The sequence below is a fragment of the Streptomyces pilosus genome, from assembly GCF_014649835.1.
GTDB lineage: Bacteria > Actinomycetota > Actinomycetes > Streptomycetales > Streptomycetaceae > Streptomyces > Streptomyces pilosus.
The window spans coordinates 230,148-287,364 of record NZ_BMTU01000009.1; the positions used below are offsets into that span (position 1 = coordinate 230,148).

A 57,217-nucleotide genomic window follows, 5' to 3' on the forward strand; every position below is an offset into this window, starting at 1 on the left:
GGCCCACCCCGGTGTGGTGGGAGCAGAAGCGGCGCAGGGGCTCGGGGAAGCCTTCCGCCGCGAGGATCTCGTGGCCGAGGAGTCCGTGGCGGACGTAGTTCCGGTGGTCCAGGCGTCCGTCGTCGCCGTAGAGGCGGTAGACGCCGATGTCGTGCAGGAGGCAGCCCGCGCGGACCAGGTCGGCGTCGAGGTGCGCGAGGCCGGGTGTGGCGGCGAGGAGCTGTTCGGCGACGCCCCGGACGATCTCGCAGTGCGAGTGGACGAGGGCGAACGCCTCCGGGGTCGGCGCGTACTTCTCGTGCAGCGCACGGATGGCGTCGGGGTCCGGAATCTCCATCGGGGGAGCGTAACAACCGCCGGACGGGGCCGGGCGGGAAGTTCCCGCCGAGGGCCGGTTCACGCGATCAGGTGATGCTGCCCGACGGGGGCACGGGACGCCGTCGCGGGCCGTTCGAGCTGGTGACGGGACGTTCCGTCCCCTTCACACTTCTCCTCACGGTTCGGGGGCACATCATGGGCCTGCACTTCCACCGCGGCGCCGACGGCACGACGACCGGGCGCAACGACGCCAACGGCTTCACGGTGACCCATGCCGACGAGGAGGAGGTGAAGCGGCAGCTGTACGAGGACGCCGGGTGGGAGTACACGCCGCCACCGCCTCCGGTGCCGCCCGGATTCCACCGGTTCTCCCTGGTGCACGAGGAGTTCCGGTCCTCCGGATTCGCGGACGAGCGGTACGCGGGCCTGCGCGCGCGCCCGCCGGAGGGATGCGTGCCCGTCGACCGGGGCTGCTTCGCCCTGACGTGCGAGCGGCCGGGGAGGACGCTGATGGACGCGGTGGCCGGCACGGTCGCGGAGATCCGCCGCGAGCACGGACTGGTGATGAACAGCCTGGGTGTCGAGCAGCCCCAGGAGTGGTCCGACGCCGACACCAGGGGCGGGCACGCGGCCGAGACCGTCGCGCATCTCGTGCTGATGACGGCGCACCGCGCTCGACTGCTCGGGTACGGGCGCAAGGACATGGTCCGGCTACTCGATGCCGCGGGGATCGAGTAGCCGGACGGGCCGGGTCAGCAGTCCCTGAACTCCGGGGACTGGTTGAGGATCTGGGAGCGCACCGACGTGAAGCGGCCGTGCGTCCGGCCGCCCCTCGCCTCCGGGCGGAAGACCGCCACCCGGTGGCAGTTCTGGAAGGCCAGGGCCACGCCGAAGTGCCGCTCCAGGCTGCCGCGGACGGCGTCACTGGCGAGGGCGCGCAGGAGCTGGCCGCGTTCCTCCTCGGAGGGCGGCGGAGTGTGGTTGTCGGTGAAGTCGGCGGTGCCGGCCCGGAGATCGGCGGCGAGGGAGGCGATCAGGTCGTAGGCGTACGGCAGGGAGGTGCGGACGGTGTCCACGAAGTCCTGCTCGCGGATGTCGCCTTGCTCGGCTGCTGCGAGCAACTGCGGTGAGACGTCGAGGGACATGGAGGGGCTCCGTTTCCGGTCGGAGGGCGACGAAGGCGACGTGGGTCAGTCGAGGGCGGCCGGGCCCGGGACGAAGTCCGGGTCGACCTGGGCGGCCAGGGCCTCACCCGTGCGTGCGTCCGCCCATGCGCGGGCGTTGCGCAGATGGAACTCCACGGCGTGGCGGTGCAGGCGGTCCCAGTCGCGGGACTGCGCGTCGACGGTCTCGCGAAGCACGTTCAGGGCGTGGCGGTTGTGCGGCTCCAGCGGATCCGGGGAGTCCGGAGAGCCGGGCGCCTGCGACGGGGCCCGGCCCTGTTCCGCCGCGCGCACCCAGTCCGAGTGGACCAGGTGGGTCAGCAGGTCGTCGCCCACCTGTTCCTTCAGGAAGAGGAGGTCGTCCTCGCCGGTCACCTTGTTGCCGACGACCGCGATACGGATGCCGAACTCGCGTGCGTGGTCGCGGTACTGGCGGTAGACCGAGACGCCCTTGCGGGTCGGTTCCGCGACCAGGAAGGTCAGGTCGAAGCGGGTGAACAGACCGGAGGCGAAGGCGTCCGCGCCGGCGGTCATGTCGACCACGACGTATTCGCCCGGACCGTCGACGAGGTGCCCGAGGTAGAGCTCGACCGCACCGAGTTTGGAGTGGTAGCAGGCGACACCCAGGTCGCTCTCGTCGAACTCGCCCGTGACCATCAGCGGGACCCCGCCGGCCCGGGAGACGTGCCGCGTGTGCAGCTCGTCGTCGCCCAGGAGCCGCAGGAGACGCGAGCCCCGGCCGGGCGGAGTCGTCTTGATCATGGAATCGGAGGTGGTGATGCGGGGGTTGGTGCCGCGTAAGAAGGTCTTGATGCCGGGGAGGCCCGGACCCAGGGGCGGGGGTGTCCGCGGGGCGTCCTCGCCCGGGGCGAGTGCCTGCGCCAGGTGCTGGTTGATGTCGCCGTCGATGGCGAGGACGGGTGCTCCGGAGCGGGCCAGGTGGCGGGCGAAGAGGGCGGACAGGGTCGTCTTGCCGCTGCCGCCCTTGCCGACGAAGGCGATCCTCACCGGCAACACCGCACGCTATTGAAAATGAATGTCATGTGTGTAGTTCTAGGGGTGCGCGCGGGGCCCCGTCAAATCCCCCGGCCGTGTCCGCCCGGTACTCACCCGATCGACGACCTGAGGGCACCGGTCACCGAGGAAGGGAGCAGCCGGGGGAGGCGGTCCCCCGCGGGGCGGACGGGCGGGCCGGCGCCGGCCCGCGGGTACCGGCCGGGTGTCAGCCCGCGACCAGTTCCCGCCGTACCTCGGGCGCGGCCACGGCCGAGGCAGCGGTCGCCGCCGGCCGCGACGTCCGCCACAGCCACAGCACGTCGCGGCCGAACGACCACAGCAGCAGGCCGAGCGCCAGCGCGACCACGGCGACGTTCGCCGCGTGCGGCAGCAGGGCCGCGCCCGCCACCAGCAGCAGCACCCCCTGGAGGGCGGCCACCGTCTTGCGGGCGGTGCTCGGCGGGAGCGGGGCGGTCAGCCAGGGCCAGACGCGCGCGGCGGCCACGAAGACGTACCGCATGCCGCCGATCAGCAGCACCCACGGCCCCATCACCATCGACACGTACACGCTCAGCACCAGGATCAGGAAGGCGTCCACCTCCATGTCGAAACGGGCACCCAGCGGAGTCGACGTACCGGTCCTGCGGGCCACCTTGCCGTCGACACCGTCCAGGATCAGGGCCACGGCGGTCAGACCGACGAAGAGGGAGACGGGCGGTGAGTCCTGGAACGAGTCGGCGACCAGCGCGGTCACCCCGCCCACCAGGGTGGCCCGGCCGAGGGTGACCCGGTTCGCCGCGCCGAAGGAGCGGAGCCGCGACCGGTGCAGGGCCCGGGAGAGCACCGCCCAGGTGGCGATCGCGAACACCAGGCCGGTCAGCCAGCCCGCGGGGCCCATGCCGATCGCCGTACCGATGACGGCGAGCAACAGGATCTGTACGCCCGCCCCCACGGCGGTCTCCTGCTGTACGAGCCTCGCGTCGTAACTGTTGTTCAGGGCCACCGAGCATTCCTCCGGCCGTGTGACAGAGTCGATCAAGGCCGCTACCTTGTGCGCGGCCTGTGCACCACTCGGTACGCGTGCAGCTTCCCGATCGTTCAGGAGGACTTCGATGAACCGCACCGCCCGTGCGTTCTGGCTCGACTCACCTGGCCGAGGGGAGATCCGCGAGCTCACCCTCCCGGCACCGGGCGAGGACGAGGTGCTGGTGCGCTCGCTCTACTCGGGCGTCAGCCGCGGCACCGAGACGCTCGTCTTCCGCGGGGGAGTGCCCGAGAGCCAGCACACCGTGATGCGGGCGCCCTTCCAGGAGGGCGACTTCCCGGGCCCGGTGAAGTACGGCTACCTCAACGTGGGAGTGGTGGAGGAAGGACCCGGGAACCTCACCGGACGCACCGTGTTCTGCCTCCACCCGCACCAGACCCGGTACGTCGTGCCCGCGCACGCCGTCACTCCCGTACCCGACGGCGTGCCGGCCGGGCGGGCCGTGCTCGCCGGCACCGTGGAGACCGCCGTCAACGCCCTGTGGGACGCGGCGCCGCTGGTCGGCGACCGCATCGCCGTGGTCGGCGGAGGGATGATCGGCTGCTCGGTCGCCGCGCTGCTGGCCCGCTTCCCCGGCGTGCGCGTCCAGCTCGTCGACGCCGACCCCGCACGGGCCGTGACCGCCGAGGCGCTCGGCGTCGGCTTCGCGCTCCCCGCGGACGCCCTCGGCGACTGCGACCTGGTCGTCCACGCCAGCGCCACCGAACAGGGGCTCGGCAGGGCACTCGAACTGCTCCGCCCCGAGGGCACCGTCGTCGAACTGAGCTGGTACGGCGACCGGAAGGTGAGCCTCCCGCTGGGCGAGGCCTTCCACTCCCGGCGCCTCACCGTCCGCGGCAGCCAGGTCGGCACCGTCTCCCCGGCCCGCGCCGGCCGCAGCTACGCCGACCGGCTCGCCCTCGCCCTCGACCTGCTCGCAGACCCTGCCCTCGACGCCCTGATCACCGGCGAATCCGCCTTCGAGGAGCTGCCCGACGTCATGCCCCGCCTCGCCTCCGGCGCCGTCCCCGCCCTGTGCCACCGCGTGCGCTACGCCGGCCCGGACCGAAGCACACACGTCTGACCTCAGAAAAGAGGTAGCCAACGCTGAACAGGGGAAGGCAGTCAGCCGTACTACACGGCATCCCCGTCGGAGATCGGCCGGGGAACAGACGCGCCGCACCTGGAGGGTCGTCCGTTGTTCAGCATCACCGTCCGCGATCACATCATGATCGCCCACAGCTTCCGCGGCGAGGTCTTCGGACCGGCCCAGCGTCTCCACGGGGCCACGTTCCTCGTGGACGCCACGTTCCGGCGCGAACAGCTGGACGAGGACAACATCGTGGTCGACATCGGCCTCGCCACACAGGAACTCGGAGCCGTCGTCGGCGAGCTGAACTACCGCAACCTCGACAGCGAACCGGACTTCGCGGGGATCAACACCTCCACGGAGTACCTGGCCAAGGTCATCGCCGACCGGCTCGCCGAGCGCATCCACAAGGGCGCCCTGGGCGAGGGTGCCAAGGGCATCGCCAAGATCGCCGTCACCCTGCACGAGTCGCACATCGCCTGGGCGAGCTACGAGCGTGCGCTGTGACCGACACGACCGTCCACCGGGCCGGCAGGACGGCCGACCGGGCCGGGACCGCCCGCCTGGACTATGTTCCCCAGCAGGCGTCCTTCCCGAGGAACGGCGGGATCATCCCCATGTCCCTGCGCTCCGTGCACTTCGTCATGCCGGGCGGTGTCGACGACCCGGCCAAGCCGAGCGGCGGCAACGCCTACGACCGCCGTGCCTGCCTGGACCTGCCCGGCTTCGGCTGGCAGGTGCACCGGCACGCGGTGGCCGGCGACTGGCCCCGGCCCGACGCCGCCGCCCGGGCGGAACTCGCCCGTACCCTGCGTGAACTGCCGGACGGCAGCGTCGTCCTGCTCGACGGGCTGGTCGCCTGCGGGGTGCCCGAGATCGTCGTCCCCGAGGCGGAGGAGGGCCGGCTGGGCATGGCCGTGCTCGTCCACCTCCCGCTCGGCGACGAGACCGGCCTCGACCCGGCCGTCGCCGCCGAGCTGGACACCCGCGAACGCGCGGTGCTGCGAGCGGTCCCCGCCGTCGTCGCCACCAGCGACTGGGCCGTCCGCCGCCTCGTCTCCCACCACGGCCTCGCGCCCGACCGGGTCCACGTCGCCGCCCCCGGCGCCGACATCGCGCCCCTCGCCCCCGGAACCGACGGGGTCTCGAAGCTGCTGTGCGTGGCCGCGGTGACACCCCGCAAGGGGCAGCACCGGCTGGTCGAGGCCCTGGCGGCGGTGGCCGACCTGCCGTGGAGCTGCTCCCTCGTCGGCGGGCTCGGACACGACCCCGCCTACGTCACCCACCTGCGCGGCCTCATCCGCGAGCACGGCCTGGAGGACCGGCTGGAACTCGCCGGACCGCGGACCGGCGCCGCACTCGAGGCCAGCTACGCCGCCGCCGACCTGATGGTGCTCACCTCGTACGCGGAGACGTACGGCATGGCCGTCACCGAGGCGCTGGCGCGCGGCATCCCGGTGCTGGCGACCGACGTCGGCGGACTGCCCGAGGCGGTCGGCCGCGCACCCGACGGAGGAGTGCCCGGCATCCTCGTCCCGCCGGAGAACCCCGCCGCCATCGCCGCCGAACTGCGCGGCTGGTTCGGCGAGGCGGACGTACGACGCCGGCTGAAGGCGGCCGCCCGCAGCAGGCGGGCCGCACTCGGCGGCTGGGCGAGCACCGCACAGAGCCTGGCCGCGGTCCTGCGCCGGCTCCCGACCGAACCCCGGAGGGCCGCATGACCGAACCGGCGACCACCATCCCGCACAGCGGCGCGATCCCGGCCCAGCCCGGCCCCCGGGACGTCGCGGACGCGCTGCCCGGCCGGCCAGGGGGCACTGTGGAACCCGAGAACACCGTCGCCGCGGGGACGTCCGTCATCCCCGGCGCGGGCCCGTCCGCGTCGCGCCCCGGTGAACGGGCCACCCTGCGGCTGCGGGACAGCGACGACGGCGAACCCGCCCGCTACGCGCCCGAGTGGCTCCAGCTGCGCGAACCCGCCGACGCCGCCGCCCGCTCGTACGAGCTGCTCGACCCGCTGCGCATCCGGCTCGCCAATCTGCCGGGCCGGGCGGACGGCCTCGTCATCCACGACATCGGCTGCGGCACCGGTTCGATGGGCCGCTGGCTCGCACCCCACCTCGACGGCGCCCAGCACTGGGTGCTGCACGACCGGGACCCCTACCTGCTGCACTTCGCCGCCGTCGCCTCGCCGCGGTCCGCCGCCGACGGCAGTCACGTCACCGTCGAGACCCGGCGCGGTGACGTCGCCCGGCTCACCCCGGACGCGCTGTCGGGCGCCTCCCTCGTGACGGCGTCGGCGCTGCTCGACGTCCTCACCCGCGAGGAGATCGGCGTCCTGGCCGCCGCCTGCGCGGGCGCCGGCGCCCCGGCCCTGCTCACGCTGTCGGTGGCGGGACGGGTGGAGCCGACCGCGCCGCATCCGATGGACCAGGAGATCACCGAGGCGTTCAACGCCCATCAGCGGCGGGACGGACTGCTCGGACCCGACGCGGTCACCGTCGCCGCCGAGGCGTTCGCCGAGCACGGGGCGACCGTGAAGCTGCACCCCAGCCCCTGGCGTCTGGGGCCGGAGCAGGCCGCGCTGACCGAGCAGTGGCTCCGGGGATGGGTCGGCGCGGCGGTGGAGGAGCGGCCGGAGCTGGCCCGCCGTGCCGAGACGTATCTGGCCGAACGGCTGGAGGCCTGCGCGGCCGGGGAGTTGCGGGTGGTCGTCCAGCACACCGACCTGCTCGCCCTGTGCCGGCCGGTGGGCGGAGCCGGATGAGTCCGCAGACGGCGGAGGCGGCTGCGGGGGCGGCTGCCGAGCCGGCGGCGGGCACCGGCCGCGGTGGCTTCCGTGGTCTCCTCGCACGCGCCAACACCCCCGCCGTGCGCACGCGTCTGGGCACCCTCGCGGGTGTCGCGATCCTGGCCGTGCTGTTCTGGCGGCTCGGAACCGGGGCGTTCGTGGACGGGATCCGGCGCATCGACGGGCCCACGGTGCTCGCGGCGCTCGGGATCGGACTGGTGACCACCGTGTTCAGCGCGTGGCGCTGGGCGTTGGTGGCGCGCGGGATCGGGATCCGGCTGCCCCTCGGGGCGGCCGTCGCGGACTACTACCGTGCGCTGTTCCTCAACGCGGCGCTGCCCGGGGGAGTCCTGGGGGACGTGCACCGTGCCGTGCGGCACGGCAAGGACGCGGGTGACCTGGGGCGGGGGGTGCGGGCGGTGGTGCTGGAGCGGACGGCCGGCCAGCTCGCGCTGTTCGCCGCCGGGACTGTGGTGCTGGTGACCATGCCGTCGCCGGTGCGGGAAGAGGTGCGGCAGGCGCTCCCGGTCGTCGGGCTCGGGGTGGTGGGGGCCGGCGCGGTGGTCCTCGCGCTGCGGATGAACCGGGCGCCGGGTGCCGCCCGGCCGGGGCGGGGGCGTGGGTGGGGGACACGCATGCTGGGCGAGGCCCGGGTGGGACTGTGCTCCCGGCGGAGCGCCCCCGGTGTCCTCGCGTCCTCCGTCGTGGTGCTCGCCGGGTACGTGGCCATGTTCGTGCTGGCCGCGGAGGTCGCCGGAGTGAGGGCGTCGGTGGGGGAGTTGCTGCCGCTCGCGGTGCTGGCGCTGCTGGCGATGGGACTGCCGCTGAACGTGGGGGGCTGGGGGCCGCGCGAAGGGGTCACCGCCTGGGCGTTCGGGGCCGCGGGGCTCGGGGCGGGACCCGGGCTGACGGTCGCGGTGGTGTACGGGGTGCTCAGTCTGGTGGCGAGCCTGCCGGGGGCCGTGGTGCTGGTGGTGCGGTGGTACGGCGGGGTGCGGCGAGGCGGCGACCGTCGTTCCTCCGCCCTCTCCCGTCCCGTCCCCGGGGGTGTGGCCCCCGAACCCCTGGCCGGCCCCCGGCCTCGTCCTCGCACGCCGTACGTGCCGGGAGCCGGGCCTCGGCCGTCCTCGGGGGTCCCGGACGGCCCCGGAGCCGGGTCCCGGTCGCCGGGCGTTTTCCCCCGGCCCCGTTCTCAGGCGTCGGAGGTCAGCAGCGAGAAATACGTGCCGAAGGAATCCACCAGGCTCGCCAGGAGTTGCTTGCCCTTTTCCGCGGAGGCCAGGGAAGGGCGCCCGATGACACCGGAATCGGTGTAGGCGGACATGCCGAGGGTCAGCAGATGACGGCGGTCGTCCGCGACGTGGTCGGAGGTCTCATAACCGGGGCGGAGCAATTCGGGATGAGTGTGCAGCAGGATCGATGCCTCGATTTCTCCCGCGTGCATGTCGGTGAGCAACGAGGTGACCACGCCGGCCCGTTCGCGCGCCGTCTCCCAGTCCTCCGGGGCCGGGTACAGCGCCATCCGTTCACCGCGGGCGGAGGCCTCCTGAACGGCGTTGCCCAGGACGTAGTTCCCGCCGTGACCGTTGACCAGGACCAGGGTGTCCACGCCCGAGCGGCGGAGCGAGTCGGCGATGTCCCTGATCACCGCGTGCAGGGTCACGGCGGAGAGGGAGACGGTGCCGGGCCAGGCCGCGTGCTCGTGCGAGCAGGAGATCGGCACCGGGGGGAGGAGGTGCACCGGGTAGGCGCCGGCGATCTCCCGCGCGACGGCACAGGCGACCAGCGTGTCGGTCGCCAGCGGCAGATACGGGCCGTGCTGCTCGAAACTCCCGACCGGAAGTACCGCGATCTGCTGTGAGACGCCGGCTCCCCGCATCCGTACATCCTCTGTAGTATCCGCCGGCAACAGACCGTGCACCGGGCCGTATGCCGCCGACCGCTCGTGTGAACCACCCATATCGTCACGGCCTTTCGTCTCTGCTTAGGAACTCGAGAATCATGACAGAAAAAGTAGGCGTACTCGGCAAGAAGCCCCTGCGGCGGACCGGCGTGGAACGCGTCGTGAATGCACCGCTGCCCACCGTGTACGGGAAGTTCCAGGCGGTCGGATATCTCGACCACGACCGCGGTGACGAACAAGTCGCCCTGGTGTACGGCGATCTCGGCCGGGACCGGGTCCTCACGCGGCTGCACTCGGAATGCCTGACCGGTGACGCCTTCGGCTCCCAGCACTGCGAGTGCGGCGACCAGCTGGCGGCGGCACTGCGCGCGGTCGCGGCCGAAGGGGCGGGCGTGGTCGTCTACTTGAGGGGCCACGAGGGACGCGGTATCGGCCTGCTCGCCAAACTGCGGGCGATGGCGCTGCAGGCGGAGGGACTCGACACCGTCGAGGCGAACCTCGCGCTCGGCCTGCCGGTGGACGCCCGCGACTACGCCGTCGCCGCCGGCATGCTCCAGGACCTGGGCGTGCGGTCGGTGCGGCTGATGTCCAACAACCCGCGCAAGCGCGAGGCGTTGGTGCGGCACGGCGTCCAGGTCGCCGAGCAGGTGCCGCTGCTGATACCGCCGTGCGAGAGCAACATCACCTACCTGCGCACCAAGCGGGAGCGCCTCGACCACCACCTGCCCCATCTGGACGCGGTCGCCCACCTGTCCTGAGTCAGCCGGTCACCGCCGCGTGCACCAGCCGCTTGAGGTCGGGGAAGACGGTGTGGGAGGACCTGGGCCGCACCTGCGTGCAGAACTGCACGGTCAGGTCGCGGCCCGGGTCGACCCAGAAGGTGGTGGTGGCCACCCCGCTCCAGCCGTAGCTGCCGAGGCCCGACGGGGACTGCGTGCGCGACGGGTCGATGACCACGGAGACACCGAGGCCGAAGCCGACACCGTCGTTGCCGGGGACGTCGTGTGCGGGCCGACTGCCGAAGGCACGCAGGTCGGCGTTGCCCGGGAGGTGGTTGCGGGTCATCAGGTCCACGGTGTCCGGGGCGAGCAGCCGCACCCCGTCGAGCTCCCCGCGCCGGCGCAGCAGTTCCATGAACCGGTGCACGTCGTGGGCGGAGGCCACCATGCCGCCGCTGCCGGACAGGAACCGGGGCCGGCCGCGCAGCGGCAGCCCCGCGATCGGCTCGATGCCGCCGTCGTCCGACTCCCCGTAGAGCTCCGCGAGGCGCGCCATCCGGTCGCCGGGGACCTGGAAGCCGGCGTCGTCCATGCCGAGCGGGCGGAAGACCCGCTCGGCGAGGTAGTCGTCCAGGGGGCGGCCGGACACCACCTCGATGATCCGGCCCAGCACGTTCGACGCCACCGAGTAGTTCCACCGGGTCCCCGGATCGAATTGCAGCGGCAGGCTCGCGTACACGTCGGTGGTCCCCGCCAGGTCCTGGCCCGGCGCCACCGACGACTCCAGACCGGCCGCCCGGTACAGCGCGTCGACGGGGTGGGTGTGGTAAAAGGCGAACGTCAGCCCGGCGGTGTGCGTCATCAGATGCCGTACGAGGAGGGGGCCGGCGGCCGGGCGGGTGCGTACCCGCTCACCGGAGCCGCTCTCGTACACGCGCGGTTCCGCGAAGGCGGGGAGGTGACGGCCGACCGGGTCGTCCAGCGACAGCAGCCCCTCCTCCATCAGCATCAGCGCGCCCACCGTGGTGACCGGTTTGGTCATGGAGTAGATCCGCCACAGCGTGTCCGTCTCCACGGGCAGCCCGGCCGCGACGTCCCGGAACCCGTACGCGGTGAGGTGTGCGACGCGCCCGCCCCGGGCGACGGCGACGAGGAACCCGGGCAGCCTGCCGTCGTCGACCTGGTGGGCGAAGTGACCGTCGAGCCGCTCCAGCGCCCGCGGGTCCAGTCCCGCCTCCTCGGGGGTGGTTTCCTGCCGCAGTACCGCCATCGCCTCTCCTCGGGGAACGCCGGCCCGGTGCGGACCGTTGATCGAGTCATGACTCAGGACGCCGAACAGAACGCACTGCTCGCCCTGCTCTCCGAGGGGAACGGCGGAGTGCTCGTCACACTGAAACGGGACGGGCGGCCCCAGCTGTCCAACGTCACGCACGCTTACTACCCCGATGAGCGCGTCCTTCGCGTGTCGCTCACGGACGACCGTGCCAAGACCCGCAATCTGCGGCGCGACCCCCGCGCCTCGTACCACGTCACCACCCCCGACCGGTGGGCGTACACGGTGGCCGAGGGCACCGCCGAGCTGTCCCCCGTCGCCGGTGATCCGTACGACGGGACGGTGGAGGAACTCGTCCGCCTGTACCGCGACGTCAACGGCGAGCACCCCGACTGGGAGGACTTCCGCGCGGCGATGGTCCGCGACCGGCGGCTGGTGCTGCGCCTGCGGGTGGAGCGGGCGTACGGCATCCCGCGCGGCGCCGGGGCGTAGTCACCGTCCCGGCGCCGCGCGGGGAGCGCCTCAGGCGCCGACGTACTGGGCGAGATGCTCGCCGGTGAGGGTGGAGCGGGCGGCCACCAGCTCGGCGGGGGTGCCCTCGAACACGACCCGGCCGCCGTCGTGACCGGCGCCGGGACCCAGGTCGATGATCCAGTCGGCGTGCGCCATGACCGCCTGGTGGTGCTCGATCACGATGACCGACTTGCCGGAGTCGACCAGCCGGTCCAGCAGGCCGAGCAGCTGCTCCACATCGGCCAGGTGCAGGCCGGTGGTCGGCTCGTCGAGGACGTAGACGCCGCCCTTGTCGCCCATGTGCGTGGCCAGCTTCAGCCGCTGCCGCTCACCGCCGGACAGCGTGGTGAGCGGCTGGCCCAGGGTGAGGTAGCCGAGACCGACGTCCGCCATCCGCTCCACGATCCGGTGCGCCGCGGGGATCCGCGCCTCGCCCTCGCGGAAGAACTCCTCCGCCTCGGCCACCGACATCGCGAGCACCTCGCTGATGTCACGGCCGCCGAAGCGGTACTCGAGGACCGACGCGTCGAACCGCTTGCCGCCGCAGTCCTCGCAGGTGGTGGAGACCCCGGCCATCATCCCCAGGTCGGTGTAGATGACACCGGCGCCGTTGCAGGTGGGGCACGCGCCCTCGGAGTTGGCGCTGAACAGCGCCGGCTTCACCCCGTTGGCCTTGGCGAACGCCTTGCGGATCGGGTCGAGCAGCCCGGTGTACGTGGCCGGGTTGCTGCGCCGGGAGCCGCGGATCGGGGTCTGGTCGACCGCGATCACGCCCTCCTCGGCGGGGATCGAGCCGTGCACCAGGGAACTCTTGCCGGAGCCGGCCACGCCGGTCACGACGGTGAGCACGCCGAGCGGGATGTCGACGTCGACCTCGCGCAGGTTGTTCGCCTTCGCGCCCCGGACGGGAAGCGTGCCGGTGGCCTGGCGCACCGTGTCCTTGACGGCGGCCCGGTCGTCGAGGTGGCGGCCGGTGACCGTGTCGCTGGCGCGCAGGCCCTCCACGGTGCCCTCGAAGCAGACGGTGCCGCCCGCCGTGCCGGCGCCGGGGCCGAGGTCGACGACGTGGTCGGCGATGGCGATCGCCTCCGGCTTGTGCTCCACCACCAGCACCGTGTTGCCCTTGTCCCGCAGCCGCAGCAGCAGGCTGTTCATCCGCTGGATGTCGTGCGGGTGCAGGCCGATGGTGGGCTCGTCGAAGACGTACGTGACGTCGGTGAGGGAGGAGCCAAGGTGCCGGATCATCTTCACGCGCTGCGCCTCGCCGCCCGACAGGGTGCCCGACGCCCTGTCCAGCGACAGGTAGCCGAGACCGATCTCCACGAACGAGTCGAGGGTGTGCTGGAGCGCGGTCAGCAGCGGCGTCACCGACGGCTCATCGATGCCGCGGACCCACTCGGCCAGGTCCCTGATCTCCATCGCGCAGGCGTCGGCGATGCTGATCTTCCCGATCTTCGAGGACCGGGCCCCCTCCGTGAGGCGCGTGCCCTCGCACTCCGGGCAGGTGGCGAAGGTGACCGCCCGGTCGACGAAGGCCCGGATGTGCGGCTGCATCGACTCCCGGTCCTTGTTGAGCATCGACTTCTGCAGCTTGGGGATCAGGCCCTCGTAGGTGAGGTTGATCCCGTTGATCTTGACCTTGGTCGGCTCGCGGTACAGGAAGTCGTGCCGCTCCTTCTTGGTGTACGCGCGGATCGGCTTGTCCGGGTCGAAGAAGCCCGACTCGGCGATGACCCGCACCACCCAGCCGCCCCCGGTGTACGTGGGGATCGTGAACGGGTCCTCGGAGAGCGACTTGGAGTCGTCGTAGAGCTGGGCGAGGTCGATGTCGGAGACCGTGCCGCGGCCCTCGCAGTGGGTGCACATGCCGCCGGTGCGGCTGAAGGACACCTTCTCGGTCTTGGTCTTGTCGGCGCCGCGGTCGACCGTGAAGCCGCCGCTCGCCTGGACCGAGGCGACGTTGAAGGAGAACGCTCCGGGCGGGCCGAAGTAGGGCTTGCCGAGCCGGCTGAAGAGGATGCGCAGCATCGCGTTGGCGTCGGTGGCGGTGCCGACCGTGGAGCGGGGGTCGGAGCCCATCCGCTGCTGGTCGACGGTGATCGCGGTGGTCAGCCCCTCGAGCACGTCGACCTCGGGCCGCGCCAGCGTCGGCATGAACCCCTGAAGGAAGGCGCTGTACGTCTCATTGATCATCCGCTGCGACTCGGCGGCGATCGTGTCGAAGACGAGTGAGCTCTTGCCGGACCCGGACACCCCGGTGAACACGGTCAGACGGCGCTTGGGGAGCTCGACGCTGACGTCCTTGAGGTTGTTCTCGCGCGCGCCGTGCACGCGGATCAGATCGTGGCTGTCGGCGGCGTGCGGTTCGGCCGGCTGCCGGTCCGTCCTCGTGACCTTGCTCATCGTCCTCCATCCGTCGGGCGGGGCCGCCGTCGCGGGCTCCGCCGGCGTTCCCCGGCTCGGTCCGGCCGCAGGTCGCCGACGCGGTCACGGCTGCGCTCCACCGTCCGTGCGACGGGTGCCCCGGCCGGGCCTCGGGCCAAGGCTAGGCTAGGCGCACCGCGGTCACCTGCGCTTCTCCATTCCTGACCGGCCCCGTGCCCCCCTTTTATCCGGAGTCGGTCACTCCCCGTGGCCCTCCGGACCGGTGGGGACGCGCGGGCACCGGACGGACGGGACGCCGGTGCGTCACGGGCGGGTGTTCCACTCCGCGACGACCGGGCTGCCGTGCTCCAGGGACAGGCGGCACAGGGTGCCCGTCTCCAGGCGGAACAGCCGGCCGTCGGCCGGGGGCAGGCCCAGGCGGCGGGCGGTCAGCACGCGCAGGAGGTGACCGTGGGCCACCAGCATCACGTCGCCCCCGTCCAGGGCCCCGGCGACCCGGGACAGCACCCGGTCCACGCGCTCACCGACCTGCTCCGGCGACTCGCCGGGGAACTCGGGGCCGGGCGGCACCCCGTCCGTCCACAGGTCCCAGCCGGGCCGCGTGCGGCGGATCTCCGCCGTGGTGACGCCCTCGTAGCCGCCGTAGTCCCACTCCCGCAGGTCGGGCTCGGGCACGGCACCGGTCAGACCCGCCAGTTCCGCGGTGCGCCGGGCCCGCAGCAGCGGGCTGGTGAGGACCAGCCCGAAGGACCGGTCCGCCAGCAGCCGGGCGAGGGACCCGGCCTGTCCCTCGCCCCTCTCAGTCAGCGGCAGATCGGTGCACCCGGTGTGCCGGCCCGTCCTGCTCCACTCGGTCTCGCCGTGCCGCGCCAGCAGCAGATCGCCCACGCCGTCAGTGCTTCTTCGCCGACTCGACGGCGTGACCGCCGAACTGGTTCCGCAGCGCCGCGATCATCTTCATCTGCGGTGAGTCCTCCTGCCGGGAGGCGAAGCGGGAGAACAGGGAGGCGGTGATCGCGGGCAGCGGCACCGCGTGGTCGATCGCCGCCTCCACCGTCCAGCGGCCCTCGCCCGAGTCCTCGGCGTAGCCCCGCAGCCCCTCCAGGTGCTCGTCCTCGTCCAGCGCGTGCACCGCGAGGTCCAGCAGCCAGGAGCGGATGACGGTGCCCTCCTGCCAGGAGCGGAACACCTCCCGCACGTTGTCCACCGAGTCGGCCTTCTCGAGCAGCTCCCAGCCCTCGGCGTAGGCCTGCATCATGGCGTACTCGATGCCGTTGTGGACCATCTTCGCGAAGTGCCCGGCGCCGACCCTGCCCGCGTGGACATAGCCGTACGGGCCGTGCGGCTTGAGCGCGTCGAAGATCGGCTTCAGCCGTTCCACGTGCTCCTCGTCGCCGCCGACCATCAGGGCGTAGCCGTTCTTCAGGCCCCACACCCCGCCCGAGACGCCCGCGTCGACGAAGCCGATGCCCCGGGCGCCCAGCTCCCTGGCGTGCTTCTCGTCGTCCGTCCAGCGCGAGTTGCCGCCGTCCACGACGACGTCGCCGGGTTTGAGCAGGCTCGCCAGCTGGTCGATGACGTTCTGGGTGACGGTGCCCGCCGGCACCATCACCCACACCGCGCGCGGCCCGTCGAGCCCGTCCACGAGGTCGGACAGGTGGGCGACGTCGGAGAGGTCGGGATTGGTGTCGTACCCGATGACGGTGTGGCCGGCGTTGCGGAGGCGCTCGCGCATGTTGCCGCCCATTTTGCCGAGACCGACGAGACCGATCTGCATGTCAGTTCACTTCCCATTCTTCGCGGTGGGCGGCCGCCGGCGCGGCCGTGGACGGGTCGGGCCCGTGGGCGGGGCCGCCGGCCGGACAGGACCGCACGGGGCGCCGGGCCGGTCCGGGGTCGTCAGGCATGAGCCGCCACCTCCTCGGTGGCCTCGCCGCGCAGGGCCACGGCGTACATCTCGTCGGCGTCGAGGCGCCTGAGCTCCTCGGCGATGAGTTCGGAGGTGGGGCGGACCTTCAGCGCCAGCCGGCGCGCGGGCTGCCCGGGCAGGGTCAGTGTCGCCAGCGGGCCCTCGGGGCGGTCGATGACGACCTCTCCGTCCGCGGTGCCCAGCCGGACCGCCGTGACGACCGGTCCCGCGGTCACCACCCGGTCGACGGGGACCCGCAGCCGCGCCTCCAGCCAGCGTGCCAGCAGCTCGGCGGCCGGGTTGTCGGCCTCGGCCTCCACGGCCGCCGACGTGACCGTCGCCCGCGCCTGGTCCAGGGCCGCGGCCAGCATGGACCGCCACAGCGTCAGCCTGGTCCAGGCGAGGTCGGTGTCGCCGGGCGCGTAGCTGCGCCGCCGGGCCCGGAGCACCGCCATGGGGTTCTCGACCGCGTACAGGTCGGTGATCCTGCGCTGGCCCAGCGCGCCCAGCGGGTCCTGCGACGGGTTCTCGGGCGCGTCCCCGGGCCACCACACCACCACCGGCGCGTCCGGCAGCAGCAGCGGCAGGACCACCGAGTCGGCGTGCTCGGACACCTCGCCGTAGGTCCGCAGCACCACCGTCTCGCCGGTGCCGGCCTCGGAGCCGACCCGCACCTCGGCGTCCAGCCGGGAGTGCGTGCGCTCGCGCGGGTTGCGGGCGTGCCGCTTGATGACGACCAGGGTGCGCGAGGGGTGCTCGTGCGAGGCCTCCTCCGCCGCCTTGATCGAGTCGTAGGCGTTCTCCTCGTCCGTGACGATGACCATCGTCAGGACCATGCCCACGGCCGGGGTGCCGATGGCGCGGCGGCCCTGCACCAGCGCCTTGTTGACCTTGCTTGCCGTGGTGTCGGTCAGGTCGATCTTCATGGCCTGCGCCAGCTCCGTCCGTCTCGTGCGAGCATCTCGTCGGCTTCCGCGGGGCCCCAGCTGCCCGACGCGTACTGGGCCGGCCTGCCGTGCGACGCCCAGTACTCCTCGACCGGGTCGAGGATCCGCCAGGACTCCTCCACCTCCTGGTGGCGGGGGAAGAGGTTGGCGTCGCCCAGCAGGACGTCCAGGATGAGCCGTTCGTACGCCTCCGGGCTGGACTCGGTGAAGGACTCGCCGTAGGCGAAGTCCATGGTCACGTCCCGCAGCTCCATCGACGTCCCCGGCACCTTCGAGCCGAACCGGACCGTCATGCCCTCGTCCGGCTGGACCCGGATCACGACGGCGTTCTGGCCCAGCTCCTCGGTGGCGCCGGCGTCGAAGGGGGAGTGCGGGGCCCGCTGGAAGACCACCGCGATCTCGGTGACCCTGCGGCCCAGCCGCTTGCCGGTGCGCAGGTAGAACGGGACGCCCGCCCAGCGGCGGTTGTCCACGCGCAGGCTGATCGCGGCGTAGGTGTCGGTGGTGGAGGCCGGGTCGATGCCCTCCTCCTCCAGATAGCCCCGCACCTTCGCACCGCCCTGCCAGGCGCCCGCGTACTGTCCGCGCACCGTGTGCAGGCCGAGGTCGTCCGGGAGCCGCACGGCCCGGAACACCTTCAGTTTCTCCGTCAGCAGCGAGGCCGCGTCGAAGGAGGCCGGTTCCTCCATCGCGGTGAGCGCGAGCAGCTGCAGGAGGTGGTTCTGGATGACGTCGCGGGCGGCGCCGATGCCGTCGTAGTAGCCCGCGCGGCCGCCGATGCCGATGTCCTCGGCCATGGTGATCTGTACGTGGTCCACGAAGGACCGGTTCCAGATCGGCTCGAACATCGTGTTGGCGAAGCGCAGCGCCAGGATGTTCTGGACGGTCTCCTTGCCCAGGTAGTGGTCGATCCGGAACACCTGTTCGGGGTCGAACACCTCGTGGACGATCGCGTTGAGCTCCTGGGCCGACTCCAGGTCGTGGCCGAACGGCTTCTCGATCACCGCGCGCCGCCAGGAGCCCTCGGGGGCGTCGGTGAGCCCGTGCCGCTTGAGCTGCTGCACCACCTTGGGGAAGAACTTCGGCGGCACGGACAGGTAGAAGGCGTGGTTGCCGCTGGTGCCCCGGGAGGCGTCCAGCTCGTCGACGGCCTTGCGCAGCTGTTCGAACGCCTGGTCGTCGTCGAAGTCACCCGGGATGAACCGCATGCCTTCGGAGAGCTGCTGCCACACCTCCTCCCGGAACGGGGTCCGGGCGTGCTCCTTGACCGCTTCGTGCACCACCTCGGCGAAGTCCTGGTCCTCCCAGTCCCGGCGGGCGAACCCGACCAGCGAGAAGCCCGGTGGCAGCAGTCCCCGGTTGGCGAGGTCGTAGACGGCCGGCATGAGCTTGCGGCGGGACAGGTCGCCCGTCACGCCGAAGATGACCAGTCCGGAGGGGCCCGCCACCCGGGGCAGCCGGCGGTCCCGCGGATCGCGCAGCGGGTTGGGCCAGCCGGCCGGCGGTGCGGGGAGGGCGGTGAGGGCCTCCGCCGGGCCCTCCGCCCCGTCTGCCGCCCTGTCCCCTGCCCCCTCCCGCGCCGGCTGTTCCTCCGGCGCGGTCGCCCCGGTCGCCGCGCCCTCCGCCGCAGCCCCGTCCGTCCCGCCGGGGGCCTCGGTCCCCGGCTCGGTCGTCCCGTCCGTCATTCCGTGTCAACTCCCTTGCTGTCGAGCGACTTCGTCACCACGTCCAGCAGCTCCTGCCAGGCGTCCCCGAACTCCGCGAGTTCCCGTCCTCCGGCCGCCGCACCACCTCGTCTCCTCGGCGTGGCCCGCACAGCCCGGTGACGGTGCCGTGCGCGACCGGCCCTTCCCCTTACAGGGTGTCCCGGTACGCCGGGTCCTTCACCCCGGTGGAATCCCCCCGGCCTCGGGGCCGCTCCACCCACAGTGATCGTCTTCCTCCTCGCGAGCGCGTCAACCGCGTGCGGCGGCAGGTGATTCCCGGGCGCCGGCCTCGCCGTCAGGGGGTATGCGCATCCCCGGGATCGCGACCCCGGGCGGCGCGGGCGGCCACGGCACCGCGCGGCGGCCCGGTACGCCCCGACGGGCAGCGTTGGTCCGTTCGGGGCCGGGAGGACCGGCCCGGACCGGCCGGAGCGGCACGCACGCCGTAAAGGTATGACCTTTGATGCGGGGTGCCCGCCGTGTCCGGCGGCCCCTCGCGTGGGCCGGTGGCGGTGCGGCGGCTGCCGCACCCCGGGCGCCGCCCGAGCGTGGGGGAGGGCGGCGAGACGCTTGCCGACCGCGCTTCCTCCCGAGGGCTCGGGCACGATCACGACTGCTCTCCCGGTGCCCCCGGTGCGGGCCGCGCGGCCCGTCGTGCCGCCCGCACCGCCGCGAGTAGGGTCGGTCACGTGCGTCGTGGTGGAAGGGTGCGGATGTGAGGCTGACGATCCTGGGCGGCGGAGGCTTCCGCGTGCCCCTGGTGTACGGGGCGCTGCTCGGGGACCACGCCGAGGGGCGGGTGACCCGGCTCGTGCTGCACGACGTGGACGCCGCCCGGCTGCGCGCGATCGCCCGGGTGCTGGCCGAACAGGCCGCCGGGGTGCCCGACGCGCCCGAGGTGACCTGGACGACCGACCTCGACGAGGCCCTGCGCGGCGCCGACTTCGTCTTCTCCGCGATCCGCGTCGGCGGCCTGGAGGGCAGGGCGGACGACGAACGGGTCGCCCTGGCCGAGGGGGTGCTCGGCCAGGAGACGGTCGGCGCGGGCGGCATCGCCTACGGCCTGCGCACCGTGCCCGTCGCCGTGGACATCGCCCGCCGGGTCGCCCGCCTCGCCCCCGACGCCTGGGTCATCAACTTCACCAACCCGGCCGGTCTGGTCACCGAGGCCATGGCGCACCACCTCGGCGACCGCGTCATCGGCATCTGCGACTCACCGGTCGGCCTCGGCCGCCGCATCGCCCGGGTGCTGGGCGCGGACCCGGGCGAGGCGTGGATCGACTACGTCGGCCTCAACCACCTCGGCTGGGTGCGCGGTCTGCGTATCGCCGGCCGTGACGAACTCCCGCGCCTGCTCGCCGACCCGGCCCTCCTCGGCTCCTTCGAGGAGGGCAGGCTCTTCGGCGCCGACTGGCTGCGGTCCCTGGGCGCGGTGCCCAACGAGTACCTGCACTACTACTACTTCAACCGGGAGGCCGTGGACGCCTACCGGCGGGCCGAGCGGACCCGGGGCGCGTTCCTGCACGACCAGCAGGCCCGCTTCTACGCCGGGACCCGCGATCCCGAGGTGTCCGCCCTGACCCTGTGGGACCGCACCCGCGCCGAACGCGAGGCCACCTACATGGCAGAGAACAGGGAAGCGGCCGGCGCGGGCGAACGCGAGGCCGACGACCTGTCGGGCGGCTACGAGAAGGTGGCCCTCGCCCTGATGCGGGCGATCGCCCGCGACGAACGCGCCACCCTGATCCTCAACGTCCGCAACCGCGGGACCCTGTCACCGCTGGACGCCGAGGCCGTGATCGAGGTCCCGTGCCTGGTGGACGCCAACGGCGCGCACCCCGTCTCCGTCGACCCGCTGCCCGCTCACGCCACCGGTCTGGTCTGCGCCGTCAAGGCCGTGGAACGCGAGGTGCTGGCGGCCGCCCGGTCGGGCTCCCGCGCGAGGGCGGTCGCCGCCTTCGCCCTGCACCCGCTCGTCGACTCCGTGACCGTCGCGCGGCGTCTCGTCGACGGCTACACCGCCGTCCACCCCGGGCTCGGCTACCTCGGATAGCTTCGGGCCGGCCGGTCGCCCCCCGTGACAGCGGCCGACCGACCCGAGCCCCCCGTTCCCCCGTGCTTCCCCCCGGCGGCTTCCCCAAGTCGCCGACACCATCAAGAGCACCGGACCCGGCCCCTGATACACCCCCGGCGGAAATTTCCCGGAGATTTTTTCAGGGGCGTGCCCCGGCCGCCGTCCTCGGCTCCACGGGCACCGCCTGAGCGGGTACGGCAGCGAGCGCCGCCGCGGGCACCTCGCCCCGCTGCTGCGGCAGCGCCACCGGCAGCAGCGGGCGCGGGCCGGACACCACGGAGTAGTCCGCCCCGAGGAACGGCGGCGTCATCTCGCCCGGGTCGTCCCCCAGCGCCAGCCGTACCGCGGCCCAGGGGACGTTCACCCCGCACAGGGACAGCTGGTGCAGCCCGCCCGCCGGCCGGGTGTTGACGTCCATGAGGACGGGCCGGTCGCCGAACATCCGGAACTGGATGTTCGACAGGTGGTGCAGACCGAAGCCCTCCGCGATCCGCCGGGCCGGCTCCAGCCACTGCTCGTGCAGCGTGAAGCCGCGGCGCCTGCCGTTCTTGGTGCGTCCCACGGCCAGCCGGATCCGGTTGTCGGGCCCGGTCAGACAGTCCACCGACACCTCGGGCTGTTCCAGGCGCGGCATCACGAGCCAGTCCACCGGCTCCGCGGCCTGCCGCACCGCGTCCAGCGCCAGGCCGAGCGGCACGTACGGGCTCGGGAAGCCGCTCAGCTGCGCGAGCGAGAAGGGGTCGCGCGTGATCACACGGAAGCCCACTCCGCCCGCGCCGGACGCCGGCTTGAAGCACGCCCGGTGTCCGCGGCCTTCCAACTCCTCCACGGCCGCCAGGAGTTCGTCCGCGCTCCGCACCCGCCACCACGGTGGCACCGGGACGCCGATCGCCTGGACCGCCTCATAGGCGATCACCTTGTCCAGGAACACCGCGACCGCCTCGGGCGGCGGCGCCAGCAGCGCCGTGCCCACGGCCTCGAACTCGGCGCGGTGCGCCACGATCGCCGACTGGTGCAGCCGGGGCACGAAGACATCGATGCCGCGCCGCTCGCACTGGGTGAGCGCGTACTCGACGTACGCCGCCGGGGTCAGCCCCTCGGGCTCCGGTTCCGCCGTGTCGGCGGCGGCGAGCACCGGGGAGTCGGGGTCGCCGTGCGTGGCATGGATCTCGACGGCCCGGTCGGCGGGATTCCGCCTCAGCTGATCGATGAAGAACACGTTCTCCGCGTACGTGCGGTTGAGCCAGACGCGTACGCGAGAGACCATGCGGGCCGCCTTTCACGGTTCGCGGGCAGGGCGCAGCGGCCCGTTGCCCGGGCAAGACGAAGAGGGGTCACCCGACCGCCCTGTGCGAAGGGCGCTTCACGGCGGTGGTGTCGGGGCGATCATACGGCTTCGGCGGAGAGGCCCGATACCACGCGAGGCAGCGACGAGTTGCTTGTTCCGGCGCCAAGGATGTGATCTCGTGAGGACGTTCGGTGACGGCTGAAGGGACCACGGGGATGTCAGGGACGCACGGCGGCGGACAGATGTGGGCGATCAGCGACCTGCACATCGGCTACGCCGAGAACCGTGCCCTGGTCGAAGCGATGCGGCCCGCCTCGGACGAGGACTGGCTGCTGGTCGCCGGTGACGTGGCGGAGACGGTCGAGGACATCCGCTGGGCGCTCAAGACCCTCGCCGGCCGGTTCGCCAAGGTCGTCTGGGTTCCGGGCAACCACGAGCTGTGGACCCACCCGAGCGACGCGGTCACGCTGCGCGGCGTCGCCCGCTACGACCACCTGGTCGAGCAGTGCCGCGACCTCGGAGTGGTCACCCCCGAGGACCCCTACCCCGTCTGGGAGGGCCCCGGCGGACCGGCGGTCGTGGCACCCCTCTTCCTGCTCTACGACTACTCGTTCCTGCCGTCGGGCTGCGCCACCAAGGACGAGGGGCTCGCGTACGCGCACGGCACCGGGATCGTCTGCACCGACGAGCACCTGCTGCATCCCGACCCGTACCCGACCCGTGAGGACTGGTGCCGGGCCCGGGTCGCCGGGACGGAGCGCCGGCTCGCCGAGGTGCCGGACGACCTGCCCCTGGTCCTCGTCAACCACTACCCGCTGCACCGCCATCCCACGGAGGTGCTCTGGCACCCGGAGTTCGCCATGTGGTGCGGCACCGTGCTCACCGACGACTGGCACCGCCGGTTCCCCGTCCGCACCATGGTCTACGGCCATCTGCACATCCCCAGGACCACCTGGCAGGACGGGATCCGCTTCGAGGAGGTGTCGGTGGGCTACCCGCGTGAGTGGCGCAAGCGGGAGCGGCCACCGGGCCGGCTCCGGCGGATCCTGCCCGCGGAGCCCGGAGAGGACGGCGGACGGTGATCGGGGACCTGCTGCCGCAGACGGTCGTCACCGTGGAGGCCTACGGCGACGAGGGCGCCGACGCTCCGCTGTACCCCGAGGAGGAGGCGCTGATCCGGCGGGCCGTCCTCAAACGCCGCCGGGAGTTCACCGCCGTGCGCTCCTGCGCCCGCCGCGCGATGGAGAAACTCGGCGTGCCGCCGCGGGCCGTGCTGCCCGGTGAGCGCGGCGCCCCGCGGTGGCCGGAGGGGCTGACCGGCAGCATGACCCACTGCCAGGGCTACTGCGCCGCCGCCCTGGTCCGCGCCGGGGACCTGGCGTCCGTCGGCATCGACGCCGAGGTGCACGGGCCGCTGCCCGAGGGCGTGCTGCCCTCCGTGGCCCTGCCCCAGGAGACCGAGCGGATCGCCGCGCTGGCCGGGGAGGTGCCCTCGGTGCACTGGGACCGGCTGCTGTTCAGCGCCAAGGAGGCGGTCTACAAGGCGTGGTTCCCGCTCACCGGGAAGTGGCTGGACTTCGAGGAGGCCGACATCGACCTCTTCCCCGACGACGGCGAAACCGCCCGGGGCGGTTTCCGCGCCGCCCTCCTCGTCCCCGGACCGCTCGTGGGCGGGCGCCGCGTGAGTCACTTCAGCGGGCGGTGGGCCGCGGGCGATGGTCTGATCGCGACGGCGATCGCGGTGCCGCACGGCGGGGCTCCGCCGGTTTCGTGAGGTTTCGCCGGGACGGGAGCGCGGCGGGGCGTGGCGGGGGCGCGTAGGGCGGCTGCGGGTGGGTGGGGGCTGGTCGCGCAGTTCCCCGCGCCCTTGGGGTGTTGCGGGTGGGGTCGCCTTCGCGGTCGCGCGGTTCCCCGCGCTGCTGGGGCGTCGAGGGTGGGGTTGCCTGCGACGACCCGCGTCTCCGGGGAGTGGGGGGCGGGGTTGTCCCGCCCCCCTCGTACGGAACGGCCGGGTTACCGCTCGGGGTGCCAGTCGCGCAGCATGCGGAAGAACTCCTCCTCGTTGCCCGTCAGACCCGCCCGGGCCAGCGCGGCCTCCGCCTCGGCGAGCACGGAGGGCGGAACGAGCGGCGGCGCGGGCGGGCCGGCCGGGCCGGACCGCGTGTCGAAGGCGGCGCGCACGGTGTGCAGCAGCCGTAGATAGGCCTGGACGGCGGTGCGCTCGCGGTCGGTCAGTACGGCGGTGGGCATCGCTCGGCTCTCCCCGTGTCGTGGTCGTCGGTACCACGCCCCCCGGACACTCAGGGGGCGGACCTCAAGCTTGCCGCCCACCACTGACAATCGGGTTGCCCGGCGCGACGGTTCGCCCGGCCGGCGGGGCTCGCACGCCGGGGCGCCCGGTCAGCTCCGCGGCCCCAGGTACCCGAGCGACGCCCCGATCCGGCCCGCCAGATGATCCCGCTGTACCGGCGCGCGCAGCTCCGAACCGGCGAGCAGCGTCCGGCACTTGCTGGCCAGCAGCAGGCCGAACGCCTCGGCCTCCTTCTCCTCGGCGAGGTCGAAGCGGGTGCGTGCGGCGACCCTCAGGACGGTCGCCCGCAACGCTTCCTCGTCCGGCGCCGCGCCCAATAACCGGGTCGCGACCTCCGCCCCGGCGACATGACGGCCGCAGTGGCCCGCCTTCATGTGCCAGAGCTCATGGCCCAGGATCACCAACTGGTGGTCCGGCGCCGTGCGTTCCTCGACCACCACGAGGTCCTGCTCCGCCATGTCGAGCCACAGCCCGCTCGCCGTCCCCGGCGGGAAGGCGGCCGTGCGGAACAGCACCGGCCGGCCCCGGCGCCGGCTCATCCCCTCGCACAGGGCGCCGTACAGATCGGCGGGCCGCGCCGGGACGGGAAGCGTCAGTTCCGCGACCAACTCGCCGCACAGGCGGCGCATCTCCCTACCGATGCCCACGGCTCTCCCCGCTCACGACTTGGGCCGCTGGACGCTCTCCAGGAGCATGTCCAGCCACTCCGCGACCTTGTCGCGGTGCTGGTCGGTGGGCAGCTGCGCGGCCCGCCAGGCGATGCCGCGCACCCCGTGGTCCTGGAGCAGCCGCTCCAGCGGGTCGTCGGCCACCGCCGCCACCCCCCGCTCACGGTCGGCCAGCTTCTGCAACAGCTCCTGCTCCGTGTGCTGGAGGGCGCTCGTGAGGGCCTCGGGGTCCTCGGCGGTGAGGAACCCGGCGTGCACCCGGAAGAAACGCTGGATGGCGTCGCAGTGCTCCATGGTGGGCCGCCGGTCGCCGTTGATCAGCGCACCGGCCTGCTGGCGGGACATGCCCGCACCGTCGGCGATCTCCTGTTGCGTGTACTTGCGGCCGTTCGGCTTCAGCCGGGTGCGGCGCAGCAGGTCCAGCCGCTGGAGGAACCTCGCCTGCACATCGGGCTCGCCGGCGTTCCGGCCGCCCAGCAGTGCCTTGACCACGGGCTCGGGGACACCGGAGGCGACGGACAGCCGGCCGACGTCGAAGACCTCCGCGTGCGGCACGTCGAGCCGGTCGGCGAGTGCGGTGACGCGGGCGACGACAGCCGGCAGCGCGGCCGTCGGCGCGGTGTCCGGACCCTCGAAGCCACCCGTCACCGAAAGATCTCCTACGTCTCTCACAGGCTTCTCACAAGCGATTGCCGTGAACTTCACGGAGACTAGCCGCTGGTTCGAACTCACATCCAGGTCTCGCCACAACTGTGGCCAATTTCGGCCGTCAACCGTCGTGGAATGCCACGATAGTTGACATGCCGCACGTCCGGGCACCAGGATCGGGGCCCGCGCCAGGGCCGCACAGGCAAGAGGGGTGACCTCCCGATGGGATTTCAGGCAGAAGGGCAGCGGCCGGCGTCGCGGCCCGGCCCCGGGACCCCCGAGGCCCAGGCCTATCTGCGGGACTACGCCGCTCTGCTGGAGGCGTCCCCCTTCCCCTCCCTGGTGCTGGACCACCGCTGGGACGTGCTGCTCACCAACACTGCTTTCCGGACACTTTTCCAGGACGTGGAGCCGCACCCCACGGCGCTGCCCGCCGACAACTTCCTCCGGTTCGTCCTCTTCCACCCGGACGCCGCCACGGTCCTCGGTGACCACGAGTCGAGCTGGTGCCTGCCGATGCTGGCCCACTTCGCCGACACCGTCGAGCGCCACGGCCACGACCACGAACTGCAGGCCATCCGCCGGGACATCGCCCAGGACCCGATCATGGAGGCCGCCTACCGGCACGGACTGCCGCACTGGCTCCGCACCGTCGGCGCGCGGGCGGCCGAACACGACGGCGCCGTACGCCCGCTGCTCCATCCCGACCCCCGCTGGGGCGTTACGGACTGCCGCATCGTCGTCGAGACGACCGGCACCCTCCAGGACATGGGCTGCACCCGGCTGACCCTCGTCCTGCGCGAGAGCCGCCGCAGGCCGGCCCGGCACCAGAGGCCCCACCGCGCCGCCTCCCACCTGCGCGTGGTCCACGCCGCCGACTGAACCGCCCCGCACCGACCCGGTTCGCACTGTTCCCCGACGGGGTGCTGTGTGACATAGTACTGGCGTGAGCGAGCCGCTGACCTGCGATGTCGTCGTGGTGGGCGCCGGGATGGTGGGCGCCGCCTGCGCCCTGTACGCGACCCGGGCGGGTCTCGAGGTGACCGTCGTGGACCGGGGGCACGTGGCCGGCGGGACGACCGGAGCGGGCGAGGGCAACCTCCTGGTCTCCGACAAGGCCCCCGGTCCCGAGCTCGAACTGGCCCTGCTGTCCACCCGCCTGTGGGCGCGGGAGGCCCGGGAACCGGGCGCGGCGGCGGAGTACGAGGCCAAGGGGGGCCTCGTCGTCGCCGAGACCCCCGAAGCCCTCGACCGCCTGCGGGAGTTCGCCGGCACCCAACGGGCCGCCGGGGTGAGCGCCGACCCCGTCCCCGCCGACCGGCTGCACGACCTCGAACCCCGGCTGGCGGCCGGCCTCGCCGGTGCCGTGCACTATCCGCAGGACGCCCAGGTCATGCCCGCCCTCGCCGCCGCCCACTTCCTCCGCGCCTCCGGGGCCCGGCTGCTCACCGGCCGGGAGGTGACGCGGGTACTGCGCGCCCCCGACGGCACGGTGCGCGGCGTGCGCACCGACCGGGGCGACCTCCACGCCCCCGCCGTCGTCAACGCGGCCGGCACCTGGGGAGGCGAACTCGCCGAGCGTGCGGGGGTGTTCCTGCCCGTCCTGCCCAGACGCGGATTCGTCCTGGTCACCGAGCCGCTGCCGCCCCGCATCCGGCACAAGGTGTACGCCGCCGACTACGTGGCCGACGTGGCCAGCGACTCCGCGGCGCTGCAGACCTCCCCGGTGGTGGAGGGGACGGCCGCCGGACCGGTGCTGATCGGCGCCAGCCGGGAGCGGGTCGGCTTCGACCGGTCCCTGTCACTCCCTGCGGTACGCGCGCTGGCGGCCGGCGCGACCCGCCTGTTCCCGTTCCTGTCCCGCGTGCGGGCCCTGCGCACGTACGCGGGCTTCCGGCCCTACCTCCCCGACCACCTCCCCGCGATCGGTCCCGACCCCCGGGCGCCGGGCCTCTTCCATGCCTGCGGCCACGAGGGCGCCGGCATCGGCCTGGCCACCGGCACCGGACTGCTGATCGCCCAGGCGCTGACCGGGCGGACGCCCGGCCTGGACCTCACGCCCTTCCGGCCCGACCGCTTCCCCTGTCCGGCACAGGAGGCCGCGCCGTGAACCCACTGGAACGCGCCGGGGCACGCCCCGGACCCGCCTTCGAGGTCACCTTCGACGGCCGGCCGATCGAGGCGCTGCCCGGCCGCACCGTCGCCGCGGTGCTGTGGGCCGCGGGCATCACCTCCTGGCGCACCACCCGGGGCGAGGGGCGCCCGCGCGGGGTGTTCTGCGGGATCGGGGTGTGCTTCGACTGCCTGGTGACCGTCAACGGCCGCCCCGGCCAACGGGCCTGCCTGGTCCCGGCGCGCCCCGGCGACGTGATCCGCACCGAGGAGGGGACGGGCCGTGCGCACTGACCTCGCGGTGATCGGCGCCGGCCCGGCCGGGCTCGCCGCCGCCCTCGCGGCGTCCGCGCGCGGCGTACGCGTCGTCCTCGTCGACGCGGCGCCGGAGCCGGGCGGGCAGTTCTACCGGCAGCCCGCACCCGGGCTCCGCGCGCGGCACCCGGAGGCACTGCACCACCAGTGGCGCGCCTGGACCCGGCTGCGGGACGGACTCGCCGCGAGCCCCGTACGCGTCCTGGCGGACCACCACGTGTGGTGCGTGGAGCGGGAGTCCGGAGGACTGACCGTGCACGCGCTGCGCGGCCCGGAGCAGGAGCGGTCCGTCGAGGTGCGCGCCGCCGCCGTGCTCCTGGCCACCGGCGGGTACGAGACCGTCCTGCCCTTCCCTGGCTGGACCCTCCCCGGTGTCGTGACCGCGGGCGGCGCTCAGGCCATGCTCAAGGGCGGCCTCGTCGTCGCGGGCGGCACCGCCGTGGTCGCCGGCACCGGACCGCTGCTGCTTCCGGTGGCGACGGGGCTCGCGGCGGCGGGCGTGCGGGTCGCCGCCCTGGTGGAGTCCGCCGACCCGCGGCGTCTGCTGCGGCACGCCGGAGCATTGGCCCGCAAGCTGCCCGAGGGCGCCGGGTACGCGGCCCGGCTGCTGCGGCACGGCGTCCCGGTCCTCGCCCGCCACACCGTCCTGCGCGCCCACGGCGGAGGCACCTCCCGCCCGGGCGGGGCCGGGCGCGGGGGAGACCGCCTGACCGGCGTCACGGTCGCCGCCCTCGACGGCCGTGGCCGCGTCCGGTCCGGCACCGAACGCCTGCTGCCCTGCGACACCCTCGCCGTGGGGCACGGCATGCTTCCGCACACCGACCTCGCCGAGGGCCTCGGCTGCCGGCTCGACGGACGCCGCGTGGCCGTCGACGCCGAACAGCGCACCGACGTACCCGGCGTCTGGGCCGCGGGCGAGTCCACCGGTGTCGGGGGTGCCGCTCTCGCCCTCGCCGAAGGGCACATCGCCGGCCGCTCGATCGCCGCCCGGCTGCGCGGCACCGCGCCGGACCCGGGGGAGTGGGCACCCGCCGCCGGGGTCCGCGCCCGGATGCGCTCCGTCGCGGCCGCCCTGGAATCGGCCTGGGCCCCGCCCGCCCGCTGGACCGACCGGGTCACCGACGACACCGTGGTCTGCCGCTGCGAGGAGGTCACCGCGGGCGCCGTCCGCGAGGCACTCGCCCTCGGCGCCGGCGACACCCGCACCGTCAAGCTGCTCAGCCGGGCCGGGATGGGCTGGTGCCAGGGACGGATGTGCGGACCGGCCGTCGCCGGACTCACCGGATGCGAACCCACCCCGTCCAGCAGCCCGTTCGCCCGGCCCGTCCCCCTGGGCGTGCTCGCCGACGGGCACCGGGCGCACGAAGACCGGACCGAGGAAGGACCCTCATGACCGACCACCGCCCCTGGCGCGGCGTCCTCGTCGCCACCGCACTCCCGCTCGACGACGACCTCTCCGTGGACCACGACCGCTACTTCGAACACTGCGCCTGGCTGGTGGAGAACGGCTGCGACGGCGTCGTGCCGAACGGCTCCCTGGGCGAGTACCAGGTGCTCACCCCCGAGGAACGGGCCCGGGTCGTCGAGACGGCCGTCGCGGCGGTCGGCGGGGAACGCGTCGTGCCGGGAGTCGCCGCCTACGGCAGCACCGAGGCCCGGCGCTGGACCGAGCAGGCGGCCGGGGCCGGCTGCCGGGCCGTGATGCTGCTGCCGCCCAACGCCTACCGCGCCGACGAGCGCTCCGTACTCGCCCACTACGCCGAGGTCGCCCGCACCGGACTGCCCGTCGTCGCCTACAACAACCCCGTCGACACCAAGGTCGACCTCGTCCCCGAACTGCTCGCGCGGCTGCACGGCGAAGGGTACGTCCACGCCGTCAAGGAGTTCTCCGGGGACGTCCGCCGCGCCTACCGGATCGCTGAACTCGCGCCCGGTCTGGACCTGTTGATCGGCGCCGACGACGTGCTGCTGGAGCTCGCCCTCGCCGGGGCCAAGGGCTGGGTGGCCGGCTACCCGAACGCGCTGCCCCGGTCCTGCGTGGAGCTCTACCGTGCCGCCACCGGCGGTGACCTCGCCACCGCGCTGCCGCTCTACCGGCAGCTCCACCCCCTGCTCCGCTGGGACTCACGCGTGGAGTTCGTCCAGGCCATCAAGTACTCCATGGACCTCGTCGGACGCCACGGCGGTGCCTGCCGACCGCCCCGCGTCCCGCTGGAAGGCGCCCAGCAGGCGGCCGTCCGCGCGGCCACCGAACAGGCCGTCGCGGCCGGACTGACGTGAAGGAGCCCGCATGCGCAGCAAGCTCGTCCTGCACGCCGTCGACTCGCACACCGAGGGCATGCCGACCCGGGTGATCACCGGCGGGATCGGCGTCCTGCCCGGCGCGACCATGAACGAACGGCGCCTGTACTTCCGCGAACACCGCGACCACGTCCGGCGGTTGCTGATGAACGAACCGCGCGGGCACGCGGCGATGAGCGGCGCGGTCCTCCAGCCGCCCACCCGGCCCGACTGCGACTGGGGCGTCGTCTACATCGAGGTGTCGGGGTACCTGCCGATGTGCGGACACGGCACGATCGGCGTGGCGACCGTCCTCGTCGAAACCGGCATGGTCGAGGTCGTCGAACCGGTGACCACCATCCGCCTGGACACCCCCGCCGGGGTCGTCGTCGCCGAGGTGGCCGTCCAGGACGGCGCCGCCACGGCCGTCACCCTGCGCAACGTCCCCTCCTTCACCGTCGCCCTCGACCGGGAGGCGACCCTGCCCGACGGGCGGACGGTCACCTACGACCTCGCCTACGGCGGCAACTTCTACGCCATCCTGCCCCTGGACCGGCTCGGGCTGCCCTTCGACCGGTCCCGCAAGGACGACATCCTCGCCGCGGGCCTCTCCCTCATGGAGGCGGTCAACGGGGCGGACGAGCCGGTCCACCCCGAGGACCCCACCGTCCGCGGCTGTCACCATGTCCAGGTGACCGCACCCGACTCCACCGCCCGCCACTCCCGGCACGCCATGGTGATCCACCCCGGCTGGTTCGACCGCTCGCCCTGCGGCACCGGCACCAGCGCCCGCATGGCACAGCTGCACACCCGCGGTGAACTCCCGCTGCACACCGAGTTCGTCAACGAGTCGTTCATCGGCACCCGGTTCACCGGGCGTCTGCTCGGCACGACCGAGGTGGCCGGACACCCGGCCGTGCTGCCCGCCTTCACCGGCCGGGCCTGGATCACGGGTACCGCGCAGTACCTGCTGGACCCGCGCGACCCGTTCCCCGAGGGGTTCGTCCTGTGACCGCCCTGAAGGACCTGGGCGGCCGCAGGCCCAGCTACCGGGAGCGGGTCGCGGACGCCCTGCGGGCCGCGCTGATCGCGGGGGAGCTGCGTCCCGGCGAGGTCCATTCGGCGCCCGGCCTCGCCGCCCGTTTCGGCGTCTCCGCCACCCCCGTGCGCGAGGCGATGCTCGACCTCGCGCGGGAGGGGCTGGTCGACACGGTGCCCAACAAGGGGTTCCGGGTCACCGCCGTCTCCGACCGGCAGCTCGACGAGTACACCCACGTCCGTTCCCTCATCGAGATCCCGACGACCGCCGGACTGGCCGCCACCGCCGACCCGGTGGCGCTGGAGGCGCTGCGCCCGGTCGCCGAGGAGATCGTCACCGCCGCCGCGGCCGGTGACCTCATCGCGTACGTCGAGGCCGACCAGCGCTTCCACCTGGGGCTGCTGGCGCTGGCGGGCAACGCCCACCTCGTCGAGGTGGTCCGGGACCTGCGCCGGCGGGCCCGGCTCTACGGGCTGACGGCACTGGTGGAGCAGGGGCGGCTGCGGGAGTCGGCCGAGGAGCACCTGGAGCTGCTCGACGCCCTGCTCGCCCGGGACGCGGAGACCGTACGGGAGGTCATGACCCGCCACCTGGGGCACGTCCGGGGACTGTGGGCAGGGGCCTGACCCCGCTGACGGGGAACGCGGGAAGCAGCCACCTTCCGGGCCGTCACCGCGGCCGGGGCGTCGGACCGGCCGGCGGCCGCGACCGCCCAGCGAGGCGGAGGCGCGCCCGTCCTGACCCCTCGCGCGCCGCGGCGCACCCGGCGGCCACACGCGAGGGGCGCCGCAAGTCGCCCCGCCCACACGTTCGTTGACACCGCCCTCACCGCGTGCTTCCATCCCGTCATGTCGCTGCCGGAGCCGCTGACCCGCCGCCGCGCCGTGGACCTCGTCCGCGTGGCCGCCGCGCTCTGTCGCCGCTCCGCCTGACCGGCCCTCCCCGCTTCCCCTCCACGACGGCCGCGTCGCGCTTGCTCCGCCGGTCTCCGCAGGCATGCTGGGAGACGCTCCCGCACCGCGTCGGCCGCCGCGTTCCGCCCCGAGCCCTCTGTCCACCCACGCATGACGGGACTGCCATGTCTGCTGCCGGCTCCGCCCACCCTCACGAGATCGCCTACGACCGCCGCAGGCTGCGCCAGTGGCTCGCCGGCGAGGCCAGAGCGGACGGGGTCACGCGACGCCGGCTGCTCACCCTGCTGGCCGCCACCGCCACCGCGACCGTGCTCCCCGGGGGGAGTCCGGCGCACGCCGCCGGCTCCCCGATCGTCAAGCCGCTGCCGCCCGCGTCGTTCATCCCGCGCGGCACCAACGCCGAGACCCGCTGGGAGGCACTGCGCGGAACCGGCCATCACACCCCCAACGCGCTCTTCTTCGTCCGCAACCACACCGCAACCCCCGTCCTGGACGCCGCCGACTGGCGGCTGAGACTGTGGGGTGACGGTCTGCGCGGCACGCCCGCCGAGGACAGGCCGGTGGAGTTCGGGTACGACGATCTGCGGGCCCTGCCCGCCGTCACCCGCACCGCGTTCGTCGAGTGCGCCGGGAACGGCCGCAGCCACTACGCGACCCAGCAGGGCGAGACCCCGGCCGGCACCGCCTGGACCCTGGGCGCGATCGGCGTCGCCCGCTGGCGCGGCGTACGCCTGGCCGACGTACTGCGCAGGGCCGGACTGTCCCCGTACGCCGTGGACGTGCAGCCCCGCGGCCTCGACGCCGAGTACGTCAGTGGTGGTGAGAGCCTCGGCCGGGTGCGCCGCCCGCTGCCGCTGGCCAAGGCGCTGGACGACGTGCTGCTCGCCTACGAGATGAACGGCGAACCGCTTCCGCACGACCACGGGCACCCGGTGCGGGTCCTCGTGCCCTCGTGGGTGGGGATCGCCTCGATCAAGTGGGTGGGGGACATCGAGGTGTCCGCGCGGCCGCTGTACTCGCCGTGGAACACCACCTTCTACCGGCTGTTCGGCCCCGCCCACCCGGAGGACGGCGGTGCGCCGCTTACCCAGCAGACGATCAAGAGCGCGTTCGAGCTGGCGAGCGGCGCGACGTTCGCGGCGGGAAGGAGCCAGGTGCTGCACGGCCGGTCCTGGTCGGGCACGGGCGGCATCGTGCGGGTCGACGTCAGCACCGACGGCGGGGCGCGCTGGCGGCGCGCCCGGCTCCACGACCGGCCGCGTTCCGGTACCTGGACGCGCTGGTCCATCCCGTGGACGCCCGGTACGCCCGGCCCGGCGCACCTGCTGGCCCGCGCCACGGACACGGCGGGCCGTACCCAGCCGGACACCTCCGTGTCCAACACGCAGGGCTATCTCTTCGACGCGGTGGTGCGCCACCCGGTGACCGTGCTCTGACCCCGCCGTGCGGACCCCCGGCCGGCGGCTCCCGGGCCGGCCGGGGGTGTCCGGCCGGCCGCTCCTGATCCGCGACGAAGTGACCGCGGCCGACGTCGAGTTGTGGGCCGCTCCGGTCCAGCTCGACCTCGACGGCATCGAACGCCGTCACCGCGCCCACTGCCACGGCCTGGAGGCCGCGGGAGCGGCCGTGCGGATCCTGGACCGGGCCGCACACGCGGCCCGCTGCCCTTCCACCGGGTGGACCCGCGCTGACCTCCGTCCCGGTGCCTGTGCTGGCCTCCGAGGCCCTCACGTCCTCGGCGTGCGCCTTCGGCGGCGACCACCAGGTCCCGTCGGTGCGAGCACGCACCGGGAGCGGTTCCTGCCGGTGGGCGGATCCCGCTGCGCCGGCGCAGCGGGGCGGGGCGACGGCAGTGGCCACGGGGACCTGCGAACACGGGAGTTGCGCTCGACCCGGCCGTAACTTGCCCTTGGTTACTCGTGCGTTCCGCACACCGAGGTGGTGACAGCGGTGACTGTGCGGGACGGTGCTGCACGTGACAGCGTCTCTTCCGTCAGCAACCGGCGGGAAGGAGACGGCGTGAACAAGGGCTATGCCGTGTACTGCGACGCGGACCCGTGCTTCTACGACGCTCCGCACCGCACCGTCTCCACGGCCGGCGCCGGGCGCACCCGGTACGCCGCGGCCTCGTGGCCCGTCCCCGAGGGATGGCAGCGCAACGAGAGCGGAGACTGGCTCGCCCTGCGTCCGGTCGACGCGCAACTGCCCGACCAGGGCTGGAAGATCCACGTCGCCGCGTGTCTCGACAACGCCGAGTCCGTGCTCGAACGGGTGTGGCGGTACTGCGTCGACGGCGGCACGGCCTTCAAGTTCGTGCCCAGCCGCTACCTGCTGCACCAGCGCAACGCCAAGTACGCGGACCGTGCCGGCAGTGGCAAGTTCATCACCGTCTACCCGGCGGACGAGGAGCGGTTCGAGCAGCTCGCGGGCGAGCTGGAGGGGCTGCTGGCCGGCGAACCCGGACCGCACATCCTGAGCGACCTGCGGCTCGGAGACGGACCCGTCCACGTCCGGTACGGCGGCTTCACCCGGCGGAACTGCTACGACGCGCAAGGGGAGCTGCGCCCGGCCGTGACCGGCCCCGACGGGGTGCTCGTGCCCGACCTGCGCGGCCCCGTCTTCCGCATACCCGACTGGGTGGAACCGCCCGCCTTCCTGCGTCCGCACCTGGAGGCACGGAACGCGCTGACCGTCGCCGGCCTGCCCTACGCCATCGAGTCGGCGCTGCACTTCTCCAACGGCGGCGGTGTCTACCTCGCCCGCGACTCCCGCACCGGGCAGCGGGTCGTCCTCAAGGAGGCCCGCCCGCACGCCGGCCTGGCGGCCGACGGCGCGGACGCCGTCACCCGGCTGGACCGCGAACGCCGGGCACTGGAGCGTCTGTCCGGACTCGACTGCACACCCGAGGTGCTCGATCACTTCACCGTCGGGGAGCACCACTTCCTGGTGCTGGAGTACATCGACGGCAAGCCGCTCAACACGTTCTTCGCCCGCCGCCACCCCCTCATCGAAGCCGACCCCGGCGCGGAGCGGCTGGCCGAGTACACGGCCTGGGCCCTCGACGTCCACGCCCGGGTCGAACACGCCGTCGAAAGCGTCCACGCCCGAGGCGTGGTCTTCAACGACCTGCACCTGTTCAACATCATGATCCGTGAGGACGACAGCGTCGCCCTGCTGGACTTCGAGGCGGCGCACGAGGTCGGCGCGGCCGGCCGGCAGACCGTCGCCAATCCCGGGTTCGTGGCACCCTCCGACCGCAGGGGCGTCGCGGTGGACCGGTACGCGCTGGCCTGTCTGCGGCTCGCGCTGTTCCTCCCGCTCACCAGCCTGCTGGCGCTGGACCGGCGCAAGGCGGCCCATCTCGCCGACGTGGTGGCCGCCCAGTTCCCGGTCGACCGGGCGTTCCTGGACGCGGCGGTCGACGAGATCACCGACCGGGCCACCGAGCCCGTCGGCGCCCCGGCCGTGCGACGGGCGGACGAACCGGTGGTACCGGTCCGTCCCGACGACTGGCCCCGCAGCCGCGACTCGATGGCCGCGGCCGTCCTCGCCTCGGCGACACCGTCCCGGACCGACCGCCTCTACCCCGGAGACATCGCGCAGTTCGGCACGGCCGGCGGCGGACTGGCCTTCGGCCACGGCGCGGCGGGAGTGCTGTACGCGCTGGCCGAGAGCGGGGCGGGCCGCCACGAGGACGGGGAACAGTGGCTCCTGGAGCGGACCAAACAGCCGCCGTCGGGCATGCCGCTCGGCTTCCACGACGGCCTGGCCGGCGTCGCGTGGACACTGGAGTACCTCGGCCACCGTGACCGCGCCCTGGACCTGGCCGAGCTGCTCCTCGACCAGCCCCTCGACGACCTGGCCCCGGACCTGCACAGCGGCACCGCCGGACTGGGCCTGGCCCTGGACTCGCTGGCCGCGGCCACCGGGGAGAGCGCCCTGCGCTCGGCCGCGCGGCGCTGCGCCGAGCTGACCGCCCGGCCGGGGCCCGCCTCGGACGGCACCACCGGCCGGGGCCGGGCGGGACTGCTGCACGGTGCCGCCGGACGTGCCCTGCTCTTCCTGCGGCTGTACGAGGCCGACCGGGACCCCGCCCTGCTCGATCTCGCACGGGACGAGCTGCGCCGGGACCTCGACCGCTGCGTCCGCGGCGCGGGCGGCGCGCTCCAGGTCGACGAGGGCTGGCGCACCATGCCCTACCTGGGCGCGGGCAGCGTGGGCATCGGCATGGTGCTCGACGACTACCTGGCGCACCGGGAGGACGAGGAGTTCGACCGGGCGAGAGGCGAGATCGTGGCCGCGGCGCAGGCCATGTTCTACGCCCAGCCGGGCCTGTACCGAGGGGTCGCCGGGATGGTGCTGTACCTGGGCCGCACGACGGCCTGCGCACCCGGCACCGGTCCCGCGGCCGTCCGGCGGCAGCTCGACGCGCTGTCCTGGCACGCGATGTCCTACCGCGGCCGGCTCGCCTTCCCGGGCGAGCAGATGATGCGCCTGTCCATGGACCTCTCCACCGGCACGGCCGGATGCCTGCTGGCCGTCGCCTCCGTGTGCGGCGGCCGGCCCGCCGGACTGCCGTTCCTCCCGCCGCCGGGCATCCGGCGGCCCCATGACTCGGCCCCTCCCGGGGTCGTGATGAAAGAACCCAACCCGTTGCCGTACGAAGGGAAGACGTCATGAACCTGTTCGACCTGCAGTCGATGGAGACCCCCAAGGAAGAGGCCATGGGGGACGTCGAGAGCGGTAGCCGCGCGAGCCTGCTGCTCTGCGGCGACAGCAGCCTGAGCGTCACGACCTGTAACTGACGCAGGGGCCGGCCGCCGCGGTGACGCGGTGAGCCGCTTGGGCCCGGTACCGGCGCTCCGGGATCACCCGGGGCGCCGGTACCCGCATGCACGGACACCTCGGCCGGCCGGTCGCCCGGCCGGTGTCCCGACACCGTGGGACGGACGGAAGGAGGCCGGCGGGTGCCGACGAGCGGGTCCCGGACGCGACGGGCGGGCAGGACGCACGGCGGAGCCGACACCGCGACACCGGGCCGCACGCCCCAGGCGCTGGTGCTGCTCTGCTCGGTCGGATCGGCCGCGGTGACCGTGGCCCAGCCCTACGTCCTCGGCCGCACACTGGACCTCCTCCTGCGCGACGGCGGCGCCGACGGCGCCGCGGGCCGCTGGCTGCTGCTGAGCGCCGCGCTCCTCGTGGGCGAACTGCTGCTCGACACCCTCACCTCCCTGTTCACCGGCCGCTGCAACGCCACTTGGACGGCATCACTCCGCTCCCGTGCCCTCGACGGCCTCCTGCGAGCCGTGCCGGACCGCGCACGGCCCTTCGCGCCCGGGGACGTCGGCACCCGGCTGACCCTGAACGCCGCCGACGCCGGAGGCGCCCCGGCGGCCCGGGCGGCGCTCGCGGCCTCACTGGTCACGCCCGTGGGCGCGCTCGCCGCGCTCGCCGTGGTCGACCTGTGGGTGGCCGCCTGCGTCCTGGCCGGGCTGCCCGCCCTGGCGCTGGTGCTGCGGGCCTTCGCCCGGGACACCGGCGCCTCGGTCGCCGACTACCAGAAGACCCAGTCGGAGATCGCCTCCCGGCTGCTGGAGGCCATGGAGGGCACGGCGACGATCACCGCGGCCGGGACCGGCGCCCGTGAACGGGCCCGCGTTCTCGCGCCGCTGGACCGGCTCGCCGCCCAGGGCCGGCACATGTGGGTGCTGCACGGACGCGCACTGGCGCGCAGCGGCGTCCTGGTCCCCCTGCTCACCCTGGCCGCCACGGCCGTCGGCGGCCTGCGCCTCGCCTCGGGCGCCCTCAGCGTGGGCGAACTGCTCGCCGTGATCCGCTACGCGCAGCTGACGGCCGGCATCGGTGGCGCCGCGTCCCTGCTGGGCGCGGTGGTGCGCGGCCGCGAGGCCCGCAACCGGGTGCTGGCGCTGGCCCGCGTCCCCGCACTGGCCCACGGGACGCGCCGGCTGCCGCCGGCCGGGCGGGGCGCACTCGAACTGCGCGGCGTACGGGTGGTGCGGGACGGCAGGCAGGTGCTGCGGGCCGACGGCGTCCGGGTGCCGGGCGGTGCCACCGTCGCGGTGGTCGGCCGCAGCGGATCGGGGAAGTCCGTCCTGGCCGCCGTGGCCGGGCGGCTGCTCGACCCCGACGAGGGACAGGTGCTGCTCGACGGTGTCCGCCTCGACCGGCTGAGCCGGGAGGCCCTGCGCGCCGAGGTCGGTTACGCCTTCGAGCGCCCCGCGCCGGTCACGGGCACGATCGCCGAGATGGTCGCCGGCGGTCCCCGGCGGGTGTCGCCCGAGGAGGTGCGGGAAGCCTGCCGCGCCGCGGGGGCCGACGGGTTCGTGCGCAGGCTGCCGGACGGCTACGACACCCCGTTCCCCGCGGCGCCGCTCTCCGGCGGCGAGCGTCAACGCCTCGGCCTGGCCCGGGCGTTCGCGCACGCCGGGCGGCTGCTGATCCTGGACGACGCGACGTCCGGCCTGGACACCGCCACGGAGCACGAGGTGGACCGGGCGCTGCGCCGGTCGGTGCGCCCCGGGACCCGACTTGTCGTCGCGCACCGCCCGTCGGTCGCGGCCCGGGCGGACCTGGTGATCTGGCTGGCGGAAGGGGAGGTACGGGCCGTCGCGCCGCACCACGAACTGTGGGAACGAGCCGCCTACCGGGCGGTCTTCGCCGCCGACGCCTCCGAGGACGAGGCCGAGGCCGGGACCGGGGTCGAGGCCGGGACCGGGGAGGCCCCGGACCGGAGTGCCACCCGCCGGTCCGCACCCGAAGGCGTACGGCCGTGACCCGCACCACGCCCGCGGACGCGCGGGAGACGGGCGACGGGTCCGGGGCGGTACGGCGCCTCGCACCGCACGCCCGCCGGTTCCTCGCCCGCCGCACCGGGATCCTGGTGCGGCTCTCCCTCTGGTCGCTGGCCGAGACCGGGCAGGCGTTCCTCGTGGGGTACGGCGTCGCCCGAGCCGTCGACCAGGGCTTCCTCGCCGGTGACACGCGCCGGGGATTGCTGTGGCTCACCGTCGCGCTGGTGGCCGTACTGCTCGGCGCCCCGGTGATCCGGGGCGTGTTCGCCCAGCTGGCAGGTCTCACGGAGCCGCTGCGCGACGGTCTGGTGCGGCACGCGGTCGACCGGTCCCTGGCCCACGCCGCCGCGGACGGGTCCGGCGGGACGGACCGGGCGGCGGTCTCCCGGATCACCAACCAGGTCGAGATCGCCCGCGACAGCTTCGCCGGTCTCGTCCTCACACTGCGCTCCTTCGTCTTCACCGCCGCCGGAGCGCTGCTGGGGCTGCTGTCGCTGCACCCCTCCCTCCTCGTGGTGGTGCTGCCCCCGCTGTCGGCGGGTCTGGTCCTGTTCCTGGTGACGCTGCGCCCGATGGCGGCGGCACAGCGACGCGCGCTGGCGGCCGACGAGGCACTGGGCGACCACGCGGCCCGGTCGCGGACGGCGCTGCGGGACCTGACCGCCGGCGGTACCGGACCCGCGGCGGCGCGGCGCGGAGCGGAGCTGATCGAGGACGCCGCGGTGGCCGCCCGGGCCCTCGCCGGCTGGGCGGCGCTGCGCACGGCGGCGCTCGGGGTCGCCGGCCACCTGCCGGTCCTGGCGCTGCTGCTGGCCGTGCCGTGGCTGCGCGGGCGAGGGGTGACGGCGGGCGCGCTGCTCGGTGCCTTCACCTATCTCGTGCAGTCCCTGCTGCCCGCCCTGCACACGCTGATGACCGCCCTCGGTGCGGCCGGGTCGAGGCTGCTGGTCGTCCTCGACCGCATCGTCGGCCAGGACCGGCCGGAGGCGGAACCGGGGCGGAGCCGCAGGGCGGAGCCGATCCGGCCGGCGGGACCGGGAAGCGCGCCGACGCCGGTGCCGGCGCCCCGCCCCCCGGACCGGTCGGAGACCGCCTACGCGGCGGCACACCGTCCGGCCGGCGGCACGGGCGGCGGGGCCGCGGTCGCCACCCCCCGTGGGCCGGCGGGCCTTCCGGGCCCCGGCGGCGGGACACCGGACCCCCGGGGCCGCCCGGCGGACCGCGGCCGGACCGCGGCGGTGGAGCTGCGGTCCGTGACCCTGTCCTACGGGGTGCGCGCCGAACCGGTCCTCGACTCGCTCGACCTGTGCGTCGCCCCGGGCGAGCACCTCGCCGTCGTCGGCCCCAGCGGCATCGGCAAGTCGACGCTCACCCGTCTCGTCGCGGGCACGCTCGCGCCCAGCGGGGGCGAGGTCAGGGTGGCAGGCCGGGAGGTGACCGGGCGTCCGCCCGCCGAACTCGCCGCGCTGCGCGTCCTGGTGCCCCAGGAGGCGTACGTCTTCTCCGGCACCCTGCGCGACAACCTCACGTACCTCGCCCCGGACGTGAGCAGCGCGGACCTCGACGCCGCCGTCGACGCCCTCGGCCTGCGGTCCCTGGTGGAGCGCCTGGGCGGCCTCGACGCACCGGCCGGACCCGCCGAACTCTCCCACGGCGAACGGCAGCTCGTCGCGCTGGCACGCTCCTACGTGTCACCCGCCCCCCTGCTGCTGCTCGACGAGGCGACCTGCCACCTCGACCCCGCGGCTGAGGCGCGCGCGGAGGAGGCCCTCGCACGGCGCCCGGGGACCCTGCTCGTGGTGGCGCACCGCCTGTCGTCCGCCGTCCGTGCCGACCGGGTGCTGGTCCTGGACGGGACGGACGCCGTGTGCGGCACGCACGACGAGGTGCTGGAGCGTTCGCCGCTCTACCGGGACCTGACGGGCCACTGGAACAGCGGCCCGGCCCGCCGGCGCTGACCGCGGCGGGCCCCCCGCGGCGCGGACCACGAAGTGCCGTCCGCGGCGCGGGAACCACAGAGCGCCGGCTACGTCCAGCCGGCGCTCTGGAGGATGCGTATCGCGTCGACCCGGTTGCGGGCGCCCATCTTCCGTATCGCCGCGGCCATGTAGTTGCGGACCGTCCCCCGGGAGAGGTGCAGACGGGCCGCTATCTCGGCCATGGGCGCCCCTTGCGAGGCGAGGGAGAGCACGCTCAGTTCGCGGGTGGTCAACGGCATCTCCGCGCCCTCCAGCAGGGCGACGGTGAGCGTCTCGTCGAGGAAGCGTTCACCCTTCGCGACCGTGTGCACCGCCGTGATCAGCCGTCGTGCCGGAGCGTTCTTGTCGACCAGACCGAGAGCACCGCCGTCGAACGCCCGGCGCAGTATCCCCGGACGCCGGGCGGTCGTCAGGACGACGAGCCGGTCCCCGCGCCGCGCCCGGAAGGGGGCGTCGTGCGCCCGCCCGGAACCCCACAGGCAGTCACCGTCCACGACCCACACGTCGGTCGGCAGTACGTCATGATCCGGCAGGTCGGCGCCGGGTGACATGGACGAGACCTCCAGCGCGGCATCGGATCTCAGCAGTTGCACCAACGCCGAGCGCAGCAGTTCCTCGTCGTGCACCACGACAGTACGAACCATGTCCCCCCACCTCTGGTCAGCGGCCGCGCACGGGGCAGCCGGGCCCACTCCTCCCGGGCCACGGGCCATGTGCCCTGATCCGCGCGGCCAGAACACTGCGCGTACGCACGTGCGAACCGCACCGGACGCAATCCGCCGTACCCTGAGCCCCGGGAGGGGCCGGGAGGCCGCGCCCGCCCGGCCGAAAACGGCGGAGGCGCACGCCCTCCGCCGAGCCGTGTCCGCGCGCCCGGCGCGCGGCAGCCGGTGCCCGCGCCCGCGCCGACGGCCACCGCCCCTGGCCACAGGGGTGCGCCGCCGTCCGGGGCCCGCGCAGCCCGCGGACGAGGGCGGCGGGGGGACGCAAGCACTCCGCTCGCGGTGCGGCCGGAAACAGTCAGCCCGGAATCTGGCGCGATTCCCACGGCCCCGCCCCGGCCGGGGACGGCCGTTCGCTCACAGGGACGATCACGTACCGATACGCAGGTGTACCGATACGGTCGCGTACCGGTAGAGTGGCGCGGCGGCACACGCCGGAGGCACCCGAAGGGCGAGGAACGGACATCATGACGTCGCAGGACGTGGACCGGCCCGGACCGGCCGGCACCTCGCGCCGCTCCAAGATCACCCCGGAGCGTGAGCGGGAGTTCTTCGACGCCGTGCTGCACCAGATCCGCGTCCACGGCTACGACGCGGTGACCATGGAGGGCGTCGCCGCGAGCACACGGTGCAGCAAGTCGACGCTCTACCGGCAGTGGGGGACCAAGCCCCGGTTCGTCGCCGCGGCCCTGCGCTCCAGCGGGCGGGCACGGCTCGCCGGCATCGACACCGGAACCCTCGCCGGCGACCTGCGGGAGGTGGCGCGCCGCGCGGGGGAGTGGTCGGAGGACACCACGCTCCTCCAGGCGCTCGGGCACGCGGTCACCCGCGACGAGGAACTGGCGCGGGCGCTGCGTGAGGCGCTGATGGACCCGGAACTCACCGCCCTGGCGCGGATCCTGCGGCGCGGGGCCGAACGCGGGGAGGTCGACCCCGGCCATCCGGCGCTGGAGTACGTCCCGGCGCAGATCTTCGGCGTCCTGCGGATCCGGCCCCTGCTGGACGGGCGGAACGCCGACGCGAACTACCTGGTCCGTTTCGTGGAGGCCGCCGTGCTGCCGGCTCTCGGCCTCTCCTGAGACCCGGGCCGCCGCCCCGGCACGACCGGACGGCGGCCCGCTCGCGCCGCACCGTGGGGACGGGGGCGGCGCGCACCCCGGCCGGGTGGGACTCCTCTTGAGCGGAGGGATGTCCCACCCGGCCGTCACGCACCGGCCGTCAGACGTCCTGCCCGTTCCCGCCGCCGCCCGACGCCACCTCGATGCCCTCGACGATCTCGTCCAGGACGGCCTGCGTCTGGTCGGTGTCGACACCGAAGCGCACCACGACGATCTGCTTCGGCCGCGCGGGGGAGGGGAAGGCCAGCGACTGGACGAACCCGTCGGAGCCCTTGCTGGTGACCGCCTTCCAGCGCACCAGATAGCCCTTCTGCCCGGCCACGGTCACCGCCTTGGACGCCAGCACGTCGTGCGAGGTGATCTCTCCGTAGGAGTCCCCGCCGTAGCTCTCCTCGGCGTTCTCGGCGATGTCCGCCTTGGCGACCTCCTCGGCGGTGGAGCCGCGGCTGCCCAGTGCCACGGCGGGCGCCGAGTACGCACCGCCCTTGGTGCAGCTCTTGGAGGTGTTGCCGGGGCAGTCGTAGGCGTCCTTCGACGTCACCGCGGCGCCGACCTGGAGCTCCTGGCCGTACCAGCCGTCGGGGACGGGCAGGCTGATGCCGCTCAGCGCGTCCGTCACCGACCCGCTCTCCACCCGCGGCGGTTCGGAGGCGTCCGGCCCGGACTCCTCGTCCTCGCCGCCGTCGGGTCCGCCGTCCCGGGCCCCGGGCGACTGCGCGGTCGTGGCGTCCCCGCCCCCGCCGTCGTCCGTCAGCGCGTACACCCCCACGCCGATGCTCGCCAGGACGGCGACGGCCACCGCGACGGCTATGCCGTTGCGCACCTTGTGGCTCCGTCCGGGCGGCGGCGGAGCGGGATACACCGGGTGGAACGGATGGGCCGGAGCGGCCGAGGTCCCCGGCGCGGGCGGACCCCACACGGCGGCCGGCCCCGTCGGCCGGACCTGCTCCGTCCAGGCCGCGCCGTCCCACCAGCGCTCGGTGGCCGGTCCGTCATTCGTCTGCCCGGGGTCGGGGTACCACCCGGGAGGAGTCACCTGCGTCATGCCCCCACCGTATGAGGCGACGGTGAAAGCCGTATGAGAGCCCCGCCCCGGACCGTCCGCGCGCGGCCGGCCCCCGCACCGGCCGCGGGCCCGGCGACCACACCGGTGCCGGGGCCGCGCCCGTGTCCGGTGGTGCGGCGGCGCGTTCGTGTCCGCCCCCTGCGGCTCGCGCGCCCGTCACTTCCGTGGCCGGGTGCCGCTCCCCGTCCCGGGGGCCTCATCCCCCCTCCCCATGGCAGCTGTTGACCATCAGGACCCGCTGGTGGGGAGCGACGTGCGTCGACCCGTCGTGATCCGTGTCACCCGTCACGGCAACACGTGTGCCGAGCGGGCACCGCTCGGGCGGACGGAGGACTACGCTCGGGACCGGTACGTCATTCGGGCGACTCGGGGAGGTAGCGGGATGACGGAGGTACGGCCCCCGGCCGGCGCCTCGGCTTCCCTGTGGGAGCGCGACGAGGAGGTCGCCGCCATCGCGGAGGCCGTCGACATCCTGTGCGCCGACCGCTCCTCGCCGGGCGGTCTGCTCGTGCTCCGGGGCGAGGCGGGGCTCGGCAAGACCGCGCTGCTGGCGGAGAGCGGAGACCCGGCGCATCGCCGAACAGCGCGGCTGCACCGTCTGGTCCGCCCGCGGCGGCGAGACCCTGCGCTCCGTCCCCTTCAACGTCGTACGCCAACTCCTCCAGCCCGCCCTGGTGTCGATGCTGCCGGAGGAGGCCCGCGAGTACCTCGGCGACTGGTACGACATCGCCGGCCCCGCCCTCGGCATAACCGACCCCGGCGACCGGCACCCCGACCCGCAGGGCGTGTGCGAGGGACTCGTGGCCGCCGTGCGCCGGCTGGCCCGCCGGGACTGGCCGCTGGTGCTGCTCATCGACGACGCCCACTGGGCCGACCAGGAAACCCTGTACTGGCTCGCCACGTTCGCCGAACGCCTCGCCGACCTGTCCGTCCTCGTCGTCGTGGCCCGCCGGCCCGGCGAGATCTCCGGCACCGGCGCCCGGCACCTGGACGCCGTCGCCGCGGCGGCCGACCGCCCCGTCACCACCCTCAGCGCCCTCACCCCCGACGCCGCGGCCGGACTCACCCGCGCCACCCTCGGCGAGAACGCCGACGCGGCGTTCTGCCGCGAGGTGTGGGCCGTCACCGCAGGCAACCCCTACGAGACCGTCGAGCTCCTCGCCAAGGTCCAGGACAGCGAACTGGAACCCGTCGAGGCGCATGCCGGCGCCCTGCGCGACCTCAACCGCTCGGCCCGCGGCGGCGGCCTCGTCGCCCGCCTCGAGGAACTCGGCATAGACGCCACCCGGTTCGCCTGGGCCGCCGCCATCCTCGGCACCGGGATCACCGTCGACCTGGTCGCCCGACTCGCCACCCTCCGCCCCGAGGACGCCGCCCGCTGCGCCGAACGCCTGCGCACCGCCCGCATACTCACCGCCCCGGATCCGTCGGCGACGAGCGGCACCCAGCCCGCCGACCTCGAGTTCGTCCACCCCCTGATCGCCACCGCCGTCTACAACTCCATCCCCGACGCCCTGCGCCGCGCCATGCACGGCATCGCCGCCCGGATCGTCACCGACTCCGGACGCGGCGCGGCGGCGGCCGCCCGCCACCTCCTCGAAGTGCACCCGGACGACGACGAGGAACTCGTCTGGCAACTGCGCGAGGCCGCCCGCGAACACCTCGCCGTCGGCGCCCCGGACGCCGCCCGCCGCTGCCTGGAACGCGCGCTGGAGGAACCGCCCCGCCCCGAGGTCCACGCGCACGTCCTGTACGAACTGGGCAGCGCCACCTTCCTCACCGCGCCCGCCCGCACCATCGGCCATCTGCGCACCGCGCTCGGCATGCCCGGACTCGACGGCAGCCGCCGCGTGGACGCCGTCATCCGCCTGTCCCAGGCCCTGCTGCACAACGACCAGATGGAAGAGGCCGTCCGCACCGTCGAGGCGGAGGCCGCCCGGCTCGAACCCGGCCCCGCCCGCCTGCGGCTCCAGGCGGTGCAGTTCATGTGGGAGGGTATCCACGCGGGCGAGACCCTCAGCCCCGGCCGTTCCGAGCGCCTCGCCCGGCTCGCCGCCACGTGCACCGGACGTGACAACTCCGAACGGGCGCTGCTGATCCTGCGCGGCTTCGACGCGATGATGCGCGGCGAGAACGCCGAGGAGGTCGTGGAGGTCTGCGACCGCGCCCTCGTCAACGGGCGCCTCGCACCCGGCCTCGGCTGGACGGACTCCGAGTGGGGTGTCGAACTCCTGCTGATGCTGGCGAGTTCCTACGCCTACACCGACCGTCTCGACCGCGCCGAAAGCCTCTTCAGCGAGGCCCTGCACGCCTACGACACGGCGGGCTGGGGCGGCGGCCACCTGGTGCTGGCACACGCCTACGTCGGCCTGGCGCACCGCAGGCGGGGCCGGCTGGAGGCGGCGGAGTCGTCCCTGCGCGAGTCCCTCCGCCTCGCCGAGCGCGTCGGCCGCGGACTTCCCCTCTACTGGACGGCCACCTGCAACCTCGTCGACACCCTGCTCGCCCGCGGCCACGTCGACGAGGCCTGGGCGACGGCCGAACGGCACGGCTTCACCCCGCCCTACCCGTCCACCATCGTGCTGCCCGACCCGCGCTCCGTCCGCGGCCGGCTGCTGCTCGCCGCAGGCCGCACCAAGGAGGGCATCAACGAACTGGAGGCGGCGGAGAAGGCGGCGGCCGCCCGCGGCCACCACCACCCCGTGCACGTCTTCGCCGCCTCCGACCTGGCCCGCGCCCTCGCCACGGAGGACCCGGCCCGTGCCGCCCGGCTCGCCGTCGACGTCCGCCGGCACGCCGAACGCCTCGGTACCGACACCGCGATAGGGGAGGCGCTGCGCGTCGCCGCCGCACTCGAGACCGGCCAGCGCGCGGTGCGTCTCGCCGCCCAGGCGGTCACCTACCTGGAAGCCTCGCCCTGCCAGTACGAACACGCGGCGGCCCGCGTCGAGTACGGCGTCCTCGCCCGCTCCGTCCCCGACCTCGAACGCGGCCTGGCCCTGGCCCGCTCCTGCGGCGCCGACGGCCTCGTGGAGCGGGCCCGCGCCGCGCTGGAGGCGGGCGCGGGACTCCGCTAGGGGTGTCGGCGGCAGCACCGTCCCGGGCTCCTCGGGGCGGGACCGTCGCGCCGGGCGGCGCGGACGCCCGGCCCGTCCGGCTCAGGGCGCCTCCGCGTACACCACCCACACCTGGCCGCGCGCGAAGTTCACCGGCTCGCCGGAGTCGGTGGTGAACGAGGTGCCGTCCCCGGCGGCCGGCCGCTTCCAGTTCGCCTCCCAGGCGCGCCCGTCGCGCAGCACGGTGGCCTCCCCGGACCCCACCGTCTCGGTGAACGGGGTGTTGTTGCCGAGGAAGTCCCGGAACCCGGAAGGGCGCACCGTCACGTACTGCACGACGACCGTCGCGGGCGCCAGCCGTTCGCCCTCCCGGGTCAGCGCCGGCGAGCCGTCCATCGACACCAGCCAGCGGTCCTGCGCGCCGGACCAGGTGAAGGTGAAGCGGGCCGCCGGATAGCGCACCGTGAGGTCGTTGCGGGGCTCGCCGTCCGCGGGCGCCCCGCCGAAGCGGAAGCCGGTGGTCAGGGCGGCCTCGCCGGGCGGGTCGTCCAGGACCCGCTCCGGGCGCAGATACAGGTTGTGGGGCGCGGACCGGCCGGGGTCCCGGGTGTAGGCGTCGGGATCCGACTCGGGTGTCACCGGCTCCAGCGGCGCCCGCTCGATCTGGGGTGTCAGCTTGCTCTGCGCACCTGAGAAGGCCAGCAGCGGCCGGTCGAACTGGCGCAGCAGTTCCAGATCCGACTCACGGGCGCTGCGCACCGGCCCCACGGAATCCGGCAGCCCGGTGGCGTACACGGCGATCAGCCTGCTGCTGCCGCCCTCGACCTGTTCGGTGTACACCACGTCGGCGCTGTCGAGGCCGGTCTGGGGGCGTGCGGCCGGGGCGTTGTCGATCTTCACCACGAGCGGCGGCGGGCTGTCCCGGTCGTCGGGCCGTGCCGGCGACTCACCGGTCGTTCCCCGTCCGTCGTCGGACGGCCCGTCCGAGGACGTGCAGCTCGCGACGAGGCCGGCCGTCAGCACGGCGGTCAGCAGCATCCCCGCTCCCGCACCGCGCCGTCGGCGCGCTCCCCGTTCCGTGCCCACCGTCGTCACCACGCCTGCCTCATGTCATCCGTTGTCTCGATTGTGCGCTTTTCCGATCGTCTCTGGCCAGGGTGGAGCGCAGCCGCTCCCGCGCGGCGGCGTCCGCCGATCGGCTCAGCGCCCGGCGGGTTCGGCGGCGGACCACTCGGGTACCCGGGGCCCACCGCACGAGCGACAGGACCGGCCACGACGGAGGGAGCGGGCGGCGATGAGGGCACTGACCTGGCAGGGAAAGCGGGACGTACGGGTGGAGACCGTGCCCGACCCACGGATCGAGGAGCCGACGGACGCGATCATCCGCGTCACCTCCAGCGGACTGTGCGGAAGCGATCTGCACCTGTACGAGGTGCTGACCCCGTTCATGACACCGGGCGACATCCTCGGTCACGAGCCGATGGGCATCGTCGAGGAGGTCGGCGCGGCGGTGCCGGACCTCCAGGTCGGCGACCGGGTAGTGGTCCCCTTCCAGATCGCCTGCGGCAACTGCTGGATGTGCCTGACCGGACTGCCCACCCAGTGCGAGACCACCCAGGTCAGCGCCGAGGGCATGGGCGCGGCGCTGTTCGGCTACACCAGGCTGTACGGCGCGGTGCCGGGCGCCCAGGCCGAGTACCTGCGCGTCCCGCAGGCCCAGTACGGCCCGATCAAGGTCCCCGAGGGCCCCTCCGACGACCGGTTCCTCTACCTCTCCGACGTCCTGCCCACCGCCTGGCAGGCGGTCGCCTACGCCGGCGTCCCGCAGGGCGGCAGCGTCGCCGTGCTCGGGCTCGGCCCCATCGGGGACATGGCCTGCCGGATCGCCCAGGTCCAGGGCGCCGGCCGGGTCTTCGGCGTGGACCTGGTCCCGGAGCGGCTGCGCCGGGCCAAGGAGCGGGGCGTGGAGACCTTCGACCTGCGCTCCTTCGACGACGACAAGGAACTGGTGGCCGCGATCCGCGACCAGACCGACGGCCGCGGCCCCGATGCCGTGATCGACGCGGTGGGCACCGAGGCGCACGGCAGCGCCGCGGCCCGCATGGTGCAGAACGCCTCCGCCCTGCTGCCCCGCAAACTGGGCGGCCCGATGGCGGAACGCTTCAGCGTCGACCGGCTCGCCGCCCTCTACACGGCCATCGAGCTGGTGCGCCGCGGCGGCACCATCTCGATCAGCGGCGTCTACGGCGGCATGGCCGACCCGATGCCCATGCTCACCCTGTTCGACAAGCAGATCCAGATGCGCATGGGCCAGGCGAACGTACGCCGCTGGAGCGACGAGATCATCCCGTACCTCACCGACGAGGACCCCCTCGGCGTCGACGACTTCGCCACCCACCACCTGCCGCTGAGCGAGGCGCCGCACGCCTACGACATGTTCCAGAAGAAGCAGGACGGCGCGGTCAAGGTGGTGCTGCGCCCCTGACCCGGGGCCGCGGCCCCGACCCGGCGGCGGCCCCGGCTCACGGGCCGCCGAGGATCTCGGCGAGGTCGTAGCGGACCGGCTCCTCCAGCTGCGCGAAGGTGCAGCTCCCGGGAGTCCGGTCCGGGCGCCAGCGACGGAAGCGGGCGGTGTGCCGGAAGCGCCGCCCGTTCTCCATGTGGTCGTACGCCACCTCGGCCACCAGCTCCGGCCTGAGCGGTACCCACGACAGGTCCTTCTTCCCGGACCACCGGCTCGGGGCGCCGGGCAGCCGCGCCGTCTCGTGTGCCGCCTCCTCCGCCCAGGCCGCCCACGGATGGCCCGACACGTCCTCCATCCGCAGCGGCTCCAGCTCCTCGATCAGCTCCGCGCGCCGCTTCATGGAGAAGGCCGCGGACACGCCCACGTGCTGGAGGGTCCCGCCCTCGTCGTACAGGCCCAGCAGCAGCGAGCCGACCACCGGGCCGCTCTTGTGGAGCCGGTACCCGGCGACCACCGCGTCCGCCGTGCGCTCGTGCTTGATCTTGAACATCGCCCGCTCGTCCTGCCGGTAGCGCGAGTCCAGCGGCTTGGCGATCACCCCGTCCAGCCCCGCCCCCTCGTACTGCTCGAACCACCCCCGCGCCACCTCGACGTCCCGCGTCGCCGGTGCCACGTGCACGGGCGGGGTGACCCCTGCCAGCGCCCGGACCAGCAGCTCCCGCCGGTCCGCCAGCGGCACGTCCAGCAGCGACTCGTCCCCCAGCGCCAGCACGTCGAAGGCGACGAACGACGCCGGGGTCCGCTCGGCGAGCGTCCGCACCCGCGAGTCGGCCGGATGGATCCGCTCGGTGAGCGCGTCGAAGTCCAGATGCCCCTCCCGCGCGACGACGATCTCGCCGTCCATCACGCACCGCTTCGGCAACCGCTCCCGCACCGCCGCCACCACCTCAGGGAAGTACCTGGTCAGCGGCTTGCCGGTGCGGCTGCCCAGCTCGACCTCGTCACCGTCACGGAACACGATGGCCCGGAAGCCGTCCCACTTCGCCTCGTACTGCATGTCCGGCGGGATCTTCGCCACCGACTTGGCGAGCATCGGCTTCACGGGCGGCATGACGGGAAGATCCATGCTCCGATTCTGCGCGAACACGCCCGTTGTCGCCCGGTGTGCGAGGTATGCGCGCTCCGCCTACCGTGGCTCGCATGGGTGACGCGGTGGAACTAGAGGTGGCCGGCCGGACCGTACGTCTGTCCAGTCCGGACAAGGTCTTCTTCCCGGAGCGCGGCTACACCAAGCTGGACGTCGCCCGGTACTACCAGGCCGTCGCCCCCGGCATCCTGCGCGCCCTCCGCGACAGGCCCACCACCCTGCAGCGCTACCCGGACGGCATCACCGGCGAGTGGTTCTACCAGAAGCGTGCGCCCAAGAGCATGCCCGACTGGATCCCCACCGCACACATCACCTTTCCCAGCGGCCGCAGCGCCGACGAGATGTGCCCCACCGAGGAGGCGGCCGTCGTGTGGGCCGCCCAGTACGGCACGCTGGTCTTCCACCCCTGGCCGGTGCGCCGCGCCGACGTCGACCGTCCGGACGAACTGCGCATCGACCTCGACCCCCAGCCCGGCACCGACTACGACGACGCGGCCCGCGCCGCCCACGAACTCAGGGCCGTCCTGGAGGAGTTCGGCGGACTGCGCGGCTGGCCCAAGACCTCCGGCGGGCGGGGCATCCACGTGTTCGTCCCCATCGAACCGCGCTGGACCTTCACCCAGGTCCGCCGCGCGGCCATCGCCGTGGGCCGGGAACTGGAGCGCCGGATGCCGGAGCGGGTCACCATCAAGTGGTGGAAGGAGGAGCGCGGCGAGCGCATCTTCGTCGACTACAACCAGACCGCCCGCGACCGCACCATCGCCTCGGCCTACTCCGTGCGCCCCCGGCCGCACGCGCCCGTCTCGGCGCCCCTGCGCTGGGAGGAGGTCGGCGTCGCACACCCGCAGGACTTCGACCTGACGACGATGCCCGCGCGCTTCGCCGAACTCGGCGACGTGCACGCGGACATGGATGATCACGCGTTCTCCCTGGAGCCCCTGCTCGAACTCGCCCGCCGCGACGAACACGACCACGGCCTGGGCGATCTGCCGTACCCGCCCGAGTATCCGAAGATGCCCGGAGAGCCCAGCCGGGTGCAGCCGAGCCGGGCCAGGAAGCCAAAACCGCAGGCCTCCTGACCCGGCCGGTCACCCGATGCCGCGGGGGACTACAGGTCCTTGATCCGGACGTCCCGGTAGGAGACGACGTCAGACGTGCCGTGCACCTGGAGTCCGATGTAGCCGGAGGCGAACCGCCGCCCGTCCGTGCCCGGGTCGTCCGAGCGCGGCGGGGCGAAGTCCTGGCCGCCGGTGTTGTCGAACTCGTTGATCAGCACGCCGTTGCGGTAGACCGAGTAGTGCTGGTCCACCACGCGGATCTCGTAGTCGTTCCAGGTGCCCTTCTGCGTCACACCCGCACCGGCCAGGCCCACCCGGTCGAAGCCGTACACCGAGCCCGTCTTGTACATGTCGCCGGTGGGCGAGTCGAACACCTGCACCTCGTGCCCGTACTTGATGGCGACCCACTCCGGCCGCGACTCCTCCGGGTGGTCGTGGACCTGCGGGAACCGGACGAACACGCCGGAGTTGGCGTTGCCGGTGCCCGGAGCGTCGTCGCGCCACTGGAGCTTCAGGGAGAAGTCGCCGTACGTGCGCTCCGGGAACCACAGCATGCCGAGGCCGCCCCGGGAGGTGCCGGAGGTGATCGACCCGTCCGGGTTCAGGGCGAACGAACCGCCGCCGACATGGGCCCACTTGGCGAACGACGCCGCGCTGCCGTCCAGGATGGTGCGGTAGCCGTCGGTCTGGCCGGGCGTACCGATGCCGGACTGCCGGGCCGCCTGGTTGATGGCCGTCCGCTCCCGCCTGTCGATGACCCCTTCCTTCCTCAGCCCGTCCAGGACGCCCGTGACGTGCTTCAGGAACAGGGCCTGCGAGGTCCACTGCCTCTCGTCCTCGATCAGCTCGCCGATCCGGCACCGGTTGTTGGTGACCCGGTTCGGCACCCCCGAGTCGACCGTGCCGACGATCACCGTCAACCGCTCGTCGTGCTCGGGGCAGTTGGGTGCGGGAACCCCGCCGCCGGCCACGACGGTGAAGCTCACCGTGAGCGCCGCGGAGGTGTTGCCGGCCTTGTCGCTCGCCCGGTAGGCCACGGTGTGCCGGCCCGCCCGGTCGACGACCACGGGCGCGGTGTGGGCCAGGTACGGCCCGCCGTCGAGCGAGTACTCGATGACGGCCACACCGGAACCGCCGTGCCCGTCGGTGGCGCTGACGGTCACCGTGGCGTTCCCGACGTAGGCGCCGTCGGAGTTCCGCACGCCCCCGACGGTCACGCCCGTCACCGGCGGGGTGGTGTCCTGCGGGGGAGCGGCGACGACGGTGAACTCCACGCTCTTCGCCGCCGCCGCGTTGCCCGCCTTGTCGGTCGCGCGGTAGCGCACGGTGTGCGTTCCGGTCCGGTGCACCATCACCGGGCCGGTGTAGGCCTGCCAGGCGCCGTCCGCCCCGACCGCGTACTCGATGGTGTTGACGCCGGAGCCGGTGTCCGACGCGGTGACGGTGACCGTCGCCATGTCGATGTAGTGGCCGTCGGCGTTCCTCTGGCCGTCCACCGTCGCCGAGGTCTCCGGCGGGGTGGTGTCGTCGGTGGGCGGCGGGACGACCGTGAATCCGACGCTCCTGTCCGCCGAGACGTTGCCCGCCTTGTCCAGGGCGCGGTAGCGCACCGTGTGCGTGCCGACCTGGTCGATCACGACCGGGGCGGTGTACGGCTGCCAGGCGCCGCCGGCCCCGACGGCGTACTCGATCCGGTCCACGCCCGAACCGGCGTCGGTGGCCTCGACGCTCACGCTCGCCGAACCCACGTACTGGCCCTCGGCGTTCTGCGTGCCGGTCACCTTCGCCGTGGCCTGTGGAGCGGTGGTGTCCTCACCGCCGCCCTCGGTCACCGTCAGGATGCCCTGCATCTCGCCGTGGCCGGGGATGGTGCAGTGGTAGAAGTACCGGCCCGCGGTGAGGGTCACCTCCGCGGTGTGCCGGCCGCCCTGCGCGTCACCGGGGTTGGCCAGGATGTTCAGCTGGACGTCGTTGTTGAACTCCGGGTCGGAGGTCACGAACGTCAGGGTGTGCGGCATGCCGGTGGTGTTGCCGGTGGCCGCGCTGTTCTCGAAGACGATCGTCGCCGGGCCGGCCACCGCGGTCGCCGGCGCCGACGTGTACGCGCTGATGCTGTCACCCGCGGTCCAGGTCAGCACCTGCTCCGCCGCCTCGGCGGCCGCGGGCCGGGCGTCGCCGGCCGCGGACGTCGTCGTCTGCAGACCGAGCGCCATCAGCAGGGCGGCCAGCAGGCCGGCCCAGATGCGTCGTTGCCGTGTCACTGGATTCATCCGGCCTTCCTCGCCAACTGGCCCGCGGCCGGGGTGGGGCCGCCGCCCGTGTAGGTGACCCGCCACAGCGCGGACTTGCTGTCGGAGGTGAAGAACCCGCGGCCGTAGTCGAGGACGTACAGCGCGCCGTCCGGGCCGAACTCCCAGCCCATCAGGTTCTTGATGCCGTCGTTGCCGACCGGCACGATCTTCTTCAGGGACTCCGAGTGCACCGGCAGACCGCCGTCCCCTTGCGTCTTCGGGTCCATCAGCACCGCGTTGCGCGGCTGGTCGGCGTCGTAGAAGTCACCGACGAACCACTTGCCGTCCCAGTACGCGGGCCACTTGACCTCACTGGCGCTGTCGCCGTCGTGGCGGTACACCGGACCGTTCATCGCGGCCTGGCCGCCACCCTTCAGCCAGGGCAGCCGGTAGGTCGCCTCGTCCTGCACGTACGACGGCACGCCGTTCGCGTCGCGCGGGAAGTCCGGGGCGCCGCCCTGCGGCGAGTACCAGATGTTGTTGGCGGTCACCGGCGGCAGGTTGACCAGCCCGTCGTTGTTGGGCGACTCGTTCTTCGGGGCGTCGCAGTCGTACCAGCCCAGCGGCTTGGACGGGTCGGGCAAGTTGCGGTCCCGGTAGGGCTGGTTGTTGCCCATGCAGTACGGCCAGCCCCGGTTGGACGCCTTCGTGATCACGGCGAAGGTGTCGTACTTTGCGGGGCCCCAGGTCGTCGACGGGGAGCCGGCGTCCGGGCCGACCCAGCCCGCGTAGAGCACGTCGGTCCTCTGGTCGACGGAGATCCGCGCGGGGTTGCGCACACCCATCACGTAGATCTCGCCACGCGTCTTGCCCCCGCCCTCGGCGGTCTCCTCACCGGTGAACAGGTTGCCCTCGGGGAGGGTGTACGTGCCGTCCGGCTCGGGGTGGATGCGCAGGATCTTGCCGTTGAGGTTGTTGGTGTTGCCGGCGGTGCGGCGCGCGTCGGCGAAGGACACGCCCTTGTAGTTCGGCTCCGGGTTGTTGCCCGAGTAACCGCCGCTGAAGCCACTGGAGTTGTTGTCACCGGTGGCGATGTAGAGGTTGCCCTTCGAGTCCCAGGCCATCCCTCCGCCCGCGTGGCAGCAGCTGTGGATCTGCACCGGCCACTCCAGCAGCACCTTCTCGCTGGAGAGGTCCAGCCGGTTCGTCGTGTGGTCGAGGGTGAAGCGGGAGACCCGCCGGTCCGCCATGCGCGTGTCCCGGTTGATCTCCGAGTGGGGCGTGTAGTGCAGGTAGACCCACCCGTTCCGGGCGAAGTCCGGGTCGAGCTCGATGCCGAGCAGGCCCTCCTCGACCTTGCGCAGCTCGTCGCCGCCGCCCTTGTTGCCGAAGACGGTGAGCGCCCCGGCGAGGGTGACGTTCTTGGTTCTCGGGTCGTAGACGTGGATCTCGCCCTTGCCCTTGCCGATGTCCGGGTCGTTCCAGTCGGTGACGACCGGCTGGGACGCGTCCGCGCCGCCCCGGCCGATGGTGAACACACGGCCGTCGGGTGCGGTGACCAGCCCGTGCGGTTCGCCGATCTGGTCGTTCTGACCCGGCTGGTTGGGCCGGGTGAGCCGCTCCGCCTGGTAGTTCCCGGTGATCGTCGCCTTGCAGTCGGCCCGGACCAGGCGGTTGGTCCACAGCAGGGCGCCGCGCAGGTGCTCGCGGAAGTCGGTCTCGTCGTACGAGGAGACCGTGCCGCCCATCCCGGTGTAGAAGGAGCGGCCTCCGTCGTAGTCGCGGCACCAGCTGACGGGGTGGTCCCAGCCGTTGGAGCCCGCTCCGGGCGTGTACGTCGACTCGCGCACCCTGGCGACCGTGTGCACCTCGCCGGAGGGGTTCTTCACCCAGTTCAGCCACTTGTCGGGCCGCTTCCACTGCGTCGGCAGGCCCTTGGTCGCCGGGTGCGCGCGGTCGCCGACCTCGACGGTGGCCCGCTGCACGGTGCCGGGGCTCGACGCGGCGGGCCGGGCGCCGATCAGACCGGTGAACCAGTCCGAGTACGGCTCCGCGCGGGCCGCGTCGTGCAGCCCGACGAAGCCGCCGCCGGCCTCCATGTACGCCTCCAGGCCCGCCTCCTGGTCCGGGTCGAGGACGTCCCCGCCGCCGGTCAGGAAGACGACGGTGTTGAAGCGGCCCAGTCTCGCGGCATTGGTGAAGACGGACGCGTTGCCGGTGGCGGTGACCGAGAACCGCTGGTTCTCGGGGCCGGTCAGGCCGATCCTCTCGATCGCCGCGATGCCGGCGTTCACCAGCGGTGACTCGTCACCACCGGCGGCCGATCCGTGGAACAGCAGTACGCGTACGTCGGCGCCGCCCGGGGGCGACTTGATGGACATCGTTGTCAGGGACGGATCCGGGGCCGGACGCGCGCTGGCGGCGGGACCCGACAGCAGTCCGGCGGTGACGACACCGGCGGTCACGGTGGCCGCCCACAGGCGCCGCCCCGTTCTCGCCCTTCGGGCGCCCGCGGCGCCTGACGTGCTCAACCCCGTTAAGCGCATGGGTTCTTGACGTGATGTGGACCGCACGTGGCCACCCGCCCTCCTCGGTCGCGGCAACAGCGTCAAGGAAGCTAGACCTCTTTGCGTCACACGCCAATACCTATGGCCGCAATGAACCGAACTTTGTCCTGAGTGTGGATAAACAGGGGGAGGGCCGCTACGGTTTCACAGGTTCATGACAGCCACCTTGGGGAGTTCGGCATGGACAGACGCGGTTTCAACCGGCGGGTACTGCTGGGCGGCGTGGCCGCCGCGACATCGTTGTCCGTGGCCCCGGAGGCCGTGAGCGCCCCCGAGTCCGCCCGCGCGGCCGCGCCGGCGAGGACGGCACCCGCCGGGGGAGAGGTGCGGCGCGTCAAGATGTACGCCGAGCGACTGGCCGGCGGGCAGATGGGCTACGGCCTGGAGAAGGGCAAGGCGTCGATCCCCGGCCCGCTGATCGAGCTCAACGAGGGCGACACGCTGCACGTGGAGTTCGAGAACACCATGGACGTGCCGGTGAGCCTGCACGTCCACGGCCTGGACTACGAGATCTCCAGCGACGGCACCAAGCAGAACCGGAGCCACGTCGAACCGGGCGGCACCCGCACCTACACCTGGCGCACCCACCGGCCGGGCCGCCGCGCCGACGG

At 73.7% G+C, this 57,217-nt stretch carries 48 protein-coding genes and 3 pseudogenes (2 of these 51 only partly in view); 29 read left to right on the plus strand and 22 right to left on the minus strand.

Features of this window, described 5'->3' with window-relative positions:
• Positions 1–337: the 5' portion of an HD domain-containing protein gene (locus tag IE118_RS22715; protein ID WP_189559840.1), read on the minus strand. The gene continues 257 nt to the left of window position 1, outside the view; 337 of the gene's 594 nt are visible here — the first part of the coding sequence; the start codon lies at positions 335–337; the stop codon falls past the left edge of the window.
• Positions 338–513: 176 nt separating this feature from the next.
• On the opposite strand from IE118_RS22715, the gene IE118_RS22720 reads away from it, so the two are divergent.
• Positions 514–1,056 carry a hypothetical protein gene (locus tag IE118_RS22720; protein ID WP_189559841.1) on the plus strand — a complete coding sequence of 181 codons (543 nt, stop codon included), beginning with the start codon at positions 514–516 and terminating at the stop codon, positions 1,054–1,056.
• A gap of 14 nt (positions 1,057–1,070) precedes the next feature.
• On the opposite strand, the gene IE118_RS22725 is transcribed toward IE118_RS22720, so the two are convergent.
• From IE118_RS22725 to IE118_RS22735, 3 genes are all read right to left on the minus strand, one after another.
• Entirely contained in the window at positions 1,071–1,463 is a 393-nt protein-coding gene (locus IE118_RS22725) for an SCO5389 family protein (RefSeq protein ID WP_189559842.1), read from the minus strand.
• A gap of 45 nt (positions 1,464–1,508) precedes the next feature.
• Positions 1,509–2,489, minus strand: a complete 981-nt coding sequence (locus tag IE118_RS22730) for an ATP-binding protein (protein WP_189559915.1) — start codon at positions 2,487–2,489, stop codon at positions 1,509–1,511.
• Positions 2,490–2,703: 214 nt separating this feature from the next.
• Positions 2,704–3,480 (minus strand): CDP-alcohol phosphatidyltransferase family protein, encoded by a 777-nt coding sequence (locus IE118_RS22735; protein ID WP_189559843.1) that lies wholly within the window; start codon positions 3,478–3,480, stop codon positions 2,704–2,706.
• 109 nt (positions 3,481–3,589) lie between these two features.
• On the opposite strand from IE118_RS22735, the gene IE118_RS22740 reads away from it, so the two are divergent.
• The 5 genes and pseudogenes from IE118_RS22740 to IE118_RS22760 form a co-directional block, all read left to right on the plus strand.
• Positions 3,590–4,585 (plus strand): zinc-dependent alcohol dehydrogenase, encoded by a 996-nt coding sequence (locus IE118_RS22740; RefSeq protein WP_189559844.1) that lies wholly within the window; start codon positions 3,590–3,592, stop codon positions 4,583–4,585.
• Between the two features lie 114 nt (positions 4,586–4,699).
• Positions 4,700–5,098 carry a 6-pyruvoyl trahydropterin synthase family protein gene (locus IE118_RS22745; protein WP_189559845.1) on the plus strand — a complete coding sequence of 133 codons (399 nt, stop codon included), beginning with the start codon at positions 4,700–4,702 and terminating at the stop codon, positions 5,096–5,098.
• Positions 5,095–6,312 (plus strand): glycosyltransferase family 4 protein, encoded by a 1,218-nt coding sequence (locus IE118_RS22750; RefSeq protein WP_189559846.1) that lies wholly within the window; start codon positions 5,095–5,097, stop codon positions 6,310–6,312. Before IE118_RS22745 ends, IE118_RS22750 begins: the two co-directional genes overlap by 4 nt.
• Positions 6,309–7,358, plus strand: coding sequence for a class I SAM-dependent methyltransferase (locus IE118_RS22755; protein ID WP_189559847.1), 1,050 nt, complete (start codon positions 6,309–6,311; stop codon positions 7,356–7,358). The genes IE118_RS22750 and IE118_RS22755 overlap by 4 nt, the downstream gene beginning before the upstream one ends.
• A pseudogene (locus IE118_RS22760) lies at positions 7,355–8,278 on the plus strand (lysylphosphatidylglycerol synthase transmembrane domain-containing protein); the annotation flags it as partial. The gene IE118_RS22755 and the pseudogene IE118_RS22760, both read left to right, overlap by 4 nt.
• 296 nt (positions 8,279–8,574) lie before the next feature.
• On the opposite strand, the gene IE118_RS22765 reads toward IE118_RS22760, so the two are convergent.
• Positions 8,575–9,342: a creatininase family protein gene (locus IE118_RS22765; protein ID WP_189559848.1), complete on the minus strand. Its 768-nt coding sequence runs from the start codon at positions 9,340–9,342 to the stop codon at positions 8,575–8,577.
• A gap of 41 nt (positions 9,343–9,383) precedes the next feature.
• Between IE118_RS22765 and ribA the strand changes: the two genes are divergently transcribed.
• On the plus strand, positions 9,384–10,043 hold the full coding sequence (gene ribA / locus IE118_RS22770) for a GTP cyclohydrolase II (protein WP_189559849.1): 660 nt from the start codon (positions 9,384–9,386) through the stop codon (positions 10,041–10,043).
• Position 10,044: 1 nt separating this feature from the next.
• Here ribA and IE118_RS22775 read toward each other — a convergent pair whose 3' ends face one another.
• The gene (locus IE118_RS22775) at positions 10,045–11,274 is read right to left on the minus strand and encodes a serine hydrolase domain-containing protein (RefSeq protein ID WP_189559850.1); all 1,230 of its coding nucleotides are present in this window, start codon (positions 11,272–11,274) and stop codon (positions 10,045–10,047) included.
• Positions 11,275–11,322: 48 nt separating this feature from the next.
• Here IE118_RS22775 and IE118_RS22780 point away from each other — a divergent pair, with 48 nt between their 5' ends.
• Entirely contained in the window at positions 11,323–11,769 is a 447-nt protein-coding gene (locus IE118_RS22780) for a PPOX class F420-dependent oxidoreductase (protein WP_189559851.1), read from the plus strand.
• A 30-nt stretch (positions 11,770–11,799) separates the two neighbouring features.
• Here IE118_RS22780 and IE118_RS22785 read toward each other — a convergent pair whose 3' ends face one another.
• The 6 genes from IE118_RS22785 to IE118_RS34490 form a co-directional block, all read right to left on the minus strand.
• Positions 11,800–14,193 carry an ATP-binding cassette domain-containing protein gene (locus tag IE118_RS22785; protein ID WP_189559852.1) on the minus strand — a complete coding sequence of 798 codons (2,394 nt, stop codon included), beginning with the start codon at positions 14,191–14,193 and terminating at the stop codon, positions 11,800–11,802.
• A 285-nt stretch (positions 14,194–14,478) separates the two neighbouring features.
• Positions 14,479–15,063 carry a histidine phosphatase family protein gene (locus IE118_RS22790; protein ID WP_189559853.1) on the minus strand — a complete coding sequence of 195 codons (585 nt, stop codon included), beginning with the start codon at positions 15,061–15,063 and terminating at the stop codon, positions 14,479–14,481.
• A 4-nt stretch (positions 15,064–15,067) separates the two neighbouring features.
• Positions 15,068–15,952 (minus strand): phosphogluconate dehydrogenase (NAD(+)-dependent, decarboxylating), encoded by an 885-nt coding sequence (gene gnd, locus IE118_RS22795; RefSeq protein WP_189559854.1) that lies wholly within the window; start codon positions 15,950–15,952, stop codon positions 15,068–15,070.
• 122 nt (positions 15,953–16,074) lie between these two features.
• Positions 16,075–17,010, minus strand: coding sequence for a glucose-6-phosphate dehydrogenase assembly protein OpcA (gene opcA / locus IE118_RS22800; protein ID WP_189559855.1), 936 nt, complete (start codon positions 17,008–17,010; stop codon positions 16,075–16,077).
• Positions 17,007–18,716 carry a glucose-6-phosphate dehydrogenase gene (zwf, locus tag IE118_RS22805; RefSeq protein ID WP_189559856.1) on the minus strand — a complete coding sequence of 570 codons (1,710 nt, stop codon included), beginning with the start codon at positions 18,714–18,716 and terminating at the stop codon, positions 17,007–17,009. Before zwf ends, opcA begins: the two co-directional genes overlap by 4 nt.
• Entirely contained in the window at positions 18,713–18,847 is a 135-nt protein-coding gene (locus IE118_RS34490) for a hypothetical protein (RefSeq protein WP_268248961.1), read from the minus strand. Before IE118_RS34490 ends, zwf begins: the two co-directional genes overlap by 4 nt.
• Before the next feature lie 605 nt (positions 18,848–19,452).
• Between IE118_RS34490 and IE118_RS22810 the strand changes: the two genes are divergently transcribed.
• Complete coding sequence (locus IE118_RS22810) at positions 19,453–20,790, plus strand: 6-phospho-beta-glucosidase (RefSeq protein WP_189559857.1); 1,338 nt, start codon at positions 19,453–19,455, stop codon at positions 20,788–20,790.
• A 160-nt stretch (positions 20,791–20,950) separates the two neighbouring features.
• On the opposite strand, the gene IE118_RS22815 is transcribed toward IE118_RS22810, so the two are convergent.
• Positions 20,951–22,078, minus strand: coding sequence for an ATP-grasp domain-containing protein (locus IE118_RS22815; RefSeq protein ID WP_189559858.1), 1,128 nt, complete (start codon positions 22,076–22,078; stop codon positions 20,951–20,953).
• Positions 22,079–22,314: 236 nt separating this feature from the next.
• Here IE118_RS22815 and IE118_RS22820 point away from each other — a divergent pair, with 236 nt between their 5' ends.
• Positions 22,315–23,181, plus strand: coding sequence for a metallophosphoesterase family protein (locus IE118_RS22820; protein WP_189559859.1), 867 nt, complete (start codon positions 22,315–22,317; stop codon positions 23,179–23,181).
• Positions 23,178–23,873 carry a 4'-phosphopantetheinyl transferase family protein gene (locus IE118_RS22825; RefSeq protein WP_189559860.1) on the plus strand — a complete coding sequence of 232 codons (696 nt, stop codon included), beginning with the start codon at positions 23,178–23,180 and terminating at the stop codon, positions 23,871–23,873. The genes IE118_RS22820 and IE118_RS22825 overlap by 4 nt, the downstream gene beginning before the upstream one ends.
• A gap of 239 nt (positions 23,874–24,112) precedes the next feature.
• Here IE118_RS22825 and IE118_RS22830 read toward each other — a convergent pair whose 3' ends face one another.
• The 3 genes from IE118_RS22830 to IE118_RS22840 form a co-directional block, all read right to left on the minus strand.
• On the minus strand, positions 24,113–24,349 hold the full coding sequence (locus IE118_RS22830; RefSeq protein ID WP_189559861.1) for a hypothetical protein: 237 nt from the start codon (positions 24,347–24,349) through the stop codon (positions 24,113–24,115).
• 150 nt (positions 24,350–24,499) lie between these two features.
• Entirely contained in the window at positions 24,500–25,039 is a 540-nt protein-coding gene (locus IE118_RS22835; protein ID WP_189559916.1) for a toxin-antitoxin system, toxin component, read from the minus strand.
• Between the two features lie 30 nt (positions 25,040–25,069).
• Positions 25,070–25,726, minus strand: a complete 657-nt coding sequence (locus IE118_RS22840) for a helix-turn-helix domain-containing protein (protein WP_189559862.1) — start codon at positions 25,724–25,726, stop codon at positions 25,070–25,072.
• Between the two features lie 222 nt (positions 25,727–25,948).
• Here IE118_RS22840 and IE118_RS22845 point away from each other — a divergent pair, with 222 nt between their 5' ends.
• The 13 genes and pseudogenes from IE118_RS22845 (at position 25,949) to IE118_RS22900 (ending at position 41,156) form a co-directional block, all read left to right on the plus strand.
• Complete coding sequence (locus IE118_RS22845) at positions 25,949–26,608, plus strand: MmyB family transcriptional regulator (RefSeq protein WP_189559863.1); 660 nt, start codon at positions 25,949–25,951, stop codon at positions 26,606–26,608.
• 64 nt (positions 26,609–26,672) lie between these two features.
• Positions 26,673–27,836 (plus strand): NAD(P)/FAD-dependent oxidoreductase, encoded by a 1,164-nt coding sequence (locus IE118_RS22850; RefSeq protein WP_189559864.1) that lies wholly within the window; start codon positions 26,673–26,675, stop codon positions 27,834–27,836.
• Positions 27,833–28,132 carry a (2Fe-2S)-binding protein gene (locus IE118_RS22855; RefSeq protein WP_189559865.1) on the plus strand — a complete coding sequence of 100 codons (300 nt, stop codon included), beginning with the start codon at positions 27,833–27,835 and terminating at the stop codon, positions 28,130–28,132. The genes IE118_RS22850 and IE118_RS22855 overlap by 4 nt, the downstream gene beginning before the upstream one ends.
• A complete protein-coding gene (locus IE118_RS22860) occupies positions 28,122–29,546 on the plus strand; it encodes an FAD/NAD(P)-dependent oxidoreductase (RefSeq protein ID WP_189559866.1) in 1,425 nt (474 codons plus the stop codon). The genes IE118_RS22855 and IE118_RS22860 overlap by 11 nt, the downstream gene beginning before the upstream one ends.
• Complete coding sequence (locus IE118_RS22865; RefSeq protein WP_189559867.1) at positions 29,543–30,433, plus strand: dihydrodipicolinate synthase family protein; 891 nt, start codon at positions 29,543–29,545, stop codon at positions 30,431–30,433. The genes IE118_RS22860 and IE118_RS22865 overlap by 4 nt, the downstream gene beginning before the upstream one ends.
• A gap of 10 nt (positions 30,434–30,443) precedes the next feature.
• A complete protein-coding gene (locus IE118_RS22870) occupies positions 30,444–31,445 on the plus strand; it encodes a proline racemase family protein (protein WP_189559868.1) in 1,002 nt (333 codons plus the stop codon).
• Positions 31,442–32,098, plus strand: coding sequence for a GntR family transcriptional regulator (locus tag IE118_RS22875; RefSeq protein ID WP_189559869.1), 657 nt, complete (start codon positions 31,442–31,444; stop codon positions 32,096–32,098). Before IE118_RS22870 ends, IE118_RS22875 begins: the two co-directional genes overlap by 4 nt.
• A gap of 452 nt (positions 32,099–32,550) precedes the next feature.
• Positions 32,551–33,822 carry a sulfite oxidase gene (locus IE118_RS22880; protein WP_189559870.1) on the plus strand — a complete coding sequence of 424 codons (1,272 nt, stop codon included), beginning with the start codon at positions 32,551–32,553 and terminating at the stop codon, positions 33,820–33,822.
• Between the two features lie 46 nt (positions 33,823–33,868).
• Positions 33,869–34,048: pseudogene (locus IE118_RS34120) on the plus strand (glutathione S-transferase family protein); the annotation flags it as partial.
• A 357-nt stretch (positions 34,049–34,405) separates the two neighbouring features.
• A complete protein-coding gene (gene lanKC, locus IE118_RS22885) occupies positions 34,406–37,066 on the plus strand; it encodes a class III lanthionine synthetase LanKC (RefSeq protein ID WP_189559871.1) in 2,661 nt (886 codons plus the stop codon).
• Positions 37,063–37,191, plus strand: coding sequence for a mycelium formation morphogenetic lantipeptide SapB (gene ramS / locus IE118_RS22890; protein ID WP_149551904.1), 129 nt, complete (start codon positions 37,063–37,065; stop codon positions 37,189–37,191). The genes lanKC and ramS overlap by 4 nt, the downstream gene beginning before the upstream one ends.
• 162 nt (positions 37,192–37,353) lie before the next feature.
• Positions 37,354–39,180 carry an ABC transporter ATP-binding protein gene (locus IE118_RS22895; protein ID WP_189559872.1) on the plus strand — a complete coding sequence of 609 codons (1,827 nt, stop codon included), beginning with the start codon at positions 37,354–37,356 and terminating at the stop codon, positions 39,178–39,180.
• Positions 39,177–41,156 carry an ATP-binding cassette domain-containing protein gene (locus IE118_RS22900; protein WP_189559873.1) on the plus strand — a complete coding sequence of 660 codons (1,980 nt, stop codon included), beginning with the start codon at positions 39,177–39,179 and terminating at the stop codon, positions 41,154–41,156. Before IE118_RS22895 ends, IE118_RS22900 begins: the two co-directional genes overlap by 4 nt.
• Positions 41,157–41,224: 68 nt before the next feature.
• Here IE118_RS22900 and IE118_RS22905 read toward each other — a convergent pair whose 3' ends face one another.
• Positions 41,225–41,821 carry a response regulator transcription factor gene (locus tag IE118_RS22905; protein ID WP_189559874.1) on the minus strand — a complete coding sequence of 199 codons (597 nt, stop codon included), beginning with the start codon at positions 41,819–41,821 and terminating at the stop codon, positions 41,225–41,227.
• A gap of 545 nt (positions 41,822–42,366) precedes the next feature.
• Between IE118_RS22905 and IE118_RS22910 the strand changes: the two genes are divergently transcribed.
• Complete coding sequence (locus tag IE118_RS22910) at positions 42,367–42,978, plus strand: TetR/AcrR family transcriptional regulator (RefSeq protein WP_189559875.1); 612 nt, start codon at positions 42,367–42,369, stop codon at positions 42,976–42,978.
• A 139-nt stretch (positions 42,979–43,117) separates the two neighbouring features.
• Here IE118_RS22910 and IE118_RS22915 read toward each other — a convergent pair whose 3' ends face one another.
• Complete coding sequence (locus tag IE118_RS22915; RefSeq protein WP_189559876.1) at positions 43,118–44,062, minus strand: DUF2510 domain-containing protein; 945 nt, start codon at positions 44,060–44,062, stop codon at positions 43,118–43,120.
• 403 nt (positions 44,063–44,465) lie between these two features.
• Here IE118_RS22915 and IE118_RS22920 point away from each other — a divergent pair.
• Positions 44,466–47,160: pseudogene (locus IE118_RS22920) on the plus strand (ATP-binding protein).
• 81 nt (positions 47,161–47,241) lie between these two features.
• Here IE118_RS22920 and IE118_RS22925 read toward each other — a convergent pair.
• Positions 47,242–48,177 (minus strand): DUF3048 domain-containing protein, encoded by a 936-nt coding sequence (locus tag IE118_RS22925; RefSeq protein ID WP_189559877.1) that lies wholly within the window; start codon positions 48,175–48,177, stop codon positions 47,242–47,244.
• Between the two features lie 256 nt (positions 48,178–48,433).
• Between IE118_RS22925 and IE118_RS22930 the strand changes: the two genes are divergently transcribed.
• A complete protein-coding gene (locus IE118_RS22930; RefSeq protein WP_189559878.1) occupies positions 48,434–49,624 on the plus strand; it encodes a zinc-dependent alcohol dehydrogenase in 1,191 nt (396 codons plus the stop codon).
• Positions 49,625–49,661: 37 nt separating this feature from the next.
• Here the strand turns inward: IE118_RS22930 and IE118_RS22935 are convergent, their stop codons facing one another.
• Entirely contained in the window at positions 49,662–50,729 is a 1,068-nt protein-coding gene (locus IE118_RS22935; RefSeq protein ID WP_189559879.1) for an ATP-dependent DNA ligase, read from the minus strand.
• 74 nt (positions 50,730–50,803) lie between these two features.
• Here IE118_RS22935 and ligD point away from each other — a divergent pair, with 74 nt between their 5' ends.
• Positions 50,804–51,829, plus strand: coding sequence for a non-homologous end-joining DNA ligase (ligD, locus tag IE118_RS22940; RefSeq protein ID WP_189559880.1), 1,026 nt, complete (start codon positions 50,804–50,806; stop codon positions 51,827–51,829).
• Positions 51,830–51,858: 29 nt separating this feature from the next.
• On the opposite strand, the gene IE118_RS22945 is transcribed toward ligD, so the two are convergent.
• On the minus strand, positions 51,859–54,051 hold the full coding sequence (locus IE118_RS22945) for an OmpL47-type beta-barrel domain-containing protein (protein WP_189559917.1): 2,193 nt from the start codon (positions 54,049–54,051) through the stop codon (positions 51,859–51,861).
• A gap of 23 nt (positions 54,052–54,074) precedes the next feature.
• Complete coding sequence (locus IE118_RS22950) at positions 54,075–56,504, minus strand: ThuA domain-containing protein (RefSeq protein ID WP_189559881.1); 2,430 nt, start codon at positions 56,502–56,504, stop codon at positions 54,075–54,077.
• A gap of 282 nt (positions 56,505–56,786) precedes the next feature.
• Between IE118_RS22950 and IE118_RS22955 the strand changes: the two genes are divergently transcribed.
• On the plus strand, positions 56,787–57,217 hold the 5' portion of the coding sequence (locus IE118_RS22955; RefSeq protein WP_189559882.1) for a multicopper oxidase domain-containing protein. It continues 574 nt past the right edge of the window; only the first 431 of its 1,005 coding nucleotides appear in the window; its start codon is at positions 56,787–56,789; its stop codon lies off the right edge, out of view.

What these genes read in the sequence shown, in the direction of transcription:
- IE118_RS22720 (WP_189559841.1), top strand. Translation starts at nt 514, where the DNA reads ATGGGCCTGCACTTCCACCGCGGCGCCGACGGCACGACGACCGGGCGC.
- IE118_RS22725 (WP_189559842.1), bottom strand. Translation starts at nt 1,463, where the DNA reads ATGTCCCTCGACGTCTCACCGCAGTTGCTCGCAGCAGCCGAGCAAGGC.
- IE118_RS22740 (WP_189559844.1), top strand. Translation starts at nt 3,590, where the DNA reads ATGAACCGCACCGCCCGTGCGTTCTGGCTCGACTCACCTGGCCGAGGG.
- IE118_RS22755 (WP_189559847.1), top strand. Translation starts at nt 6,309, where the DNA reads ATGACCGAACCGGCGACCACCATCCCGCACAGCGGCGCGATCCCGGCC.
- IE118_RS22765 (WP_189559848.1), bottom strand. Translation starts at nt 9,342, where the DNA reads ATGGGTGGTTCACACGAGCGGTCGGCGGCATACGGCCCGGTGCACGGT.
- ribA (WP_189559849.1), top strand. Translation starts at nt 9,384, where the DNA reads ATGACAGAAAAAGTAGGCGTACTCGGCAAGAAGCCCCTGCGGCGGACC.
- IE118_RS22775 (WP_189559850.1), bottom strand. Translation starts at nt 11,274, where the DNA reads ATGGCGGTACTGCGGCAGGAAACCACCCCCGAGGAGGCGGGACTGGAC.
- IE118_RS22780 (WP_189559851.1), top strand. Translation starts at nt 11,323, where the DNA reads ATGACTCAGGACGCCGAACAGAACGCACTGCTCGCCCTGCTCTCCGAG.
- IE118_RS22785 (WP_189559852.1), bottom strand. Translation starts at nt 14,193, where the DNA reads ATGAGCAAGGTCACGAGGACGGACCGGCAGCCGGCCGAACCGCACGCC.
- gnd (WP_189559854.1), bottom strand. Translation starts at nt 15,952, where the DNA reads ATGCAGATCGGTCTCGTCGGTCTCGGCAAAATGGGCGGCAACATGCGC.
- opcA (WP_189559855.1), bottom strand. Translation starts at nt 17,010, where the DNA reads ATGAAGATCGACCTGACCGACACCACGGCAAGCAAGGTCAACAAGGCG.
- zwf (WP_189559856.1), bottom strand. Translation starts at nt 18,716, where the DNA reads ATGACGGACGGGACGACCGAGCCGGGGACCGAGGCCCCCGGCGGGACG.
- IE118_RS22815 (WP_189559858.1), bottom strand. Translation starts at nt 22,078, where the DNA reads ATGGTCTCTCGCGTACGCGTCTGGCTCAACCGCACGTACGCGGAGAAC.
- IE118_RS22820 (WP_189559859.1), top strand. Translation starts at nt 22,315, where the DNA reads ATGTCAGGGACGCACGGCGGCGGACAGATGTGGGCGATCAGCGACCTG.
- IE118_RS22830 (WP_189559861.1), bottom strand. Translation starts at nt 24,349, where the DNA reads ATGCCCACCGCCGTACTGACCGACCGCGAGCGCACCGCCGTCCAGGCC.
- IE118_RS22835 (WP_189559916.1), bottom strand. Translation starts at nt 25,039, where the DNA reads ATGCGCCGCCTGTGCGGCGAGTTGGTCGCGGAACTGACGCTTCCCGTC.
- IE118_RS22845 (WP_189559863.1), top strand. Translation starts at nt 25,949, where the DNA reads ATGGGATTTCAGGCAGAAGGGCAGCGGCCGGCGTCGCGGCCCGGCCCC.
- IE118_RS22865 (WP_189559867.1), top strand. Translation starts at nt 29,543, where the DNA reads ATGACCGACCACCGCCCCTGGCGCGGCGTCCTCGTCGCCACCGCACTC.
- IE118_RS22870 (WP_189559868.1), top strand. Translation starts at nt 30,444, where the DNA reads ATGCGCAGCAAGCTCGTCCTGCACGCCGTCGACTCGCACACCGAGGGC.
- IE118_RS22880 (WP_189559870.1), top strand. Translation starts at nt 32,551, where the DNA reads ATGTCTGCTGCCGGCTCCGCCCACCCTCACGAGATCGCCTACGACCGC.
- ramS (WP_149551904.1), top strand. Translation starts at nt 37,063, where the DNA reads ATGAACCTGTTCGACCTGCAGTCGATGGAGACCCCCAAGGAAGAGGCC.
- IE118_RS22905 (WP_189559874.1), bottom strand. Translation starts at nt 41,821, where the DNA reads ATGGTTCGTACTGTCGTGGTGCACGACGAGGAACTGCTGCGCTCGGCG.
- IE118_RS22910 (WP_189559875.1), top strand. Translation starts at nt 42,367, where the DNA reads ATGACGTCGCAGGACGTGGACCGGCCCGGACCGGCCGGCACCTCGCGC.
- IE118_RS22915 (WP_189559876.1), bottom strand. Translation starts at nt 44,062, where the DNA reads ATGACGCAGGTGACTCCTCCCGGGTGGTACCCCGACCCCGGGCAGACG.
- IE118_RS22925 (WP_189559877.1), bottom strand. Translation starts at nt 48,177, where the DNA reads ATGCTGCTGACCGCCGTGCTGACGGCCGGCCTCGTCGCGAGCTGCACG.
- IE118_RS22930 (WP_189559878.1), top strand. Translation starts at nt 48,434, where the DNA reads ATGAGGGCACTGACCTGGCAGGGAAAGCGGGACGTACGGGTGGAGACC.
- IE118_RS22935 (WP_189559879.1), bottom strand. Translation starts at nt 50,729, where the DNA reads ATGGATCTTCCCGTCATGCCGCCCGTGAAGCCGATGCTCGCCAAGTCG.
- ligD (WP_189559880.1), top strand. Translation starts at nt 50,804, where the DNA reads ATGGGTGACGCGGTGGAACTAGAGGTGGCCGGCCGGACCGTACGTCTG.